Annotated in this window: 57 protein-coding genes and 1 tRNA gene (1 of these 58 only partly in view); 23 read left to right on the forward strand and 35 right to left on the reverse strand. The window is 63.0% G+C overall.

Annotated features, from left to right (window positions below):
• Window positions 1-42 precede the first annotated feature (42 nt).
• The 4 genes from purL to purC are packed head-to-tail and all read right to left on the reverse strand — an operon-like array spanning window position 43 to window position 3,972.
• The gene (gene purL, locus ABFC66_RS13240; RefSeq protein WP_346741440.1) at window positions 43-2,262 is read right to left on the reverse strand and encodes a phosphoribosylformylglycinamidine synthase subunit PurL; all 2,220 of its coding nucleotides are present in this window, start codon (window positions 2,260-2,262) and stop codon (window positions 43-45) included.
• Window positions 2,259-2,927, reverse strand: a complete 669-nt coding sequence (purQ, locus tag ABFC66_RS13245) for a phosphoribosylformylglycinamidine synthase subunit PurQ (RefSeq protein ID WP_346741441.1) — start codon at window positions 2,925-2,927, stop codon at window positions 2,259-2,261. Before purQ ends, purL begins: the two co-directional genes overlap by 4 nt.
• Window positions 2,928-2,929: 2 nt before the next feature.
• Window positions 2,930-3,175 (reverse strand): phosphoribosylformylglycinamidine synthase subunit PurS, encoded by a 246-nt coding sequence (purS, locus tag ABFC66_RS13250; RefSeq protein WP_152216954.1) that lies wholly within the window; start codon window positions 3,173-3,175, stop codon window positions 2,930-2,932.
• A 35-nt stretch (window positions 3,176-3,210) separates the two neighbouring features.
• Window positions 3,211-3,972 (reverse strand): phosphoribosylaminoimidazolesuccinocarboxamide synthase, encoded by a 762-nt coding sequence (gene purC / locus ABFC66_RS13255; protein ID WP_346741442.1) that lies wholly within the window; start codon window positions 3,970-3,972, stop codon window positions 3,211-3,213.
• Window positions 3,973-4,292: 320 nt separating this feature from the next.
• On the opposite strand from purC, the gene ABFC66_RS13260 reads away from it, so the two are divergent.
• Window positions 4,293-4,616 carry a DUF1476 domain-containing protein gene (locus tag ABFC66_RS13260; RefSeq protein WP_346741443.1) on the forward strand — a complete coding sequence of 108 codons (324 nt, stop codon included), beginning with the start codon at window positions 4,293-4,295 and terminating at the stop codon, window positions 4,614-4,616.
• Window positions 4,617-4,735: 119 nt separating this feature from the next.
• Here the strand turns inward: ABFC66_RS13260 and ABFC66_RS13265 are convergent, their stop codons facing one another.
• From ABFC66_RS13265 to map, 4 genes are all read right to left on the reverse strand, one after another.
• A complete protein-coding gene (locus ABFC66_RS13265; RefSeq protein ID WP_346741444.1) occupies window positions 4,736-5,458 on the reverse strand; it encodes a histidine phosphatase family protein in 723 nt (240 codons plus the stop codon).
• Between the two features lie 186 nt (window positions 5,459-5,644).
• On the reverse strand, window positions 5,645-6,952 hold the full coding sequence (gene purB / locus ABFC66_RS13270) for an adenylosuccinate lyase (protein WP_346741445.1): 1,308 nt from the start codon (window positions 6,950-6,952) through the stop codon (window positions 5,645-5,647).
• A 93-nt stretch (window positions 6,953-7,045) separates the two neighbouring features.
• A complete protein-coding gene (gene radC / locus ABFC66_RS13275) occupies window positions 7,046-7,747 on the reverse strand; it encodes a DNA repair protein RadC (protein WP_346741446.1) in 702 nt (233 codons plus the stop codon).
• Window positions 7,740-8,561 (reverse strand): type I methionyl aminopeptidase, encoded by an 822-nt coding sequence (gene map, locus ABFC66_RS13280; RefSeq protein WP_346741447.1) that lies wholly within the window; start codon window positions 8,559-8,561, stop codon window positions 7,740-7,742. The genes radC and map overlap by 8 nt, the downstream gene beginning before the upstream one ends.
• Before the next feature lie 148 nt (window positions 8,562-8,709).
• On the opposite strand from map, the gene ABFC66_RS13285 reads away from it, so the two are divergent.
• The 3 genes from ABFC66_RS13285 (at window position 8,710) to ABFC66_RS13295 (ending at window position 10,219) form a co-directional block, all read left to right on the forward strand.
• Window positions 8,710-9,507: a competence/damage-inducible protein A gene (locus ABFC66_RS13285; RefSeq protein ID WP_346741448.1), complete on the forward strand. Its 798-nt coding sequence runs from the start codon at window positions 8,710-8,712 to the stop codon at window positions 9,505-9,507.
• A 256-nt stretch (window positions 9,508-9,763) separates the two neighbouring features.
• A complete protein-coding gene (locus ABFC66_RS13290; protein WP_152216943.1) occupies window positions 9,764-10,015 on the forward strand; it encodes a hypothetical protein in 252 nt (83 codons plus the stop codon).
• Between the two features lie 117 nt (window positions 10,016-10,132).
• Window positions 10,133-10,219 (forward strand) — tRNA-Leu (locus tag ABFC66_RS13295).
• 45 nt (window positions 10,220-10,264) lie between these two features.
• Here ABFC66_RS13295 and ABFC66_RS13300 read toward each other — a convergent pair.
• Window positions 10,265-11,125 (reverse strand): ATP-grasp fold amidoligase family protein, encoded by an 861-nt coding sequence (locus ABFC66_RS13300; RefSeq protein ID WP_346741449.1) that lies wholly within the window; start codon window positions 11,123-11,125, stop codon window positions 10,265-10,267.
• A gap of 506 nt (window positions 11,126-11,631) precedes the next feature.
• Here ABFC66_RS13300 and ABFC66_RS13305 point away from each other — a divergent pair.
• Window positions 11,632-12,933, forward strand: coding sequence for a divalent metal cation transporter (locus tag ABFC66_RS13305; RefSeq protein WP_346741450.1), 1,302 nt, complete (start codon window positions 11,632-11,634; stop codon window positions 12,931-12,933).
• Window positions 12,934-12,953: 20 nt separating this feature from the next.
• Here the strand turns inward: ABFC66_RS13305 and ABFC66_RS13310 are convergent, their stop codons facing one another.
• Window positions 12,954-13,202, reverse strand: coding sequence for a zinc-finger domain-containing protein (locus tag ABFC66_RS13310; protein WP_346741451.1), 249 nt, complete (start codon window positions 13,200-13,202; stop codon window positions 12,954-12,956).
• Between the two features lie 321 nt (window positions 13,203-13,523).
• Between ABFC66_RS13310 and ABFC66_RS13315 the strand changes: the two genes are divergently transcribed.
• Window positions 13,524-14,885: an MFS transporter gene (locus ABFC66_RS13315; RefSeq protein ID WP_346741452.1), complete on the forward strand. Its 1,362-nt coding sequence runs from the start codon at window positions 13,524-13,526 to the stop codon at window positions 14,883-14,885.
• Between the two features lie 15 nt (window positions 14,886-14,900).
• On the opposite strand, the gene ABFC66_RS13320 is transcribed toward ABFC66_RS13315, so the two are convergent.
• A complete protein-coding gene (locus ABFC66_RS13320; protein WP_346741453.1) occupies window positions 14,901-16,163 on the reverse strand; it encodes a M20 family metallopeptidase in 1,263 nt (420 codons plus the stop codon).
• A gap of 125 nt (window positions 16,164-16,288) precedes the next feature.
• On the opposite strand from ABFC66_RS13320, the gene ABFC66_RS13325 reads away from it, so the two are divergent.
• The gene (locus ABFC66_RS13325; protein ID WP_346741454.1) at window positions 16,289-17,035 is read left to right on the forward strand and encodes an alpha/beta hydrolase; all 747 of its coding nucleotides are present in this window, start codon (window positions 16,289-16,291) and stop codon (window positions 17,033-17,035) included.
• Here ABFC66_RS13325 and arsA read toward each other — a convergent pair whose 3' ends face one another.
• The 7 genes from arsA to ABFC66_RS13360 all read right to left on the reverse strand — a co-directional run bounded on the left by arsA (window position 17,036) and on the right by ABFC66_RS13360 (window position 24,288).
• A complete protein-coding gene (gene arsA, locus ABFC66_RS13330; RefSeq protein ID WP_346741455.1) occupies window positions 17,036-18,793 on the reverse strand; it encodes an arsenical pump-driving ATPase in 1,758 nt (585 codons plus the stop codon).
• A 25-nt stretch (window positions 18,794-18,818) separates the two neighbouring features.
• Window positions 18,819-19,607: a glucose 1-dehydrogenase gene (locus tag ABFC66_RS13335; protein WP_346741456.1), complete on the reverse strand. Its 789-nt coding sequence runs from the start codon at window positions 19,605-19,607 to the stop codon at window positions 18,819-18,821.
• A gap of 71 nt (window positions 19,608-19,678) precedes the next feature.
• Window positions 19,679-20,026, reverse strand: coding sequence for a PilZ domain-containing protein (locus ABFC66_RS13340; RefSeq protein WP_346741457.1), 348 nt, complete (start codon window positions 20,024-20,026; stop codon window positions 19,679-19,681).
• A 62-nt stretch (window positions 20,027-20,088) separates the two neighbouring features.
• A complete protein-coding gene (locus tag ABFC66_RS13345) occupies window positions 20,089-20,955 on the reverse strand; it encodes a glucose 1-dehydrogenase (RefSeq protein WP_346741458.1) in 867 nt (288 codons plus the stop codon).
• A 35-nt stretch (window positions 20,956-20,990) separates the two neighbouring features.
• The gene (locus ABFC66_RS13350; protein ID WP_346741459.1) at window positions 20,991-21,785 is read right to left on the reverse strand and encodes an enoyl-CoA hydratase; all 795 of its coding nucleotides are present in this window, start codon (window positions 21,783-21,785) and stop codon (window positions 20,991-20,993) included.
• 90 nt (window positions 21,786-21,875) lie between these two features.
• Entirely contained in the window at window positions 21,876-23,414 is a 1,539-nt protein-coding gene (locus ABFC66_RS13355; RefSeq protein WP_346741460.1) for a sulfatase-like hydrolase/transferase, read from the reverse strand.
• Between the two features lie 70 nt (window positions 23,415-23,484).
• Entirely contained in the window at window positions 23,485-24,288 is an 804-nt protein-coding gene (locus ABFC66_RS13360; protein WP_346741461.1) for an alpha/beta fold hydrolase, read from the reverse strand.
• Between the two features lie 190 nt (window positions 24,289-24,478).
• Here ABFC66_RS13360 and cysE point away from each other — a divergent pair, with 190 nt between their 5' ends.
• The gene (cysE, locus tag ABFC66_RS13365; RefSeq protein ID WP_346741462.1) at window positions 24,479-25,318 is read left to right on the forward strand and encodes a serine O-acetyltransferase; all 840 of its coding nucleotides are present in this window, start codon (window positions 24,479-24,481) and stop codon (window positions 25,316-25,318) included.
• A 10-nt stretch (window positions 25,319-25,328) separates the two neighbouring features.
• Here cysE and ABFC66_RS13370 read toward each other — a convergent pair whose 3' ends face one another.
• Window positions 25,329-26,615: an FAD-binding oxidoreductase gene (locus tag ABFC66_RS13370; protein WP_346741463.1), complete on the reverse strand. Its 1,287-nt coding sequence runs from the start codon at window positions 26,613-26,615 to the stop codon at window positions 25,329-25,331.
• An 8-nt stretch (window positions 26,616-26,623) separates the two neighbouring features.
• Window positions 26,624-26,908 (reverse strand): hypothetical protein, encoded by a 285-nt coding sequence (locus ABFC66_RS13375; RefSeq protein ID WP_346741464.1) that lies wholly within the window; start codon window positions 26,906-26,908, stop codon window positions 26,624-26,626.
• A gap of 124 nt (window positions 26,909-27,032) precedes the next feature.
• Between ABFC66_RS13375 and ABFC66_RS13380 the strand changes: the two genes are divergently transcribed.
• Together ABFC66_RS13380 and ABFC66_RS13385 are read left to right on the forward strand one after the other, a co-directional pair.
• The gene (locus ABFC66_RS13380; RefSeq protein ID WP_346741465.1) at window positions 27,033-27,833 is read left to right on the forward strand and encodes a glucose 1-dehydrogenase; all 801 of its coding nucleotides are present in this window, start codon (window positions 27,033-27,035) and stop codon (window positions 27,831-27,833) included.
• 84 nt (window positions 27,834-27,917) lie between these two features.
• Complete coding sequence (locus ABFC66_RS13385) at window positions 27,918-28,130, forward strand: DUF3126 family protein (RefSeq protein WP_346741466.1); 213 nt, start codon at window positions 27,918-27,920, stop codon at window positions 28,128-28,130.
• A gap of 12 nt (window positions 28,131-28,142) precedes the next feature.
• On the opposite strand, the gene ABFC66_RS13390 is transcribed toward ABFC66_RS13385, so the two are convergent.
• Window positions 28,143-28,907, reverse strand: coding sequence for a hypothetical protein (locus tag ABFC66_RS13390; protein WP_346741467.1), 765 nt, complete (start codon window positions 28,905-28,907; stop codon window positions 28,143-28,145).
• Between the two features lie 263 nt (window positions 28,908-29,170).
• Here ABFC66_RS13390 and ABFC66_RS13395 point away from each other — a divergent pair, with 263 nt between their 5' ends.
• Entirely contained in the window at window positions 29,171-29,482 is a 312-nt protein-coding gene (locus tag ABFC66_RS13395; protein ID WP_346741468.1) for a hypothetical protein, read from the forward strand.
• Between the two features lie 3 nt (window positions 29,483-29,485).
• Here the strand turns inward: ABFC66_RS13395 and ABFC66_RS13400 are convergent, their stop codons facing one another.
• Window positions 29,486-30,541: a hypothetical protein gene (locus ABFC66_RS13400; protein WP_346741469.1), complete on the reverse strand. Its 1,056-nt coding sequence runs from the start codon at window positions 30,539-30,541 to the stop codon at window positions 29,486-29,488.
• A gap of 71 nt (window positions 30,542-30,612) precedes the next feature.
• Window positions 30,613-32,574 carry a PhoX family phosphatase gene (locus ABFC66_RS13405; protein ID WP_346741470.1) on the reverse strand — a complete coding sequence of 654 codons (1,962 nt, stop codon included), beginning with the start codon at window positions 32,572-32,574 and terminating at the stop codon, window positions 30,613-30,615.
• Between the two features lie 131 nt (window positions 32,575-32,705).
• Here ABFC66_RS13405 and ABFC66_RS13410 point away from each other — a divergent pair, with 131 nt between their 5' ends.
• The 3 genes from ABFC66_RS13410 to ABFC66_RS13420 all read left to right on the forward strand — a co-directional run bounded on the left by ABFC66_RS13410 (window position 32,706) and on the right by ABFC66_RS13420 (window position 35,385).
• Window positions 32,706-33,236: a gamma carbonic anhydrase family protein gene (locus ABFC66_RS13410; RefSeq protein ID WP_346741471.1), complete on the forward strand. Its 531-nt coding sequence runs from the start codon at window positions 32,706-32,708 to the stop codon at window positions 33,234-33,236.
• A gap of 38 nt (window positions 33,237-33,274) precedes the next feature.
• The gene (locus ABFC66_RS13415) at window positions 33,275-34,075 is read left to right on the forward strand and encodes an enoyl-CoA hydratase-related protein (protein WP_346741472.1); all 801 of its coding nucleotides are present in this window, start codon (window positions 33,275-33,277) and stop codon (window positions 34,073-34,075) included.
• 98 nt (window positions 34,076-34,173) lie between these two features.
• Window positions 34,174-35,385, forward strand: coding sequence for a hypothetical protein (locus tag ABFC66_RS13420; RefSeq protein WP_346741473.1), 1,212 nt, complete (start codon window positions 34,174-34,176; stop codon window positions 35,383-35,385).
• A gap of 6 nt (window positions 35,386-35,391) precedes the next feature.
• Here the strand turns inward: ABFC66_RS13420 and ABFC66_RS13425 are convergent, their stop codons facing one another.
• Together ABFC66_RS13425 and ABFC66_RS13430 are read right to left on the reverse strand one after the other, a co-directional pair.
• Complete coding sequence (locus ABFC66_RS13425; RefSeq protein ID WP_346741474.1) at window positions 35,392-35,814, reverse strand: peptidylprolyl isomerase; 423 nt, start codon at window positions 35,812-35,814, stop codon at window positions 35,392-35,394.
• Between the two features lie 161 nt (window positions 35,815-35,975).
• Window positions 35,976-36,653, reverse strand: coding sequence for a hypothetical protein (locus tag ABFC66_RS13430; protein WP_346741475.1), 678 nt, complete (start codon window positions 36,651-36,653; stop codon window positions 35,976-35,978).
• A 212-nt stretch (window positions 36,654-36,865) separates the two neighbouring features.
• On the opposite strand from ABFC66_RS13430, the gene ABFC66_RS13435 reads away from it, so the two are divergent.
• Window positions 36,866-37,642, forward strand: coding sequence for an enoyl-CoA hydratase-related protein (locus ABFC66_RS13435; protein WP_346741476.1), 777 nt, complete (start codon window positions 36,866-36,868; stop codon window positions 37,640-37,642).
• A 126-nt stretch (window positions 37,643-37,768) separates the two neighbouring features.
• Here ABFC66_RS13435 and ABFC66_RS13440 read toward each other — a convergent pair whose 3' ends face one another.
• The 4 genes from ABFC66_RS13440 to ABFC66_RS13455 form a co-directional block, all read right to left on the reverse strand.
• Window positions 37,769-38,467 (reverse strand): transglutaminase-like cysteine peptidase, encoded by a 699-nt coding sequence (locus tag ABFC66_RS13440; RefSeq protein WP_346741477.1) that lies wholly within the window; start codon window positions 38,465-38,467, stop codon window positions 37,769-37,771.
• Window positions 38,468-38,904: 437 nt separating this feature from the next.
• Complete coding sequence (locus ABFC66_RS13445) at window positions 38,905-39,411, reverse strand: RT0821/Lpp0805 family surface protein (protein ID WP_346741478.1); 507 nt, start codon at window positions 39,409-39,411, stop codon at window positions 38,905-38,907.
• Between the two features lie 81 nt (window positions 39,412-39,492).
• Window positions 39,493-40,197 (reverse strand): crotonase/enoyl-CoA hydratase family protein, encoded by a 705-nt coding sequence (locus ABFC66_RS13450; RefSeq protein ID WP_346741479.1) that lies wholly within the window; start codon window positions 40,195-40,197, stop codon window positions 39,493-39,495.
• A 72-nt stretch (window positions 40,198-40,269) separates the two neighbouring features.
• Entirely contained in the window at window positions 40,270-40,881 is a 612-nt protein-coding gene (locus ABFC66_RS13455; RefSeq protein WP_346741480.1) for a PilZ domain-containing protein, read from the reverse strand.
• A gap of 292 nt (window positions 40,882-41,173) precedes the next feature.
• Between ABFC66_RS13455 and ABFC66_RS13460 the strand changes: the two genes are divergently transcribed.
• Window positions 41,174-42,817, forward strand: a complete 1,644-nt coding sequence (locus ABFC66_RS13460) for a choline dehydrogenase (protein WP_346741481.1) — start codon at window positions 41,174-41,176, stop codon at window positions 42,815-42,817.
• Between the two features lie 68 nt (window positions 42,818-42,885).
• Here the strand turns inward: ABFC66_RS13460 and ABFC66_RS13465 are convergent, their stop codons facing one another.
• Window positions 42,886-43,560 (reverse strand): PAS domain-containing protein, encoded by a 675-nt coding sequence (locus ABFC66_RS13465; RefSeq protein ID WP_346741482.1) that lies wholly within the window; start codon window positions 43,558-43,560, stop codon window positions 42,886-42,888.
• A gap of 306 nt (window positions 43,561-43,866) precedes the next feature.
• On the opposite strand from ABFC66_RS13465, the gene ABFC66_RS13470 reads away from it, so the two are divergent.
• The 3 genes from ABFC66_RS13470 (at window position 43,867) to ABFC66_RS13480 (ending at window position 47,470) form a co-directional block, all read left to right on the forward strand.
• Window positions 43,867-44,841, forward strand: a complete 975-nt coding sequence (locus ABFC66_RS13470; protein ID WP_346741483.1) for a hypothetical protein — start codon at window positions 43,867-43,869, stop codon at window positions 44,839-44,841.
• 416 nt (window positions 44,842-45,257) lie between these two features.
• On the forward strand, window positions 45,258-46,676 hold the full coding sequence (locus ABFC66_RS13475) for an MATE family efflux transporter (RefSeq protein ID WP_346741484.1): 1,419 nt from the start codon (window positions 45,258-45,260) through the stop codon (window positions 46,674-46,676).
• Between the two features lie 440 nt (window positions 46,677-47,116).
• The gene (locus ABFC66_RS13480; RefSeq protein ID WP_346741485.1) at window positions 47,117-47,470 is read left to right on the forward strand and encodes a hypothetical protein; all 354 of its coding nucleotides are present in this window, start codon (window positions 47,117-47,119) and stop codon (window positions 47,468-47,470) included.
• Between the two features lie 64 nt (window positions 47,471-47,534).
• Here ABFC66_RS13480 and hfaB read toward each other — a convergent pair whose 3' ends face one another.
• Window positions 47,535-48,611 carry a holdfast anchoring protein HfaB gene (hfaB, locus tag ABFC66_RS13485; protein WP_346741486.1) on the reverse strand — a complete coding sequence of 359 codons (1,077 nt, stop codon included), beginning with the start codon at window positions 48,609-48,611 and terminating at the stop codon, window positions 47,535-47,537.
• Between the two features lie 284 nt (window positions 48,612-48,895).
• Here hfaB and ABFC66_RS13490 point away from each other — a divergent pair, with 284 nt between their 5' ends.
• From ABFC66_RS13490 to ABFC66_RS13500, 3 genes are all read left to right on the forward strand, one after another.
• Complete coding sequence (locus ABFC66_RS13490) at window positions 48,896-49,510, forward strand: 2-hydroxychromene-2-carboxylate isomerase (protein ID WP_346741487.1); 615 nt, start codon at window positions 48,896-48,898, stop codon at window positions 49,508-49,510.
• Window positions 49,507-50,316: a rhomboid family intramembrane serine protease gene (locus ABFC66_RS13495; protein ID WP_346741488.1), complete on the forward strand. Its 810-nt coding sequence runs from the start codon at window positions 49,507-49,509 to the stop codon at window positions 50,314-50,316. The genes ABFC66_RS13490 and ABFC66_RS13495 overlap by 4 nt, the downstream gene beginning before the upstream one ends.
• Window positions 50,317-50,400: 84 nt before the next feature.
• On the forward strand, window positions 50,401-50,700 hold the full coding sequence (locus ABFC66_RS13500; protein ID WP_346741489.1) for a DUF4389 domain-containing protein: 300 nt from the start codon (window positions 50,401-50,403) through the stop codon (window positions 50,698-50,700).
• Here the strand turns inward: ABFC66_RS13500 and ABFC66_RS13505 are convergent.
• From ABFC66_RS13505 to ABFC66_RS13515, 3 genes are all read right to left on the reverse strand, one after another.
• Window positions 50,681-51,358, reverse strand: a complete 678-nt coding sequence (locus ABFC66_RS13505; RefSeq protein WP_346741490.1) for a TetR/AcrR family transcriptional regulator — start codon at window positions 51,356-51,358, stop codon at window positions 50,681-50,683. The genes ABFC66_RS13500 and ABFC66_RS13505 overlap by 20 nt on opposite strands.
• Before the next feature lie 612 nt (window positions 51,359-51,970).
• Window positions 51,971-52,600: a GDYXXLXY domain-containing protein gene (locus tag ABFC66_RS13510; protein WP_346741491.1), complete on the reverse strand. Its 630-nt coding sequence runs from the start codon at window positions 52,598-52,600 to the stop codon at window positions 51,971-51,973.
• A complete protein-coding gene (locus tag ABFC66_RS13515) occupies window positions 52,597-53,880 on the reverse strand; it encodes a DUF2157 domain-containing protein (protein WP_346741492.1) in 1,284 nt (427 codons plus the stop codon). Before ABFC66_RS13515 ends, ABFC66_RS13510 begins: the two co-directional genes overlap by 4 nt.
• 250 nt (window positions 53,881-54,130) lie before the next feature.
• On the opposite strand from ABFC66_RS13515, the gene ABFC66_RS13520 reads away from it, so the two are divergent.
• Window positions 54,131-54,559, forward strand: a complete 429-nt coding sequence (locus tag ABFC66_RS13520; RefSeq protein WP_346741493.1) for a CBS domain-containing protein — start codon at window positions 54,131-54,133, stop codon at window positions 54,557-54,559.
• On the opposite strand, the gene ABFC66_RS13525 is transcribed toward ABFC66_RS13520, so the two are convergent.
• Window positions 54,556-54,573 carry the 3' end of a patatin-like phospholipase family protein gene (locus ABFC66_RS13525; RefSeq protein ID WP_346741494.1) on the reverse strand. 1,032 nt of this gene lie beyond the right edge of the window, so only the last 18 of its 1,050 coding nucleotides appear in the window; its start codon lies beyond the right edge, outside the window; it ends in the stop codon at window positions 54,556-54,558. The genes ABFC66_RS13520 and ABFC66_RS13525 overlap by 4 nt on opposite strands.

The following is a 54,573-nucleotide window of genomic DNA, read 5'->3' on the forward strand; positions in this document are numbered from 1 at the left end:
CGCACTCATCGCCATGCCGCAGACACCCCCGGTTTCAGGGCCTCAAACGGAGTCCGCCGGCGCCGCCGCCATATAGGCAGGCAGCCAGCCCTCATGGGCATCCTTGAGCCGTTGCAATGATATGGGATTGCAACCGTCCAGTGTCAATTCGCGGCCAGCCGTCGCACCGATGCGGGCGGCGGGCACACCGGCCTTGGCCGCGCGGTCCAGCAGGCCCTTGGCTGCGGCTTCGGGCAGGGTGACGACATAGCGCCCCTGATCCTCGCCGAAAGCCCAGGCATGGAGCGGAATGTCCTTCGGCGCCTCGACCTTCGCGCCGATGCCGCCCGCCATCGCCATTTCGGCAAGGGCAAGGAAGAGGCCGCCATCCGAGACGTCGTGAACGGCAGTGACCGCTTCCGAGCGGATCTCAGCCCGGACGAAGTCGCCGTTGCGGCGTTCGATGGCAAGGTCGACAGGCGGCGGAGAGCCTTCGCGCCGCGCCAGAATGTCGCGCAGATAGATGCTCTGGCCGAGATGGCCTTTCGTTTCGCCGATGACGACGATCGCTTCGCCTTCCGCCTTGAAGGCGACGGTGGCGCGCTTCGACATGTCGGGCAGCAGGCCGACGCCGCCGATGGCCGGGGTCGGCAGGATGCCCTTGCCGTTGGTCTCGTTGTAGAGAGAGACGTTGCCGGAGACGACGGGGAAGTCCAGCGCCCGGCAGGCTTCGCCGATGCCCTGAATGCAGCCGACGAACTGGCCCATGATGTCGGGCTTTTCGGGATTGCCGAAATTGAGGTTGTCGGTGATGGCCAGCGGTTCGGCGCCGACGGCGGTGAGATTCCGCCAGCACTCGGCAACCGCCTGCTTGCCGCCTTCGACGGGATCGGCGGCGCAATAGCGCGGGCTCACGTCGAGCGTGAAGGCGAGCGCCTTGCCCGAATGGCCGACGCGGATCACGGCGGCGTCGCCGCCCGGTCCGATGGCCGTGTTGCCCTGAATGAGGTGGTCGTACTGCTCCCAGACCCAGCGGCGCGAGCACTGGTCGGGCGAGCCGACGATCTTCACCAGCACTTCGGCGAGATCGTTGGGCGCAGGCACATCGGAAGGCGCGAGGCTCGCGGGCTTCGGTGTCGCAACCCAGGGCCGGTCATATTCCGGAGCCTGATCGCCTAGCTCCTTGATCGGGAGATCGGCCATGACCTGGCCGTGCTGCTTGATGAGGAAGCGCAGATCGTCGGTCGTCTTGCCGATGACGGCGAAGTCGAGGCCCCATTTGCGGAAGATCGCCTCAGCGTCCTTTTCCCGCGTCGGGTCGAGCACCATGAGCATGCGCTCCTGGCTTTCCGACAGCATCATTTCATAGGCAGTCATGCCGGCTTCGCGGCAGGGCACCTTGTCGAGATCGAGCTCGACGCCGAGGTCGCCCTTGGCGCCCATTTCGACGGCGGAGCAGGTGAGACCGGCGGCGCCCATGTCCTGAATGGCGATGACGGCGCCCGACGCCATCAGTTCGAGGCAGGCTTCGAGCAGCAGCTTCTCGGAGAAGGGGTCGCCGATCTGAACGGTCGGACGCTTCTCTTCCGAGTCCTCGCCGAATTCTGCCGAGGCCATGGTCGCGCCGTGGATGCCGTCGCGGCCGGTCTTGGAACCGAGATAGACGATGGGAAGGCCGACGCCCTTGGCCTGCGAATAGAAGATCTTGTCGGCGTCCGCGAGGCCGGCCGCGAAGGCGTTGACCAGGCAGTTGCCGTTGTAGCTTTCGTCGAAGTTCACTTCGCCGCCGATGGTCGGGACGCCGAAGGAATTGCCATAGCCGCCGACACCCGCGACGACGCCGGACACGATATGCCGGGTGCGCGGATGATCCGGCGCGCCGAAGCGCAGGGCGTTCAGCGCCGCGATGGGACGCGCGCCCATGGTGAAGACATCGCGCAGGATGCCGCCCACGCCCGTCGCCGCACCCTGATGGGGCTCGATATAGGAGGGGTGGTTGTGGCTTTCCATCTTGAAGATGATGGCCTGACCGTCGCCGATGTCGACGACGCCCGCATTCTCGCCGGGGCCGCAGATGACGCGCGGACCGGTGGTGGGGAGCGTCCGCAGCCACTTCTTCGACGACTTGTAGGAGCAGTGCTCGTTCCACATCGCCGAGAAGATGCCGAGTTCGGTCAGCGTCGGTTCGCGGCCGATGAGGTCCAGAATGCGCTGGTATTCATCCGGCTTCAGCCCGTGTTCGGCGATCAGCTCGGGAGTGATCTTGATGTCGTTGGGAATCACGCAACCGCCTCCAGCACGCTTTCGAAGAGATTGCGCCCTTCAGTGCCGCCATTGAGCGGCTCGATTTCATTTTCAGGATGCGGCATCAGCCCCATGACGTTGCCGCGCTCGTTGATGATGCCGGCGATGTCGTTGAGCGAGCCGTTGGGGTTCGTGCCCTCGGCATAGCGGAAGACGACGCGGTTCTCGCCCTCGATGCGGGCCAGCGTCTCGGCATCGGTGAAATAGTTGCCGTCGCCATGCGCGACCGGGCAGCGCCAGACCTGGCCTTGCGCATATTTGCGCGTGAAGTCCGTGTTCGCGTTGGCGACTTCGAGCTTCACATTGCGGCAGACGAATTTGAGGTGGCTGTTGCGGACGAGGACGCCGGGAAGGAGGCCGGCCTCGCAAAGGATCTGGAAGCCGTTGCAGACGCCCAGCACATGCACGCCCTGATCGGCCTTCTTGCGGAGATCGTCCATGATCGCGGCCCGCGCCGCGATGGCGCCGGTGCGCAGATAGTCGCCATAGGAGAAGCCGCCCGGCAGGACCACGAGGTCGACCTTGGGCAGCTCCGTCTCTGTATGCCAGACGGCGATGGGCTTCTCGCCGGTGATCTTCTCAAGCGCGTAGAGCATGTCGCGCTCGCGGTTCGATCCCGGAAAGACGATGACGGCGGATTTCATGCTTACTTCTCGTCGAGTTCGATCGCGTAGTTCTCGATCACGGTGTTGGCGAGCAGCTTCTTGCTCATTTCCTCGATCGCGGCGCGGGCCTTGGCCGGGTCCGTCTCCGCAAGTTCGACCTCGAAGAGCTTGCCCTGACGCACGCTTGCGACGCCCGGAAATCCGAGCGAGCCGAGCGCATGCTCGATGGCCTTTCCCTGCGGGTCCAGCACGCCGTTCTTCAACATGACCTTGATACGGGCCTTCATATGTACGTCTCTCTCAGTCAATCCCCGAAGGGCGATCACTTCACCAGCGTGGGGCCACGCCGTTTGGGTTCGTTCTCAAACAGGATGCCGAGCCGGCGCGCGACCTCCTGATAGGCTTCGATGAGGCCGCCCATGTCGCGGCGGAAGCGGTCCTTGTCGAGCTTGTCGTTGGTGCGGATGTCCCAGAGGCGGCAGCTGTCCGGGCTGATCTCGTCGGCCAGCACCACGCGCACCATGTCGCCCTCATATAGGCGTCCGAACTCGACCTTGAAGTCCACGAGGCGGATGCCGATGCCGAGAAAGAGGCCGGCCATGAAGTCGTTGACGCGAAGCGCCAGCGCCATCATGTCGTCGATCTCCTGCGGCGTCGCCCAGCCGAAAGCCGTGATGTGTTCCTCGGAGACCATCGGGTCCCCGAGCTCGTCGTTCTTGTAATAGAACTCGATGATGGAGCGGGGGAGCGGCGTGCCCTCGTCGATCCCGAGGCGCTTGGTCAGCGAGCCCGCCGCGATATTTCGCACCACGACCTCAACGGGAATGATCTCAACCTCGCGGATCAGTTGCTCGCGCATGTTGATGGATCGGATGAAGTGCGTCGGCACCCCGATGTCGTTGAGCTTTGTGAAGATAAATTCCGAGATACGGTTGTTGAGGACGCCCTTGCCCTCGATCGTCGCATGCTTCTGGTTGTTGAAGGCGGTCGTGTCGTCCTTGAAGTGCTGGATGAGCGTGCCCGGCTCGGGGCCCTCGTACAAAACCTTGGCCTTGCCTTCGTAAACGCGTCTGCGGCGGCTCATGTCATGAAATCCAATCGGTTGCCCGCGACAGGGCGGAAATGCTGATCGGTCCCGCGATATCGGGAAGCGCGGGGAGAGCAGGAATCGCCCCTGTGGCTCGCGCGCAAGTTACTCTATGGCCCCCCGGGATACAATGAAACTGCGCGGGTCTTTGCCGCGTCATTTTTGTGACGTTAAATCAGGTACTTACCTAATTTGACGCATATCGGTCATGAGCGGACGAGGACGGTTGATTTGAGGCCCGCTCGCGGTTATGCCTAAGCCTCGTTTTCGGCCCCGCCACGCGCTCTGCGTCGGCATTCCTTTGGAGCGGTTAGCCCATGTCTACCTTCGACAAGCGCGAAGAAGCTTTCGAGAGCAAGTTCGCCCATGATGCGCAGCTGAAATTCAAGGCGACCGCGCGCCGGAACAAGCTTCTGGGCCTCTGGGCCGCTGAACTCTTCGGCCTGAAGGGCGAGGAAGCCGACGCCTATGCGAAGGAAGTCGTGATTTCCGATCTTCAGGAAGCCGGCGAAGAGGACGTGTTCCGCAAGCTGCGCGGCGATTTCGACCAGCGCGGCGTTGCGCAGTCGGACCACGAGATTCGCCGCGCAATGGACGATCTGCTCGCTGAGGCGGTGAAGCAGGTTCAGCAGGAAGGCTGAGGCTTTTCAGTCGGTTACTGTCTGTTTCTGACGTAAACCGTCAGTCGTCTGGCCCGTCGGATTATATGCAAAGCCCCGCGTCCGGTTATTCCCGGCAGCGGGGCTTTCTCATTTCGGGTTCAGGCCAGAGCCTTCTTCTGCATCCGGCTCGCGATCTGTTCGAGCGACAGAAGGTGATTGCCTTCCTTGGCCACGTCATAGGTGGTCACGTTCATGGCGCGCACCGTCTTGCGGACCACTTCATTCGTCTCGGGGTGAACGTCGACGTCGATGATGTTGAAGCAGCAGGTGTGCTGGTCGATCGCGGAGAAGCTGGCGAGCCCGGTTCCGAAGGCCCAGCCGAGGACGAGTCGGTTGATGCCGCCATGGGCGACGAGGGCCAGTGTCTCCCATTCCGGCTCGGCCACGACGCGCTCGAGCGCAGAGACGACGCGCTCATTCACGTCCTCGAAGCTGTCGCCGCCGACATAGCGCGCGCCGGGAACGGCGGCGTGGCGGAAGGCATAGGCGAGATCGTTGAGATCGGTGATGGCGCCGCGGGCGGCATTGTCGCCCTGGAACTCGACGAATGCCGGGTCCTGCTCGATCGCGATATCCCGGCCCTGAAGAATGAGGCTCGCCGTTTCGACCGAGCGGGGGAAGCTCGACACGACGGCGCGGTCGAAGGGGATGTTGGCCAGCGCCTTGCCGGTCAGCGTCGCCTGCTCGCGGCCCCAGGCGGTCAGCGGAACGATGGTCGAATCCGCAACGCGGTTGCCCTGATCGTCCACATAGGAGACGTCACCGTGGCGGAAAACATAGATGCGACGGCGGCGTGAACCGTCGAAGGCGGTACGAAGCATGACTGGGTCCTCGGGTGAATGTCGATGACCGCAGTATAGGGCGGAATGTGACGGGGAAGTGAAGGAAGATAGCGCGAAGCGATCCTTCGAGACGCGGCTGCGCCGCTCCTCAGGATGAGGGGTTCAAAATAAACGCCTCATCTTGAGGAGGTGAGGAACGTGCCGTCTCGAAGGATGGATGGAAGCTCAGGCCTTGCCGAACACCCGCGCGAAGATCGTGTCTACGTGCTTCGTGTGGTAGCCGAGGTCGAAAAGCTCCTCGAGTTCCTTGTCCGAGAGCTTCGCGGAAACGTCCTTGTCGGCCTTGAGCAGCTCAAGGAAGTTGCCTTCGCCGCGCCAGACCGGCATGGCGTTGCGCTGGACGAGGCGATAGCTGTCCTCGCGGCTCACGCCCTTCTGCGTCAGGGCCAGCAGCACGCGCTGCGAATGGACGAGGCCGCCGAGCTTGTCGAGGTTCTTCTGCATGTTCTCGGGGTAGACGAGAAGCTTGTCGATGACGCCGGTGAGGCGGACGAGGGCGAAGTCGAGCGTCACCGTCGCGTCCGGGCCGATCATGCGTTCGACGGACGAGTGCGAGATATCGCGCTCATGCCAGAGGGCGACGTTCTCCATCGCCGGGATCGCCATGCCGCGCACGAGGCGGGCAAGGCCGGTGAGGTTTTCGGTGAGGACCGGATTGCGCTTGTGCGGCATGGCCGACGAGCCCTTCTGGCCTTCCGAGAAATATTCCTCGGCTTCCAGCACTTCGGAGCGCTGCAGGTGGCGGATCTCGGTTGCAAGGCGCTCGATCGAGGAGGCGACGACGCCGAGCGTGGCGAAATACATGGCGTGGCGGTCGCGCGGGATCACCTGCGTCGAGACGGGCTCCGGCTCCAGGCCGAGCTTTTCGGCCACATGCTCTTCGACGCGCGGGTCGATATTGGCGAAGGTGCCGACGGCGCCGGAGATGGCGCAGGTCGCGACTTCCTTGCGCGCGGCGACGAGGCGGTCACGGCAGCGCGAGAATTCGGCATAGGCCTGGGCGAGCTTGATGCCGAAGGTCGTCGGCTCGGCGTGAATGCCGTGGCTGCGGCCGATGGTCGGCGTGTTCTTGTATTCGAAGGCGCGGCGCTTGATGGCGGCAAGCAGGCCGTCCATGTCCTTCAGAAGAAGGTCGGCTGCGCGGACGAGCTGCACGTTGAGGCAGGTGTCCAGCACGTCGGACGAGGTCATGCCCTGATGGACGAAGCGCGATTCCGGGCCGATGAATTCCGCCAGATGTGTCAGGAAGGCGATGACGTCGTGCTTCACTTCGCGCTCGATCTCGTCGATGCGCTCGACATTGAACTCGGCCTTGCCGCCGAGGTCCCAGATCTTCTTTGCTGCTTCCTTGGGGATGACGCCCAGTTCCGCCAGCGCGTCGCAGGCATGCGCCTCGATTTCGAACCAGATCCGGAACTTCGTCTCCGGGGTCCAGATGGAAACCATTTCGGGCCGCGAATAGCGGGGGATCATGGGCCGCCTCGTAAAAAAGTGCTTGAGAAGCCGAGGGTTTAACAGATGGCCCTCATGGGCTCAAGTGCGGCCCCTTTTGAGCCATTTTCGGCCTCAGATGAGCCCCAGAGACTTGAAGCTCGCATGGCGGCCCTTGCCGATGACCAGATGGTCGTGGACCTGGATACCGAGGGGCTTTGCCGTTTCGACGATGCGCTTGGTCATTTCGATGTCGGCGGAGGAGGGGGTCGGATCGCCCGAGGGGTGGTTGTGGACGAGGATCATCGACAAGGCGTTGAGCGTCAGCGCGCGCTTCACCACTTCGCGCGGATAGACGGGCGTGTGGTCGATGGTTCCCGTCTGCTGCACCTCGTCGGCGATCAGCACATTCTGGCGGTCGAGGAAGAGGATGCGGAATTGTTCGATCGGATGATGCGCCATGGAGGCCGAGCAGTAGTCGAGCAGCGCCGACCAGGAAGAGATGACTTCGCGCTTCATCACCTTCGCTTGACCGAGGCGAAGGCCCGCCTCGCGGACGATGCGAAAGTCGGTGACGGTCGCGTCCGATACACCCTTCACCTCGCATAGCCGCTCGGGCGCCGCGTTCAGCACCTCGGAAAGGCCGCCGAAAAGGGCGACGAGGTCCTTCGCCAGCGGCTTCACGTCGCGCTGCGGAATGGTGCGGAAGAGGATGAGTTCCAGCAGCTCGTAGTCGGGCAGCGCGTCGGGTGCGGCGTTGAAGCGCGCGCGCAGACGCTCACGGTGTCCCGCGTGGTGCGGATTGACCGGCGTCCTTCCCTTGGCTTTTTCAGGCATAGGGCGGCAAGTCGAGTCCGGCAGGGGATTTGGTGAAAATCTCGACGCCGTCCTCGGTCACGCCGACGGAATGCTCGAACTGCGCGGAGAGAGAGCGGTCGCGCGTCACAGCCGTCCAGCCGTCGGCGAGGATCTTCACACCCGGCTTGCCGAGATTGATCATCGGCTCGATGGTGAAGATCATGCCGGTCTTGAGCCGGGCGCCTTCGCCGCGGCGGCCGTAATGCAGGATGTTCGGCGCGTCGTGGAACACGCGGCCGACGCCATGGCCGCAGAACTCGCGCACGACAGAGCAACGCTCGCCTTCGGCATATTCCTGAATGGCCGCGCCGATGTCGCCAAGGGTCGCGCCGGGTTTCACGGCGGCGATGCCGCGCATCATCGCCTCATGGGTGACTTCGCACAGGCGCGCAGCCTTTCGCGGCACCTCACCGACGTAATACATGCGGTTGCTGTCGCCGTGCCAGCCGTCCTTGATATAGGTGACGTCGACATTGACGATATCGCCCTCGCGCAGCACCCGGTCGCCCGGCATGCCGTGACAGACGACATGGTTGATCGAGATGCAGCAGGAATAGCGATAGCCGCGATAGCCGAGCGTGGCGGGCAGGGCATCGTGATCGATGCCGTACTGATATGCCGCCTGGTCGATCTCCGCCGTGGTGACGCCCGGCTTGATGAGACCCGCAAGCATGTCGAGCGCGCCGCCGGCGATCTTTCCCACCACGCGCATGCCCTCGAAGGCATCCGGCCCGTAGAGCTTGATCTGTCCGTTATTGCGCAGGGGCGCGTCGAAGGCGTCGATGTAGTTCATGGAAATGTCCGGGTGAAGGCTTCTTTGCCGCAACATAATACTTCGATGGCCCGAGGGCTAGCCCAAGGCCTTGGACATGCCCCGATTGTCTAGGTGGAGGTGAGGGGGCTATCCTTCGGGAAACACGAAATCCCGCGAGGACTGAAAAATGACGGATGCCGCCAATAGCCCGGGCGCCGAGAGCGCTGCGCCTCGCCTCGTTACGGCCTGCGTGGTGCTTATCGGCGATGAAATCCTTTCGGGCCGGACGCGGGATTCGAATTTGTCCTACATCGCCAAGCATTTGAACCAGATCGGCGTGCAGGTGCGCGAGGCGCGCGTCATCCCGGATGTGGAGGAGACCATCGTCTCGGTCATCAACGAGGTCCGGGCCAAATACGACTATGTCTTCACGACGGGCGGCATCGGCCCGACGCATGACGACATCACCGCGGATGCGATTGCACGGGCGTTCGGGGTGCCGATCGGACACCATGCCGAGGCGATTGCGATACTCGATGCACATTACCGGCAGACGGGCGGCGAATTCACCGAAGCTCGCAAGCGCATGGCGCGGATTCCCGAAGGCGCGACGCTCATCGAAAATCCGCTGAGCAAAGCGCCCGGCTTCCAGATCGGCAATGTCTTCGTCATGGCGGGCGTGCCCATGGTCATGCAGGTCATGCTCGACAGCCTGACGCCGCGTCTCGAAGGCGGCGCGACCATGCAGAGCCGGACGGTCAGCGGCCAGATCGGCGAGGGGACCATTGCCGAGAAGCTCGGCGAGCTCCAGAAGCGCTTTCCGGACGTGGTCATCGGCTCCTACCCCTATTATCGGGGCAAGAGCTTCGGGACGAGCCTCGTCCTGCGAGGCGTCGATCCGGTGCTGCTCGACGAGGCGGCCGGGGCGGTCCGCAGCCTTCTGGAGGGGTTCGGCGTCGAGCCGATCGAGGGCGAGCCCGCCTGATGCGGCCTTCGGCCGCGGATATGTCGCCAAATTGCAACAGGCAGCTTCATCTGTTGCAAAGATTCAGCTTTCACTCCGGCTCAAGCCGATACAATATTATGAGAGTCGGCTAAAGTTCCAAGCTGACGGGGTTTGGCGGCCGCCAATCAAATGTGCATAAAATGCGCGTGAGTTGGGGGGAAGCGCCGACAAAGCCTGAAAAACAAGGCTTGGGAACGAGTTCAAGGGTCAGCGATACCCGGAGGGAGAGACGCTTATGAAGAAGATTTTCGGCATTGTGGGTCTGGTTGCCGGTGCGACGATGATGGTTTCGGGCACGGCGATGGCGCTGGACTCGAGCTTCGATGCCATGTCGAAGTCGGGTAAGCACCAGTTCTATGTCTGGTGCACCGGCGGTAAGAGCAGCGTGCAGTCCGCCGATGGCGCGACGGCCAAGGAAGCCCAGGCGAAGCTCGCCGCTTCCGCTGGCAACAGCTGCTGGCCGGTCTGGCAGGGCCTCGCCGGCTAAGCCTCGGCAGGTTGGATTTGAAACGGCGGTCCCCAGGGGCCGCCGTTTTCGTTTGTGGCGGGTGCTCCCGCGTTGCGAAGCACCGCCCGAGCAGGCATATCTGTGACGCCGCTGGGCGGCCCCTTGGCGAAATTGGTATACGCAGCAGACTTAAAATCTGCTTCTCGTAAGGGAATGCGGGTTCGAGTCCCGCAGGGGCCACCAGCCGGACAAACGCCTGTTTCAGGCGCCGTCTCCCAGATCCCATCTTTAGGGGACTGCAATCCACCCGCGCCGGTCGAGCTCGTCGAGCAACATTTCGCGATAGACGCCTCGCCATCCGGGCTGAGGCGTGGAGAGGAACCACGATTTTCGGACGTCCCATACGGACATCGGTGTGGTCTCCCTTCGGTGCGTCTGAAGATGCAGCAGATCGATGCCTGACCCGGGATAAACGGTAATCTCGCCGCCATAGAGCGCGCCGTCGCTCCAAAGAAAGTCGAAGCGGGCATAGTCGATGTTCCGGCTGAGATGTGCTGCATGAGCTACGGCCGCCGCATATCCCTCGGGCACAGGAACGGCATCGAGGTCTGCCTCCGAGATTCCCGCTCCGCATTCCACGCTCAGGCGTTCGCCTTCGCGTGAGAGATAGATCGTCGACTCCCGGTCGGTCTTGGTGTGCAGCACGAGCGATCCGAATGCGACCTGTCCACCGCCGGCGCGAATGGCAATATCGATGAGCGGCCCGGTCGAACATGGCAGCAACTCCTCGACGAAAATGCGCCGCTCGATCTGGCCATAGGCCCACTCGCCCAGTCGGCGTTCATACGGGCCTTCGGCGCGCCAGCGCTTGAGGGTGCGCGACAACTCGTCAGGGGCGTATTTCCCATCCCGGATAAAGAAATTCCGATTGGAGCCGTTGCTGGTCTTTACGACGACATTGCTGCGGAGAACATCCTCGGGAATCGCAGCAGATCCGTCGCCTGCCCAAAGCAGCCGAGGCAACATCAGCGCCGGAATGCGCTGCGCCACATAATCTCTTGCCTTCAGCTTGTCGCCGAGTGTCACAAAAAGCGGGTTGTGATCGACCAACTTCCGCCACTGCATCCAGTCGTAATAGGTCTCCGGCAATGCAATTTTCGGCGCGCGTCCGTGAACGCGCCTGAAGCGGCGGGCCAGCGTCGGAAACCGCAAGGCGTAAAACGTGTCGATGAGTGCTGCAGCCCAGGGACGAAATTTCAGGTCGTTGAAAACGTGCATCCGGAATCCGGTTCGCTTTGGCGGTCGCGTGCGGGCGTCGATCTTGATGGGTAATGCGAAACGGAATCGCGTGCGATGGGAGGAGCGTAGGCCGTTTCATCCAAACACGACGCCTTGAAATGCGCAAATGCCGCGTTGGGCCGCGAACGTCACCTGTGACAGGCGAGCCTATCGAGGATTTAATACCTCCTCCACGAGCTGGGCTGACGACCGCTTGCCGAAAGCATGAAAACATGAATTTGAATATCGTCGGCACAAAGACATCTCCCGGAATGGCCCGGCCGATGGGCGAAAGCAAGGCGAGCGGCACTGTTTCCGCTGGCGACGCGAAACAGGTACCCTGTGTGCCTTAACGACGAACAGAAGCCCTGAAGCCGATGACCAATCCGGATGAAACTGTCGAGCTACCCAATGCCGATGACCCCGACGACGAGGCGCCGCCGCGCCTTGCGTTCCTGGGGCCCGGCCTTACCGCAGGCGCTTCCGACGACGACCCCAGCGGCATAGCCACCTATTCGCAGGTCGGCGCCCAGTTCGGCTATGGGCTGGCCTGGACGCTTGTCTTGAGTCTGCCCTTGATGGCGGCGATCCAGGAGATCAGCGCCCGCATCGGCCGCGTGTCCGGTCATGGCATTGCCGGAAATCTGGCTCGCCATTATCCGCGCTCCGTGCTCTATGTGATCGTCGGCCTTCTCTGTGTCGCCAACACCATCAATATTGGCGCCGATCTCGGCGCAATGGGCGCCGCGCTGCAATTGCTGATCGGCGGTCCTGCTCTGGTCTATGTGGTGCTGTTTGGCGTCGTCAGCGCGTTTGCCGAAATCTTCATCCAATATGCGCGTTATGAGCCTGTTCTGAAATGGCTGACGCTGACCCTGTTCGCCTATGTTGCGACTCTCTTTGCGGTCGAAGTGCCGTGGCGTGAGATGTTTGGCTACATTTTCGTGCCGACCTTTGCCCATGGCGCGGCCTATTTCACGAGTATCGTCGCCGTCTTCGGAACGACCATCAGCCCCTATGTCTTTTTCTGGCAGGCCGAGGAGGAGGTCGAATCCACCGATGGAGACCCGCGCCGTCCGCCGCTAGTGACCGATCCGAAATGGGCGGTTCGCGAGTTCTCGCGCATCCGCATCGATACGGTCGTGGGAATGGTGTTTTCCAACGTCGTCGCCCTCGCCATCGTGATGACGACCGCCGCGACGCTCAACGCCCATGGCGTAACGAATATCGAGACCTCCGCCCAGGCGGCGGAGGCGCTGCGCCCGATCGCCGGGCCGTTCGCGTTCGCGCTCTTTGCCATGGGAATCATCGGCACCGGGCTTCTGGCCGTGCCGGTGCTGGCGGGCTCCGCGGCCTATGCGGTGGGCGAGGCGATGGGCTGGCCCTCAGGACTTGCGCGCAAGCCGGGTGAGGCCAAGGCGTTTTATGGCGTCGTCGCCTTCTCGACCTTGATCGGCATCGCGATGAATTTTCTGGAGATCAACCCGATTCAGGCGCTGTTCTGGAGCGCCGTCATCAACGGTTTCGTCGCCGTGCCCGTCATGTTCCTTATGATGCTGATGACCAAGCGGCCTGAGATCATGGGCGATCTGATGCTGCCGAGCGGCCTGCGCATTCTCGGCTGGCTGTCGACGCTCGTCATGCTGGCGACGGTGTTCGGGTTGATCGTAACCCTTTAGGGGCCGGCAGCCCCGGGCGATCAGGCGTGGGCCTTGGCGTGGTAGACCGCGTTTGCGGGCACCGCTTCGCCGGCCTTCAGCGAGGCGTCGAACTTGTAGAGCGTCGAGCAGTAGGGGCAGATGATTTCCGTCTCGCGGCCCATGTCGAGATAGACATGCGGGTGGTCGTAGGGCGGGGTTGCGCCCACGCATTCGAACTCGCGGACGCCGATGCGAATCTCAGACACGCCTGCGTCATTCGTGAATTTCGGGGTGCCTTCGCCGTGCATTGCGTCTGACCTTCTACCGGGTAACTCGCGCCGGGTCGCATCCCCGGCCGGCGCTAAATTAGTCCGGGCGAGGCCGGATTCCTAGCCTCTTTTCCCCAACTTTTTCGGGGACGACGCAACGTCAATAGTATTGCTTGGCCCTGCCGGTACGGTTCGGCATACTCCTCGCGCCCGAAGCGGGGCGTAAAGATCCCGCAAGAGACGGGATCGGGGAGGAGACAAGTCCGGCGATGGGTGCGTTCTGGCGGCCCGGGCGTCGGTGTGGGCGCATTCTCCCTCAGTCCGTTAGACAGTCATGTACGAGAGGGAGTCCAGTCTTCGATGGCCGCACCGAAACATTCTGCCCTGCGTCTGCTCGCATTTGCGGGGCCTTCCATTCCCATCGCCGCGTTGGGCCTGCCGCTGGCGGTCTATCTGCCGCCGTTCTATGCGGGCCCCATGGGCCTCGGCCTTGCAACGGTCGGCACGATCTTCATGCTGGCGCGCATCTGGGACGTCATTATCGACCCGATTCTCGGCTATCTCTCCGACCGCTTTCCGAGCCGCTGGGGCAGGCGGCGCCACTGGCTCGTCCTTGCGGTGCCGATCCTGATGGTGTCGAGCTGGTTCATCTTCGTGCCTACGGCGCCAGTCTCGGCAAACTACCTGCTCGGCGGTCTCTTCGGCCTCTATCTCGGTTTTACCATGATGTTGCTCGCGCATATGTCGTGGGGCGCGGAGCTTGACGACGACTATCACGAGCGTTCCCGCATTCAGGGCTGGCGCGAGGGGCTCGCCGTGCTCGGCGTCCCGCTGGTGCTGATGCTTCCGGCAATCATCGAAAAGATCGGTGGGGAAAACGTAGAGACCGCGCGCGTCGCCGTGATGGGCTGGTACATCATCCTTGCGCTGCCGTTGACGGTCTTCTTCGCGGTTCGCTTCATGGGCGAGCGCAAGCAGCGGCCGCAGGCGCATCTGCCGATCTCCGAGGCATTCAAGGTGCTCGCCACCAACCGCGCGCTGCGTATCCTCGTCATCGCCGACCTCGCCAGCGGCTTCTCGGCGTCGGCGCTGGGCGCCATGTTCATCTATGAATCGACCTATGTCTGGCAGGTCGGCACCTATTCGAGCCTGCTGCTGCTGCTCTATTTCTTCGCGGGCGTCGCCTTCATCCCGCTCGTGCTGAAGATCAGCTATCGCCTCGGCAAGCACCGCACCATGATCGGTGCGTCGCTCTTCAACGTCTTATTCGTGCCGACGCTTTTCCTCATTCCGCCGGGCAACATCTGGGTCGCCTCGCTGGTGCTGCTCTTCCTGGGCATGAATGTCGGCATTCCGAACGTGCTCTATCGTTCGATCATGGCCGATGTCGGCGACTACGATGAGGTGCATACGGGCCAGCGCCGCACGGGGCTTTTCTATGCGCTGCTGACGCTGACGGCGAAGGTGGGCAGCGCTGTGTCGATCGGCGCCACCTATTGGGCTCTGTCGATTATCGGCTTCCAGCCGGGCCAGGAAAATTCGCCCGAGGTGCTGAACCACCTCAACATGCTCTATGTGGCCGTGCCGTTCCTCTGCAATCTCTTCGTCGCCTATATGATGTGGGGCTTCCCCATCGGCCTGAAGGAGCAGCAGGAACTGCGCAAGATCCTCGACGAGCGCGTCGTCGAGGAAGTCGAGTCGATCGAGACGATCGTCAGCTGAGAGAAACGCGGCGCCCTAATGGGCGCCGCATCCGCATCCGCCGATTTCGGCTACGCCCTTCGGGTCGTAGGCCGCGGCGATGGATCGGGCGGAGGCTTCCGCCGTTTCCGCAAATTCGGCGGCGGCCTTGGCCCGCAGCGACGCGTCGGTCAGGTAGTCGATTGCCGTCATGGCGAGCGCCTTGGCGCCATCGATACAAGCCTTGTCGCCAAGTTCCGAACCTGCCCAACGGGCGAATTCCGGATTGTGGATGACGACATTAGGCGGCGCGCAGGCGATCATCGGGTGGATCGACGGCAGGCGATGGCTGACATTGCCCATATCCGTACTGCCGGCGCTGCCTGAGGGCAGTTTCTCGATCGGGAAGAAGTCGCGTCCCAGCGCGCGCATGTTGCCCTCATAGCTGCGGGCGAGCGGCATGTTGGTCTTGAGGTCGAGATAATCGACCTGCGCCCATTTGATATCGACAGTGCAGCCGGTGGCGAGGGCGCCGGCCTCGAAGCAGGCCTGAACGCGCGTCTTCAGCATCGCGAGTTCTTCGGCATTGGCCGCGCGGATATAGAAGAATCCCTCCGTCTCATCGGGCACGATGTTGGGCGCGGCGCCGCCCTTCGTGATGATGCCGTGAATGCGCTCGGTGTGCTTGATGTGCTGACGAAGCTGCGCGATCGACTGGTAAGCGGTGACGAGCGCATCGAGCGCATTGAGGCCTGCCTGGGGCATGGCGGAGGCATGCGAGGCGCGGCCGTGATAGGTGACCGCGACCTCTGAAATGGCGATGCAGGGCATGGTGATGAGATCGATGCCTGCGGGATGCACCATCATGGCTGCGTCGACGCGATCAAACGCGCCATGCTGGGCCATGATCTCCTTGCCGCCGCCGCGCTCTTCCGCAGGCGTGCCGAGATAGCGGATCTGGCCGGGCAACCCGGCGCCCAGCTTGGCGAGGGCGAGCGTCGCGCCGAGGCCGGTCGTGGCGATGATGTTATGCCCGCAGGAATGGCCGATGCCGGGCAGGGCGTCATATTCCGAGAGGATGGATACTTCCGGCGTGCCCTTGGGTCCGAAGCTGGAGGCGAAGGCGGTGGGGAGGCCAAAGGCGCCGCGCGTGACCGGCAGGCCCGCGCTGTCGAGATGCCTGGTCAGCAGGGCAGCGGCTTCGACCTCATGAAAGGCAAGCTCTGGCTTTGCGTGAATGCTGTGGCTCACCTCGATGAGCGCCGGCGCCATGGCGTCGATTGCGTCGCATACCTGGCGTTTCAGTTCTGATGCCGTCATGGGCTCCTCCACGTTTCGGAAATCCTAGCCCCTTCATCGCCCGAATGTCACCGATACAATCGGCCGCGACGCTTTCCGCGCCGGTGAAAATGCTATGCTGCGGGAAATCGTCTGGAGGCTTGCCCGTGCAGTATTTCGAGTCCGATGGATTGAAGCTCGCCTATCGCGTCGAAGGGGAGGGCGCGCCGGTTCTTCTGGTGCATGGTTTCGCTTCGACGCATCGGGTGAACTGGATCGCAACAGGCTGGACGCGAACCCTCATCGAGGCGGGCAGGCGCGTCATCATGGCCGATGGACGCGGACATGGCGAAAGCGACAAGCCGCATGATGTGGAAGACTATGCGCTGGAGGCAATGGCTGGCGATGTCGTCGCGCTGCTCGATCATCTGGGGGAGCCGGGTGTCGACCTGATGGGCTATTCCATGGGCGGCATGGTTTCGCTGGTCGCGGCGGCGATGTATCCCGAACGCTTCGACCGCGTGATCGCCGCGGGCGTCGGCGAACGCCTTCTCGACAAGAACAAGGATGCGAGTGCGGTCGTCGATGCCTTGTTGACCGACGATCCCGCCTCGATCAAAAGTCCCGCCGCAAAGCTCTTCCGTACTTTTGCCGAGCAGAACCATCAGGATCGCGCTGCGCTCGCCGCCTGCTTCGAGGCCGTGCGCGCCGATTTTCCGGCCGAGCTTCTGCCGCAGATCACAAGGCCCGTGCTGATTGTCGCGGGCGAGACGGACGATCAGGCTGGTTCCGCGGCGTCCCTCGCCGCGCATATTCCCGGCGCGCAGTCCTACACCGTGCCGAAGCGCGACCACATGAAGACGGTCGGCGACCGCGCCTACAAGGAAGCGGTGCTGAAGTTTCTTGCCGAGTAGTCAGCCGGAGACGAGCTCGGACAGGGCAGAAACGCCAACCGGCGGTTCGGCCTGCCACGGCAGAAGAAAGAGACGCCTCGCAAGCGTTTTGCCGACACGTTCGATCTGGACGCGCTCCGCAGCGATGCGTGCGCGCAGCAGCGGGTCATGGGTGGCGGTCGCTGCGAGGCTGCGATTTATCACCCATGCATAGGGTTCGACCTTCGCGCGGCGCAGATCTTCCTGAAGGCTCGCCGCTTCCGAGACGGGTGTCGTCTCCGGTAGCGTAACGAGGATGATCTTGGTGTAGTCAGGGTCCTGCAATCTCATCATTGGCGTGATGATGCGGCCATGGGCGCCGGGGTCGATATCGCGCATCATCTGCCGGTGATAGGCGCCTGTCGCGTCCATCAACAGAAGCGTGTGGCCGGTGGGCGCGGTGTCGAGAACGACGAAATTGCTTCTCGCTTCCGCGACGACGCGCGAGAAGGCGTGAAACACGGCCACTTCCTCGGTGCAGGGCGATTTCAGATCCTCGAGCATCAGGTCGCGTTCCTGCCCGTCGAGATTCTTGCCGCGCGTGGCCATGATCTTCTCGATATAGCGGTCGGTTTCCGCCTTGGGATCGATGCGGTCGACCTGTAATCCGTCGAGGTTGCCGTCGAGCGTCGCGGTGATATGTGCGGCCGGATCGGTGGTGCTGAGGTGAACGCTGTGTCCGCGCTGGACGAGGCCGATAGCGAGCGCCGCCGCGATGGTTGTCTTGCCGACGCCGCCTTTGCCCATGACCATGACGAGACCGCGGCCTGCGGCGGCGAGTTCATCCACCAGGGCATCGAGTTTGGGGATGGCCGGCGCCGAGGGCTCCGCGCCTTTCACATGCGCGGCGGCATGTGGGTCGACATCGGAGAGCAGGGCGCGCAGCGCAGCCAATCCAACCATGTCGAACGGGCGCAGGGGGATGCGATCCTGCGGCAACGCCTCCAGATTTTCCGGCATGCTGGCGAGAGCCTTCTCGCCAAGCGCTTCGATCGAATGAGCGACGGCGTCGTTCCGATCGGTTGCGTGAAAGATGCCATTGATGGCGAGGCGCTGATTGGCGAGACCGAGCGCTCGCAACTCGTCCGAAGTGCGCGCCGCTTCGCGTATGGCGCTTCGGTCTGCGCGCGTCACCAGCATGATGGTGGTGAGCGCCGCATTTCCAAGCGTCGCGAGCGCGGCGCGAAAGCGTGCCTCGCGCATCTTGAGGCCCGAATGCGGGCCGAGGCAGGAGGCGCCCCGGTCATTATCTTTCAGAAAACCAGTCCACGCCTTGGGCAGGCTAAGAAGCCGAAGCGTATGGCCGGTCGGGGCCGTATCGAAAATGATGTGGTCATAAGCGGACTCGTCGTCCGCCAGAAGACCGACGAATTCATCGAAGGCTGCGATCTCGGTGGTGCAGGCGCCGGATAGCTCCTCGCGTACCGTCGAGCGTTCTGAGTCTGTCGATGTCGGTGCCATCTGTTCGATGACGCGCCGGCGATAGTCTTCAGCCGCCTCGTCAGGATCGATGTTCATGGCGAACAAATGCGGCGCGCCCGGTATTGGCGTGGGTGCATTGTCGAGTTTAGCACCGAGCATCTCGTCGAGATTGGAAGCGGGATCGGTGCTGACCAGCAGCACCGATTTGCCGCTGTCGGCGAGCTTCAGTGCGACGGCGCAGGCGAGCGAGGTCTTTCCTACGCCGCCCTTGCCGGTGAAGAACAGGAATCGCGTCGGATTGTCGGCGAGCTTCAGCATCGGAACCTGTTCTTTCCCGCGCGACTTATCGCGCTTTCAGCGGGGCGAAACCGAGATGCATGCCGGCATCGGTCATCAGCGTCTCGCCGGTGATGTGATCCGAGCCTTCGCCCGCGAAGAAGACGACCGAAACGGCGATGTCCTCCGGCGTGCCTGCGCGGGCGAGCGGCATCGTCGCTTCCTGCTGCTTCCTGATCTTTTCGTACTGCACCTCGCCGAAGCGGTCGGAGAACCAGCGCGTGCCGATGAAGCCGGGGCATACGGCGTTGACGCGGATTTCGGGCGCAAGCGAGCGGGCGAGCGAGAGCGTCATCGTGTTGAGAGCGCCCTTCGAGGCAGCGTAGGCGACGGATGAGCCCACGCCCGTCACGCCTGCGATCGATGACACATTGACCACAGAGCCTTTGCCGACTTTCTTCATGTGCGGGGCGCAAGCGCGGATCATCTGGTATGCGCCGACGACGTTGACCTTGTAGATCCAGAAGAAATCGTCCGCGCTCAGCGCTTCGAGATCCGCGTGATTGGCGAATTGCGTCGTGCCTGCATTGTTGACCAGCACGTCGATGCGGCCCCACTTGTCAATCGCGGCCTGTGCGATGCGGCGGCAATCCGCATCCTCGCCGACATCGCCCTGGGCGAGAATGGCGTCGACACCCTTCGACTTGACGAGTTCGAGCGTCTCTTTCGCTTCCTTCTCGCTCTTCGTGTAGTTGATGACGACGCGGCTGCCGCGCTCCGCGAGCTTGATGGCGACGGCGGCGCCGAGGCCGGTGGCCGAACCGGTGACGATGGATACCTTGTCCTTGAGCGTCATGCTGCTTCCCCGTGAGATATTGTTTGCGGGGAGTTTAGCCGTTCCGAGCCAGAAGGCTACCGGCAGAAAGCTCAGTGGTGCTCTTCCGGCGGATTTCTGAAGGCTGCGAGGATGAGCCGGTCGGTCAGCTTGAGCCGCTTGCCGGTCGGCGTCGAAAGTTCGATGCAGGCGAGTTCGCCGTCATGCCGAATAACGGCGCCGCGGGCGAAGCCTACCTCCGGCACGTCGATGGCGACGGCGGCGCCAAGGGCTGGGAGCGGCAGGCATTCGATGAGAGCGCCCGTCGCCGACATTTCATGCACTATGCAATCGACATCGACGCCGGCGAAGACGACGCGGCCTTCGATGCGCGTGCCGATACGCCGGAACAGGCGGCGGTCGGAGGCGTCTTTCGCCTGGGTTTCGGATGGTTCGGCCATGGGCTCTCTCCGGAGGGCGTGACGCACCTCCGGAGAGAGCCTAGGGCCTGATGGTTTAGGAATTATTGCGCGGGCTTCGCGTCGGCGGGCAGGTTCGACAGGAAGTCGCTGATGACTTTCTCGAAGTCGATGCGCTTGCCGAGCGAGGCCATGGGGCCCGCCGTCAGGCCGCCGTCGACGGCAATGGTCTGGCCGGTGACGAAGCTGGACGCGTCGCTGCCGAGGAAGAGCGCCATTTCCGCGATGTCGTTCGGCAGGCCCGAACGCGGGGTCGGCTGAATTTTCGCGAGGTGCTGCTTCATTACCTCGGCGAACTGGTCCGCCACCTGCGTGCCGAGGCCGAGCCCGCTGCCGAAGATCGAGGTGGCGATGCCGCCGGGGCAGATCGCATTGGAGCGCACATAGAAGGGTGCAAGCTCCATCGCCGCGCAGCGCGAGAAGTGGTGCACCGCCGCCTTGCAGGCGGAATAGACGAGCGGGCCGAATCCGGCCTGCAGGCCCGCGACCGAGGCGGTCGAGATGATGCTGCCCGACTGCTGGGCCTTCATGTGGGGCACGGCATATTTATAGCCGAGCACGACGCCCTTCAGCAGCACGCCGACGGTTTCGTCGAAGCCGTTCATGTCGATCTCGTGCAGCTCGCCGCCGACGCCGCCGTAACCGGCATTGTTGAACATGATATCGAGCTTGCCGAACTTTTCGATGGTGTGCTCCACCAGCGTCTTCACTTCGATCTCGTGCGCGACATTGGTGCGGCAATAAGAGAAGTTCTTGCCAAGCTCATGCTCCATCGCCACGCCCTTGTGGTCCTGGAGATCGCCGACGACGACCTTCGCGCCTTCCTTCAGAAAGAGGTCGACCGTGCCGCGGCCGATGCCGCTCGTGCCGCCGGTGATGATCGCAACCTTGCCTTCGAGCCTTCCGCTCATGACGTTTCTCCCTTTGTTTTCTCGTTGGTTTTGTTTCAGCGGCCCCTGAATGCGGGCTTTCTCTTTTCCATGAACGCCTTGCGTCCCTCGGCATAGTCCTCGCTCGAAAAACAGCGCTCGATCAGCTGATCGCAATAATCGGCATCGAAATTTTCGGGCGCCTTCCGCGTCTCGTCGACGATCTTCTTCGCCGTCATCACGGTCAGCGGCGCATTCTCGGCGATGATCGAGCAGGTGTCGCGCGTCTGGGCCTCCAGCGTCTCGCGCGTAAAGACGCGATTGATGAGGCCCATGGAGAGCGCCTCGTCGCAGGTGAAGCGCCGGGCGGTGAAGAAGATTTCCTTGGCGAAGGCAGGCCCCACCACATCGACGAGGCGCCGCGTGCCAGAAGCCGCATAGGCAAGGCCGAGCTTCGCGGCCGGAATGCCGAAGGTCGAGCCTTCGGCTGCAAAGCGGAAATCGCAGGAGAGCGCGATGCCGAGGCCGCCGCCGATGCAATAGCCGTCGATCATGGCGATGGTCGGACGCTCGGCCCGCGCGATGGTCTCGAAGGCAAGCGTGGTCGCGTCTTCGTAGGTCGCGACGCTTTCCGGATTGTTGCGCTGCGCCTCGAACTGCGAAATGTCCGCGCCCGCGACAAAGGCCCTGTCGCCAGCGCCCTTCAGCACGATGACGCGGATTTCCGGATCGGACTCGAATTCCGCAATGATCTTCGGCACGGCCTCCCACATGTCGAGGCTGACGGCGTTGAGGCGCTCCGGATTGTTGAAGATCATCCAGCCGATCGAACCGTCCTTGACGGCGATCATGCGCGGGGTGGGAGAGGACATGCGGGACTCCTGCGGTTCTTGAGGTGCCGCATTCTGCCTGCCCAGGTCGCAGGTGTCACCCCGGCTCGAGAACGGGGTGACGCCCTTGATTTAAACCGGCGCGACGCATTCCATTTGCGGCTCATGGACCGGCGGAAGATTGTCCTTCATGTCTGCGAGCAGGTCCGACTTCAGCGCCTGGTAGGCCGGATCGTTCCAGAGGTTCCGCCATTGCTGCGGATCGTTCTCGTGATCGTAAAGCTCGCCTTCCGTCCCGTCATAGATCGTGCCGGGCAGATAGGCTGTGATCGTGTAGCCGTCGCGATAGATGGTGCGGAGCCCCACCGTCGTTCCATCGACATGGCGGCAGTCCCATTCGGTGAAGACGCGTTCGCGCTTCTGCCGCGTGGCGTCCGCCTCGCTCTGGGGCAGGGGCTTGCCCTGCATCCATTCGGCAACGGGAAGGCCTGCGATCTCGCAGAAGGTCGGCGCGAGATCGACCTGACCGACCGGCGCCGCAACGCTTGCCGGCGCGACATTGGCCGACTTCGCCGGGCGCCAGATCATCGGCAGGCGCATCAGCGCATCGACGTGATAGGGGCCTTTGAAGAGCAGGCCGAACTCGCCCTGAAACTCGCCGTGATCGGTCGTGAAGACGACGTCCACATCGTCGCCCCAGCCGCGCCTCTCGATGGTGGCCATGATCTTCGCCACGGCCTCGTCGATCAGCTCGTTCTCGACATGGGTAAAGGCGTTGATCTCGCGCACCTGATCGGCGGTCATGTCGCAGGCGCGGAACTCCGGCGGCGCTTCGAAATTGGTTACGCGCGCGCCGGTATACCATTCGTGCCAGTGTTGCGGCTTGTCCTTCAGGATAGCTTCGATCTTCTCTTTAGAGCCCGGATAGAATTCCGGCATCGGCGTTTCGCGCCAGGGGTGGCGGGCAAGCTCCGACTTCGGCGGATCCCAGGGGTGGTGCGGATCGGGGAAGGAGACCCAGCAGAACCAGTCTTCATCGGCTTTCAGACCGTCGAGCCAGGCGATGGTGCGGTCGGCCACCCAGTCGGTGTGATAGTGCTCGCGCGCAACATCGTTGAAGTGAAGCTGGCAGCCGCCCGTTTCGCCGCCGCCCGCCGCATTCACCTGAAATTTCGCATCGAGGTTCGGATAGAACTTCACGAAAGCGTCGGGGTCGTGCGTCTTCAGCCATTCGGCGTAGTGGAGGATCAGCGGCGAATGCGCCGCAAGCTCCATATGCTCGAAGCCGCGATGGGGCCCGTATTCTCCGAGCCGCGCCATCTGGCTCTCGTAGAATTGCTGCTTGAAATCGAGGAAGGGCTCGAAATGCGCCTTGCCGATGAGCGCGGTGCGATAGCCCGCCTTGTCGTGGAGATATTGCGCGACGCTCGGCGCATCGACGGGCAGCGGCACGCCGTTCATCCACACGCCATGCGTCGAGACATATTGGCCCGTGATCATGGTCGAGCGGGCGGGCATGCAGACGACGTTCTGATTATGCGCGCGGGAATAGTTGATGCCGTTCGCCGCCAGCGCGTCGATCGCCGGGGTGCGGGCCACTTTCTGCCCATTCGCGCCGATGGCGTCGAAGCGCATCTGATCGGTCGTGATGAAAAGTATCTTGCGGCCCATGAAGTCTCCCCGCGATTTTGTCTCGTTAATGGTGAACATTAGGACATTGGGCGGAGAGGCGCCAGACCGATTATCCCTCACCCTTCAGAAAGCGGATCATCGCGGGGAATGCCTCGCGGTCCTGCAACATGAAAAGATGACCGCCCTCGAAAAGACGAAGCTCCGAGCTGCGAATGCGGTTCGCCATTTTGGCAACCGTCGCGGGCGGCGCGATACCGTCATAGCGTCCGGCGCAGACGAGGGTGGGGCAGCGGATCTGATCCAGCCGGTCCCATGTGTCGTGCTTTGCCCGCGCTTCGAGCTGGCGGTGGCGGCCTGTCTCCATGCCCGGTTCATCCGCATAGGGATCGAGGCTCGCGAAGCTCACCATCGCGTCATTGGCGGCGGGATTGGCCTTGGCCCAGGCCCCGTCATGTCGCGTGTCGGAGATCGGGATCATGTGGCGGGCGCGTTCTTCCCCCTTCAGGTGCTCGATCGTGTGGAAGGGGAAGGAGGCACCGCCCGCGCCGCCCGGCGTCGTGCAGCAGAGGACGAGCCCTTCGACCATGTGAGGATGGTTGATGGCGAGTTCCTGCGCCACCATGCCGCCAAAGGAAACGCCGACGACCATGGCCGAGCCCCAGCCGACGGCATGCATGAGGCCTGCGGCGTCTTCCGCATATCCAGCCATGGAATAGGGGCGGTCGGGCTTCGAGGTCTGGCCGAGGCCACGCTGGTCATAGGCCAGCGTGTCGAAATGCTTTGGTAGCGGTCCGTCGAAGACATTGGGCTTCATGCGGAGGTCGCCGCCCGTGCCGGAAATGAAGAGCAGGCGAGGACCCTGCCCATGCCGCTCGTAGTAAATCTCGATATCGCCGACTTTTGCGAAGGGCATGGAAACGCTTCCCTCTTATATTCCGTTCGACTCGAACCATATCATCTGGGAACAGGGAGGTAGCCGGGGCGCTTTGTCAGTTCTTTTTTTGAACTATCCATGCGTCCCGCCATGTGCTAGTTTGCCGGCCCAGTAATGTGAATTGGGGTCCGCGCCATAGGCGGGCCGTGGACAAGGGAAGGAGCGCCGCATGTCGAAGCCGGTGGAACGCAATTATGCGGATGCTCTGGCCGTTTGCGATCCGGTCTGGGAGCGCATGCGCAATGAAGCGCAGGAAATGGCGCAGAGCGAGCCCGCGCTTGCGAGCTTTCTCTATGTGACCGTCCTCAACCACCGCCAGTTCAACGCGTCGCTGACCTATCACCTCGCGCAGAAGCTCGGAAACACGGAAATCCGTGCCATGCAGCTCCGCGAGATCTTCGACGATGCCCTGAAGGCGTCGCCGGAAATCGGCGAGGCGGCGCGAGCCGACATCGTCGCCTATTACGATCGCGATCCGGCATGCCATTCCTATGTGCAGCCGCTGCTCTTCTTCAAGGGCTACCACGCGCTGCAGACGCATCGCATCGCGCATTGGCTCTGGACGCAGGGTCGCCGCGCCATGGCGCTTTATCTCCAGAACCGCATTTCCGATCTTTTCGCGGTGGATATCCACCCGGCGGCGAAGATCGGACGCGGCGTCTTCATCGATCATGCGACCGGCATCGTCATCGGCGAGACGGCCGTGGTCGACGATGACGTCTCGATGCTCCACGGCGTGACGCTGGGCGGCACGGGCAAGGAAATCGGCGACCGTCATCCGAAGGTGCGTCGCGGCGTGCTCATCAGCGTGGGCGCGAAGGTTCTCGGCAATATCGTCATCGGCGAATACAGCCGCATCGGCGCGGGCAGCGTCGTGCTTCATGACGTGCCGGCGCATTGCACGGCTGTCGGCGTGCCCGCCAAGATCGTCGGTTGCGCCGGATGCGACACGCCGAGCCACGAGATGGATCACATCATCAACGAAGACGAGAAGGGCGCAGGCGTTTAACGCGCTCGCCCTACGGCAGCCGATCCTTCAGCGTGTACCACCACACACCGGCCAGAAGCCCCGGATAGCGCAGCCATGTGCCGCCGGGGAAGTTCGGCACCTTGATGTCGGCCATCCAGTCGAAGCGTTCGGCCTGACCGGCGACGGCTTCCGCGAGGAGCTTGCCCGCGAGCGTGGCGATGTTGATGCCCTGGCCCGAATAGCCTTGCGCATAAAAAATGTTCGGCGCGATCCGGCCGAAATCCGGGATGCGGGGCAGGGTGATGGCGAGCGTGCCGCTCCACGCATAATCGATGCGAACATCCTTCAATTGCGGGAAGACGCGCAGCATCGGCTTTCTGACGAAGGCCGCGAGATCGCGCGGCAAGCGGCCCGAATAATTCTCGCCGCCGCCGAAGAGCAGGCGGTGATCGGCGGAGAGCCGGTAATAGTCGATGACGAATTTCGTATCCTGCACGCCGACATCGTCGCGGATGAGCGCGCGCGCGCCTGCTTCGCCAAGAGGCTCCGTCGCGAGGATGAAATTGTTGACCGGCATGATGTGGCCCGCGATGCGGGGCGCGAGATTGCCGAGATAGGCATTGCAGGCAAGCACGACATGGCCGGCGGTCACGGAGCCCTGCTCAGTCGTCACCCGGGCGGGGTCCGTTTTCGCGATGTCGGTCACGCGCGAGTTCTCGAAGATGCGAACGCCCTTGGCGACCGCCGTTCGGGCGAGACCTAGGCAGTAATTCAGGGGATGGAGATGCGCGCCGCCCATGTCGAGAATGGCGCCGTGATAGCGCTTGGTCGCCACCATCTCATGGGCTTCATCGGCGGGTACATAGCGCAGCGTGGTGACGCCATATTCCCGCTGCATGTGTTCGACCTCGGCGCGAAGCTCCGGCGCTTCGCGCTCCTTCCACGCGGTGTGGAGAATTCCGGGCTTCAGGTCGCAATCGATCGCATTGTTTGCGATGAGGCCCTTCACTGTCGAGAGCCCGTCGACGGCGAGCGACCAGAGGCGATGCGCCCATTCGCGGCCGAGCATCGTCTCCAGTGCCTGCTGATCCTTGCGATGCGTCGTGCCGAGTTGGCCGCCATTGCGGCCCGATGCGCCCCAGCCGACGCGCTCGGCCTCCAGCACGATGACGGAAAAGCCGCGCTCCGCGAGGTGGATGGCGGTGGAAAGCCCCGTAAAGCCCGCCCCGATGACGCAGACATCCGCCTTTTCCGCTCCGGCAAGGGCAGGGTGCTGTTCAAGGCCCTTGGCGGTCGCGACGTAGTAGGAGCTGGCAGGATGTCCTTGGGGCGTCATGTAACCTCTCAGGCGATTTCGAAGACGCTTTCCTCATGCGAGTCGGCGTGAACATCGTTGATGTCGATGCAGGCTTCCCAGGGGACGGAGTCGCGCATCTCCTCCAGGCCATCGGCATCGTCCCACTCGGTGTAGAACGCGACCGACTTGCCGTCCGTGCCCGTCAGGATGCGCGCATGGCGGAGCCCCGAGGGGGGCGAGCGATCCAGTTCACGTTCCTTGTAGGCGCGGAGCTGGGTCAGAATGTCTACGGGCTTGGAGGTTTTGTAGCGAAGCAGATAGGCGACGGCCATGACGTATCCTGATCAGGGTTGTTTGATGCTCTATAGCATGGCTTTGGCCCGCTTTCTTCCTTTGCGGAGCCGCGCAGACAAGCCAGAATGCCTAAAAATCATAATCGCCATACGGGAGCGTTGAATGGGACGGGTGACGGGCAAGATTGCCATCGTGACGGGTGCGGCTAAGGGTATTGGCGCTGCGAGCGCGAAGGCGCTGGCGCGGGAAGGCGCCAAGGTCATCTGCACGGACCTCGATGAGGCCGCGGGCGAGGCGGTCGTCGCTGAAATCCAGCGCACGGGCGGCGAGGCGGTCTTCATGCGCCACGACGTTTGCGACGAGAGCCAGTGGGAGCGCGTGACGAAGCTTGCGGAAGACCGCTATGGCGGACTTCACATTGTCGTCAACAATGCGGGCATCGCGCCGGAGGGCGGTCCCATCGAGGACAAGTCGCTTGAAGACTGGCGTCACACGATCGCCGTCGACCTCGACAGCGTGTTCCTTGGTTGCAAGCACGGCATTCGCACCATCAAGAAGACGACCGCCAAGGGCGCTTCAGGTTCGATCATCAACATCTCGTCCATCCTCGGCCTCGTGGGCTCGAGCAATGCGGCCGATTATGTCGCGGCCAAGGGCGGTGTGCGCCTTCTCTCCAAGGCGGCGGCGCTCGAATGCGCGGAGGCCGGTTACCGCATCCGCGTCAATTCCGTGCATCCCGGCTATATCGATACGCCGATGGTGCGCAACGTGGCGGAAAAGGGCATGCCGGGCCTCGCCGAGACGGGCAATGAGGTGATCGCGCTGCTCACCATGCTGCATCCGATCGGACGCCTCGGCGTCGCGGACGAAATCGCCAATACGGTGCTTTTCCTCGCGTCTGACGAATCCTCCTTCACCACCGGCACGGAACTCGTGGTCGACGGGGGCTATACGACCCGTTGAAGATGGTTTGCGCGCGGGCCCGCAAGCGGCTAAAACCTCCGCCACGCGGGCCTCGCGCCGCAACGACAATGATTGGAGACGGATTTGGACAAGACCGAAATCAAGCGCATTGAGGCTTATCTGCGCGAGAAGTTCCGTCTTCCTTCGATCACGGTCACGAAGCGGCCGCAGAAGGACGACTCCTGCGAAGTGAACATCGGTGAGGAGTTCATCGGCGTCATTTTCAAGGACGAGGAAGACGGCGAGGTTTCCTACGCCTTCCAGATGGCGATTCTGGATATCGACCTGCCTGACTGAGGCAAGTTGGCCTCAATCCGTGATCGTTCCCTCGAGGCCGTTGGGCAGTCCCGGCGCCTCGAACGATGTGACGAGCCGGATCATCAATTCGTCGATCCGGCGCCATTCCGCCAGATGCGCGCGCTTGTAGCGATAGGTGAGGGCGAGGTTCTTCGTCAGCAGAAGGCTGCGCGTGCAGTTCGGGCTTTCGACCAGCGCCGTCTTTTGCTGGCATGTGATGAGAACGAGCCGGCCATCATTGTCGGTGCCGACGAGCAGATCCTGATCCTTGTAGCCCGAGTTCGGCTTGAAGCTGAATTTTTCAAGCCCGGTGCGCTCCTTTTCGCCCGCCGTCGAGGCGAGATACTTCGAGTAGATCTCCTTCAGTCTCCGCTCCGCGGGCAACATCGCGCCCGCCTCCTGCAGCGTGAAGAATACAACCTGGGCATCGGGCGTGTTGTCGCTGAATTCGGTCTGCCGTTCCGGCGCATAGGGCGCGAAATCCGGAAGCAGGGCATGCATGGAGAGTTCGGGCTGTCGGCCGCCGCCGCGCTGCGAGGGATAGCGGGTGTAATTTTCAGGGACCAGGAAACGCGTGCCGCCCACCACGGCTTCTATGCGCCGCGTCGCCGCGCTGGCCTTGGGGTCGTGGCCGAGGAGTTCGCCGGTCGTTGGTCCGAAATAGTAGTAGAGAAAGACGCCCGAAAGGGTCAGGACCGCAATGAGGACGAGCGCGGGAATAATCCAGGCCGGGCGTTCATGCACGAGCTCCCCGCCCGATTGCTTCTGTCGCGCCACTCACTCAACTCCCTCGGTTCGCCGCCTCGTTTCATAGTAGCGCCGGCGCATTGCTGAACAATCCTTGTCTCGCTTCGGGACAATATCGCGGCATAATGCAGAGCAGGCATTGGCCTGCGCGTCACCATCTCCATCTAAACCACTGACTTGCAAAGATTTTATTGCCGCCCGCCTCGTTCGTTCCGTTGGTATGCGGCTTGCGGAAGGGAGTTCGACAATGATGGGCGCTTGTGGGAGCGCCGGGCAGGGGTTGGGTTCCGAACATGTCTGAAGGCGCGGCATTTTTCTTTTCGGTGGCGACGGGCTTCGTCGCGGCGGGCATTACCGGCAGCATCTATCGCATCGTGACCAGCAAGCATCCGAGCTTTCAGGTCTGGTCCGACACGACCGTCGGGCAGTTGATGGGCGTCGCCACGCTGATCTTCGCGGGGCCGAATGTCATTCTTCGCAATGCTTTCCGCGCTCAGATTTTCGAGAACCGGCCGCCGGTATGGCTGCTTTTCTCGGCCTGCCTTGCGATGATCTGGAGCTTCATCTCGGGCCTCTTCGTTCTGAGCCTGATCCTGGGGGCGTGAGCGTCAGGCCGTTTTGCGGCGCCTGTAGCGTCGGCGGAGGGAACCGAGAAAGGCCGCGCCTAGAGCGGCGATGAACGCCCATGCCCATCCAGCGGCCCAGAGGATCAGATTGGCCACCGTCTTGAAGGCGCGCAGGCAGGTCTTGCCGGTCAGTTCGACAATGCCTCGCGTCTTCGTGCCGAGCTTGCCGCTCATCTTCGTGATGTGGGCGAGGTCGTCGCCATTCTCCACATATTTGAGGAGGCGCACGGTCTCGGCCGGCCCGACTCTTTTCTCAAGCGCAGCAACATCCTTGAAGACGGGCGCCAGCCGGGCCATGGAAATGCCATTGGCGTAATCCGCAATCGCGTGGCGGGTCGCGGCGCTGTCGGCAAGGTTCACTTCCTTGAGTGTCCGCCCGAGCCGCTCGAAATTCACCGCCTCGCCGAGCATGCGCGTCAGGTCGCGGGCAAAGCGTATCGTGAGAGCGCCCGCCTTCTTCGAAACCTTGATGATCGAGACGCCTATCCTGGCGGGCAGGGCGCCGCCGCCGGTTGCTACCGTCGCGGTGGTCGCTGCGAGGCCGACGACCGAGAGGCCGAGAACGAGCTGCGAATATTCCTCGCCATTGATGAGCTTGGTGCCCTCGCTGCCGATATCGCGCACATCGCCGACCACGGTGAGGTCCGATGTGATCGCGCCCATGAACGACGCCGTATCGCCGCCCTCGCCGGTGAGGAAGCCTTCGAAGAAACTGCCGGTGTTGCGAACGACCGTGCTGCTGAGGGTTTTCTCCCTGGCAAGGCGCGCCGCCGTGCCGGATTCGATGGCGGCGCCCATATAGTCGGCAATGTCCGCATACATGGTTGCGTCGTCGAAGTTTCCGGCATCGAGCGCCTTGTCGATACGGCGGCTGAGGTCTGAGCCGCTTGTCGCCTGCGCCAGCTCGGCGCGAATGAAGGGATCGGCCGGAATGGCGTCATCCGGCACGTAAGGATCGAGAAAGCCCCTCTGGTAGGCGAAGAGGAAAAGAACAGGGGCGAGCAGAAGGAAGATCAGAACGTCAAGAAACAGCCTCATGCCCGTCGCGTCCCCGCCAGTTGCCCGGGCCGAGATTGCGGCATCGGGAGGGCGCGCGCAACATCGGTGCCTCAGCCGCCGATCGGTCCGCCTTTCCTGGCGCGGATGGCGACGACGGAGGGGCGCGGCGGCATGCCGGGCTGGAAGTCGGGCCAGCGCGTGGCGGGATCGTCAAAGGTCGAGGCGCGCTCGAAGCCCTTGAAGTCCTTGGTTCCATCGGCGCCGGGATGCTGCACGGCGACGAAGAGCGTCTCCGAATCCGGCGTGAAGCAGGGGCCGCACATTTCGGCGCCCACGGGCACGCGGAAGAACCGCCGCGACAGGCCGCGCCCAGCCCCATCGGTTTCAAGCGCAAACATGCCGTCGGCTGCGCCGGAGGTCTGGGCCCATTCGTCGCCCTGATCGGTTGCGACCCAGAGCCGTCCCTTGCCATCGACGGCGAGATTGTCCGGGCATGCGAACCAGCCGTCCGCTGTGGTCGCCGCGTTCCATTTCGCTTTTTCGTCGGGCTTTGCCGGGTCGCCGCAGGTGACGAGAAGGGTCCAGGCGAAGCTATCCGCGCCGTGGTCCGCGCTCGCGGGCGCGATCTCGACGATCTGGCCCCAGAGGTTTTCCGCACGCGGATCGACGGCATCGACCTTGTCCGGCGTGCGCTTTGCGTTATTGGTGAGCGCCACATAGACCTTGCTCGTCAGCGGATTGGGCTGGACGTCTTCCGGACGATCGAGCGGCGTCGCGCCGAGAATGTCCGCGGCACGGCGCGCCTCGATCAGCACATCGGCCTGCGAGGCAAATCCATTCGCCTCGGTAAGGCCGTTCGCGCCGTGGACGAGCGGCCTCCACGTCCCGGAGCCGTCTTCCTCGAAGCGGGCGACATATAGCGTGCCTTCGTCGAGCAGGTCGCGATTGGCCGCGCGGTTCTGCGTATCGACTTTTCCCGAGGTGACGAACTTGTAGAGATATTCGAAGCGCTGATCGTCGCCCATATAGACGGCGAGGCGGCCATCCTTCGTCAGCGCATTCTCGCAGCCTTCATGCTTGAAGCGGCCGAGCGCTGTGCGTTTGCGCGGCGCGGCGGCAGGGTCGAGCGGGTCGATCTCGACGACCCATCCGAAGCGATTGGCCTCGTTCGGTTCCTCGTTGATATCGAAGCGTTTGTGGAAGCGCGCCCAGCCCATCTTGTCGCCGGGAATGCCCATGCGCTTGTAGTTCCCGGCTTCCGGATGGCCTTCGAGCTTGCCCGCGAAATAGGAGTTCACATTCTCTTCGCCGGTCAGATAGCTGCCCCAGGGCGTGATGCCGCCAGCGCAATTGTTGAGCGTACCGAGGACGCGGGTTCCTTCCGGATCGACGGAGGTCTTGAGCCGTGCATGACCGGCGGCCGGGCCGCTGATCCTGACCTCGGTGTCGAGCGGTGTGATGCGCCGGTTATAGACGCCGGAAATGACGGGAGCCCATTTGCCGTCGGGCCCCAATGCGATCTCGACAATGGAGCAGCCATGCGCGGCGATGGCGACATCCACCTGCGCCGCGTTCGCCGCCTTGACATCGCCGAGGCCCGGAAACATCAGCTGCGCATTCGTGTATTCATGATTGACGCAAAGTAGCCCGCGATCGCTCGCGCCCGAGCCATAGGGCAGAGGCACGAAGCCCACATAATCATTGTTGTAGCCGAATTGCTTGCGCTGGGCCTCGGCGGTCTGGTGAAGCGGATCGAAAGCGGGAGCGCCCGCAAGCACGGGATCGCCCCAGCGGATCAGAATGTCTGCGTCATAGCCCTCGGCCACATGGTGATGATCGTCGACGCCGCGCGGCAGTTCCTTGAAGGTGAAACGCGGCGTGGGCCCGGGCCGGTCGCAGGCCGCGAGGGCGAAGAGGCTCGTCGACGCCGTGGCGACGAGGCCCGCGCCACCCAGGCCCTTCAGGACGGCGCGGCGCGACCAGACTTCACCCAGCGTCGGGGCCATGGGCCGCGTAATGGCCTCGTCATCGGCCGTCTCCAGATCGGCTTCAAAGGACTTGCGCTGGCTCATGATGGGCTCCACTGATTTCGACCCAACGAGACTAACGGGCCTGCGTTGCGGCTTCGTGACGCCATGTCTCGTCTCGGGCGGCGCGGCATGCCATAGTTTGCCGCAATGAGACAGCTGATCGAGGATAAATAATGGCTATCTACGCGCTGGGCGGCACAAGGCCCATTCTTCCCGCCGAAGGCGAATACTGGGTCGCGCCCAATGCGCAGGTGATGGGCAACGTAAGGCTGGAGCGCAATGCGAGCGTCTGGTTCAACGCCGTTATCCGTGGCGATAACGAGCTCATCACCATTGGCGAGAATTCCAACGTCCAGGATGGCTCGGTTCTACATACCGATCCGGGCTCGCCGCTCACCATCGGAGCCAACGTGACCATCGGACATATGGTCATGCTGCATGGCTGCACCATCGGCGAGGGAAGCCTTGTCGGCATCGGCAGCATCGTGATGAATGGTACGCGTATCGGCAAGGGTTGCCTCATCGGCGCCAACACGCTGATCCCCGAGGGAAAGGATATCCCCGACTATTCGATGGTTCTGGGCGCGCCGGGCAAGGTGGTTCGTACACTGACCGAAGAACAGAGCGCGGCGTTGCGCCTTTCCTCCGACCATTACGTCGAGAACTGGAAGCGCTATGCGCGTGAATTGAAGATCATCGACTGAGAAGGTCGATCAAAAGAAACGATAAGAGGGAGGACGAAATGAGCCAGCCACAGGAAGTTCTGTACGAAGTTTCCGAACACATCGCCACGATCACGCTCAATGCGCCGGAGCGCATGAACACGATCTCGGGCCCGATGCTCGACCAGTTGACGGAGCGTCTGCTCGAAGCCAATGCGGACAGCGATGTGCGCGTCGTCATTCTCACCGGCGCGGGCCGCGCCTTCTGCGCGGGGCTCGATCTTCGCGCCCAGACGGGCGGGGGCGGCACGGGCATTCTGAGCGGCAGCGTCGTCTCGACGACGCTGAACCTTCGTCACACGCCGCCGACCGTGCTTCATGAAATGGAAAAGCCGACCATCTGCGCCCTCAATGGCGGCGCGGCGGGCTACGGCATGGACACGGCGCTGGGCTGCGACATGCGGATCATGGCGAAATCGGCCAAGCTCGCCGCCGCCTTCTGCAAGCGGGGCCTCGTGCCTGAATCCGGCGGCACATGGTTCCTGCCGCGCCTGATCGGCTGGGAAAAGGCCGCGAAGCTTATCTTCACGGGCCGCACGCTTTCGGCTGAGGAAAGCGTCGAATGGGGCCTCGCCACCGAGGTCGTGGCCGACGAGGAACTGATGCCCCGCGCCCGGGCATTGGCGAAAGAGATCGCGGCCAATGCGCCGCTCGCCGTTCAGGCGGCCAAGCGCATGATGCGCATGGGCCTTAACGAACCGTTCCCGGAACATGTGCATCATGTCTATCTTCAGCTTCTGCCGCTCATGCGGACGGAAGACGTGAAGGAAGGCATGACGGCCTATATGGAAAAGCGGCAGCCCAAATTCGTCGGGCGCTAGGGCGGGCCCGGCGAGCGGCGCCCGGTTAAGGGACGACAGTGGGGCAGGGCATCGACAGGCAACGAGACGGACTTTCCCCGGAGAGGGGCAAGGGTCTCATGCGCGCATGTTGGCTCGCCTGCTTCGCTGCCACGCTCCTTCTCGCGGGTGCGGCTGGCGCCGCGGGATTTACCGGCACCTTCATCGGCACCGACGCTGCCGCCGCGATGAGCCTCAGCCTGCAGGATCTCGACGCTCGCGTCGTCGGACGCCTCAGTCTGCCCGATGGCCGTGTCTATGCTCTGAATGGCCAGCACAGGCAGAACGGCGTCGAGGGGGCGCTCCGTATCGCGGGAGCAGCCGACAGCGAATCCCTGTTCGTGATCGAACAGCAGGTGAGCGGCTTGCGATTGATCATTGTTCCTCTCGGGGCCGATGGCCGGCCCGTGATGGCCAATGCGCGGTTCTTTCCATTCATCCCGGAAGGCTTCGCGCTCGTTCCGGAGGGCAAGGTGCTTGCTCCTGCGCCTCAGGTCTTGCCGCCTGCCGCGTCGCCCCCGGCCGCAGTCGCCGCGCCAGCACCAGCACTAGCACTAGCTCCCGCTCCGGCGGCGTCGCAAGCACCTGCGCCGGCTCCGGCAGCAACGGTACAGGTTCCTGCCTTGGCGCCTGCATCAGCGCCCGCACCGCTTCACCCGGTCGCGCCGACAAAGGACAAGGTCGATGTGCTGCGCTTCATCGACGAATACAGCCAGTGGAGTCCTTCTGACGTCGCCCGGCTCTACGCGCAGCTCGGCGATCGCGATCGCGGCCTCATCCAGCTCTATGATCACGCGGCGGCCGATATTCTCTGGCGCGTCTGTGCTGCGGATGCGGCCGGCGCGCAATTGCCGAAGCCCGTTCTCGCCGACCTGATCGACCGTCAGCAGACGACATGCGCCGAATTCCTGCCGCTCGCGATGGCGGCGCAGAGGTCGGCCCTGTTCGCCGAGTTCGTTCGGCGGGCCCGCTTCCAGTTCGACATCGTGCGCGAGACGATCGTCTGCAATCGCGGGCAGTCCACGCCATCGAAATGCGCGGATATGAGCGCGGTGGGCGCTCCCCTGATTGCGCGCTGGCGCGACGCTTCGTCGATCATGCGAGAGATTGCAGGGCTTCCGGAGGGTGCCGTTCCACCCGTCGCGGCCCAGGCCGTTTCTCTGCGGACTGCGATCGCTGATGCACCGGAAACAAGGACGCCGCCGGGCAGCGCATCCACGGCGGCGTCGAAGGATATCATCGAGGCGCGCAGGTTCGGGATCAGGTTGCCCCTGCCGGACCCGCGCAGCTGATCGGCGTCAGTTCACGGCGACGAGTTCGATGGCGAAGGTGAGGTCTTCACCTGCCAGCGGATGATTGGCGTCGAGCGTCACCGTCGTGTCGGTGAGTTCCGTGACGACCAGCGGGATTTCCCGTCCCATGTTGTCGCTCGCAGTCAGGCGCATTCCGATGAACAGCGTCATGTCCGACGGAAGTTCCGAGCGCGGCACATCCTGCACCATGCGCGGGTCGGACTCGCCATAGGCTTCGGCGGCGGGAATGGTGAAGGTCTTGCGGTCGCCAATCTCCATGCCGGTCACGGCATTGTCGAAACCGGGAATGACGGCGCCAGTGCCGAGGGTGAACTCGAGGGGCTCACGGTCGACGCTGCTGTCGAACACGGAGCCATCGCTGAGAGTGCCCGTGTAATGCACCTTTACGGTATCGCCTGCTGCTGCCACGGATCTTGCCTTTCCTTGAGCGCGAGTGCCGTGGTCGCCGGTTCGCCGCGCTCTGTACGATGAAATAAAAAAGGCCTTCAGGGTGGAGCCCTGAAGACCGACCGTAGGGCGAGCCTAACACCGGACGCGCCGCGCCGTCATCCGCGCATGTGAGACGAAAATCAGAAGGGGCGGCGCCACACGCGGCGAATCTTCGCGTCCGTCTCCGGCCCGAGATTGAGCCAGGCCGTGCGGTCGCGCGTCGCATCGACGATGAACATGGTGTCGGTTTTGCCGATATGCATGCTCAGATCGTTGAGCAGTCCGCTGGCCGTTCCGGCGGTATTCACGCACCAGACATTCGGCGCGAGCTTGTAGGCAGGCCCGAGCGACATGATCGCCTGTTCGAGCGCGCCGGCGTAGCGGGCCTTGATGTCCATGATGATGATGAAATTGGCCGTCTCCGGCTGACGCCGCCGGTCCACCTGGCCCTTGGATGAGCCGTAGCTGACACGCTCCCGGCGCTCCTCTGCGGGTTCGCGCTGCGCGGTTGCATCTGAACCGGCTGACTGCGCGACGGCTCGCGGCTCTGCGGCGGGTTCGGCTTCGGGTGCGCTGCCGCCGAAGAAGGCCGCGAAGTCGGGAATGAGATCGGCGTTCAGCCAATTGCTAGAATCCGGGGGCGTTCCCTCAGGCGCCAGGATGCTCTGGGCGATGACGCGACCCTCGGCGATGTAGCTCTGCATCGCGTCGAAAGAATAGGGCCCGTAGATGCGGTCGCCATATTTCAGCAGCCATCGTCGGGACCCCGCATCGGTGGCCGCTGCGTCAGCGCGGGAATGGGATTCTGTTCCGGCCATATTTCTTTCGGTGCCGCTTCGCCTGGATGTCGCAGACATTAGCGCCGATTCGTCATGCGAACGCAGCGGTAATTGCCGTTTCGTCACAATAAGACGCACTCGTTAACCTTGCGTCAATGTCGCGCGACTTGCCGGGAGAGAGTCGAGAGGGCAGATTTCCCCTCGAAACGACGGGCCACAACGCGCCCGACAATCGCAAACAGGGAACGCGCATGACCACCGAACACTGCACAGCCGAACGGGAAGGGCACCTTCTGATCGTCACGATCAATCGTCCGGAACGGATGAACGCACTTCATCCGCCGGCCAATTTCGAGCTCGCGAAGATTTTCGACGACTTCGCCAAGGATGACGATCTGTGGGTCGCGATCATCACTGGCGCTGGCGACCGCGCCTTCAGCGCCGGCAACGATCTGCGTTACCAGGCGGAAGGCAACAAGATCGAAGTGCCGGCCTCCGGCTTCGCGGGCCTTACCGCGCGCTACGACCTGAACAAGCCGGTCATCGCTGCGGTGAATGGCGTCGCCATGGGCGGTGGCTTTGAAATCGCGCTGGCCTGCGACCTCATCATCGCTTCGGAAAACGCCGTCTTCGCGCTTCCCGAGCCGAAGGTCGGTCTTGCCGCGCTCGCGGGCGGCCTTCACCGCCTGCCGCGCCAGATCGGCACCAAGCAGGCGCTGGGCATGATCCTCACCGGCCGTCAGGTCCCGGCGAAGGAAGGCAAGGAACTCGGCTTCGTCAACGAGGTCGTTCCGGCTTCGGAGCTTCTCGCTGCCGCCAAGCGCTGGGCCGCGATGATCATGGAATGCTCGCCCATGTCGATCCGCGCCTCGAAGGAGTCCGTCTATCAGGGCCTCAACGAAGCCAATCTGGAAAAGGCCGTCACCGGCAAATATCCCGCCGTCGCCGCTCTCTTCCGCAGCGAGGATCTGATCGAGGGCCCGCGCGCCTTCGCGGAAAAGCGCAAGCCGGTCTGGAAGGGCAAGTAAGGCTTTTCAACCCTCAGTCGAATACCGGCCCTGTCGTGTGGGTTGCGACAGGACCGGCCTCGACAGGACCGGGCCTGTGGGGGCGGACCCGGTCGTGGGGGGCGTTGCGGCCGTGGGGCCGGTTCTTCAGTTCATCGCCAGCGTCGCGGTCGGAGCCTGCGACGCGGAGGCGTGATTGTTCTCATCGGCGAGGCTGGGCCGGATCGGCGCGGCCTCGTCGTGTTTCATGCGATTGGCGGCTTCGATGAAGGGGATCGGCGCGCCAAGCGGCGGTATGGCCTGGTTCGATGCGACGCTGAACGTCGACGTGTCGAGATTGACCCAGACATATGGCCGCTCGCGCGACTGGCGCTTGGCCCAGGTGTAGGGCGCATTGGCCCATGACACGATTGCCCAGTTCTTGTTGTCGAGCACGTAGTCGCCTTTGTCCGTCGTCGCGACGAGAATGGCATGGCCGTCGCCGTTCCATTCACGGACCACGGCGATGAGCAGGTCGCTGGCGGGCCAGCCGCGCTCGACCAGCATCTTGCGCTTGAGCAGCGCCAGATCCTCGCAATCGCCGCCATTCGCGTTGGGATAGGTCCAGTTCTCGGCCACGCCGTAATTGTCGACGTCCTCGATCTGCGGAACGCTGCGGTTCACGTAGTCGTTGACCTCGTTGAGCTGTGTCCAGCGGCCGGGGGTCAGCACCATGTTGGAGGGATGGTCGGTGCCGCCTTCGCATTCCTTGGGATTGCGCACGCAGAATGAAATGAAGCCGTTGGGCGGTACGACCTGCTGGCCGACCGGCATGTGCATGGCCGCCATGGTCACGTCTGTACTCATCAGTGTGCTGCTCGATTGACCGATGCTGCCTGTCGTCTGACATCCCGTCACAGACAAGGCGATCCCTAGCGCAAAGGCGAGCGAATTGATCCTGTTCACGTCCACCACCCACAATCCCCAGATGCGAAACTTCCTGTTTCGCGTGTACAGGGTGGCAAACAGGTGTTTGCCGCTCTTTAAGTGAGCCGCTTGGTTTTGAGTTGAATGTGAACGGATTTTGATTTGAGTTTTTGTCTAATTTTATCTGTCGTCGCGAGGCGCCATCTCGTGGCGGTGCGCAAGGCCCGTTTTTCCAGAAAAATCAGACAATTATCATGTGCGGTCGCGGGCCGTGGCCGGTCGATCGCTGTTTCGCCGGCAAGCGCACAAAAAAAGCGATGCCCGAAAATTTCTTCGGGCATCGCCAAACAAGCTTAACAAAGATTGAATTACGCGGGTTAGCTGACGATCTTCCAGCTGCCGTCCGGCTGGCGGCATGCCGTGCCGTAACCTTCCTTGCGTTCGCCGTCGATATAGATCGTCTGCTGGAACTCGCGGCAATACTGGCCCTGTTCGGTGTTGTAGGTGCGCACCGGCTTCACGTCGCCATAGGTGCCCGTATCGGGATTGTGCCAGCTCACGGGCTGGCCGCTGTCGAGGCTCCGCGAGGTGCTGTTGCCGACATAGTTCTGGTCCTGGCAGGAAAGCTGCGTCGCGAGGCTGTTGCCGACGAGGCCGCCCGCGAGCGCGCCGCCGATGGTTGCCAGCGTGCGGCCCGAGCCGCCGCCGATGGTCGAGCCGAGCAGGCCGCCAACCACGGCGCCGCCGAGGCCGCCGATGATTCCGTTTGTGCTGGTCGGGCTGCCGCACTCAGCCCGCGCCGTGTCGGGCGTACCGACCAGACCGATGGCGAGAAGAAGGGCGAGGGGAATGAACCCAAGCCGTTTGAACATCGGGATCAGCATGATGCTACCTCCAGGAGACATGTTTCGATGGCGGCGGTTATAGCCGGGCAACAACCGCCACCACCACAAATCATTGGCATTTTACTGCGTGGCGCCGTCGAACGTGCGCAAATCTTCCATAAGCGTATCGCGGATGAGCTTCACCGTGGCTGCGCGCTCCTTCCGCTTCGTATTACGGAAAGCGGGCTGGGGTAGTGCGGCCAGTTCGCGTGCACGGGCCATCGCCGCTTCCTTGAGGCGTTCGGCAGGGGCCGTCTGGTCCAGATAGCCGACAAGGGCGGCCTCGATGGGGTTGTAGATTCGCGCCTGGGTCACGGCGGCGGTGAAGTGATTGCGCGCGAGCCGGTCGCGTGCGAGCTCCACGCCGAAGATCGGCAAGGTCATCCGTATGGCGACCTCCGGCAGGCCGATCTTGAATTCGCCTTCGGCACCAACGCGCACATCGGCGGAGAGCAGTAGAAGGCCGCCGGCAGCCAGCGCATGGCCGGTGCAGCCGATCACGATGGGTAGGGAATGCGTATACATCTCCAGCATGAGTTCGGCGCCCGCCGTCACGAGCTTCTGCACATGCGCCTGACCGGAGGCCATGACCTCGAGGTCGAAGCCCGCACAAAAGCGCTTCTCGCGGCCGAGCAGCAGCACGGCCTTGGCCTCGCCTTCGGCGCGCTTCAGGCTGGCACCTATTGCATCGATCATGTGATGGCCGAGCGCATTGGCCCGTCCGTCATCCATGGTCAGGATGGCGATATCGTCGATGAGTTCGTATTTGAGAATTGGCTCGGCCATGTTCGTCCCCCGGATCTGTTCTGCGAGTCGCAGTCTAGATGAGGGCGGGGGAGGCGGCGAGGGCGGAGAGATTCAGCCGAAGGGACGCGAAAGCGCGCTGGCGCGTTCGGGAATGTCGGTGAATTCGATCGCGAAGCCTTCCGGCGTGTGGCGTACGACGCGGCCCTTCATGCGGCCGATGGAAACGCGGGTGCCGAGCGGCGGACGAAGCTCGGTCGCGACATTGGCGCCGCCGAGCGACATGTCGACGATGCGGCAGGGGGCCGTTCGGCCATCGGCCAGGGTGACAACGGACCCTTCCTCAAAGCCGCCGTCCTGAGGCGCATAGCGCGGGAAGTTGCGTCGGCTGTCGGCATCGGGGGATGCGCCGCCGCCCTTGGCGTAGGCGTTGAGCCTGTCGGCCACGCGCTCGCGGCGCGGGCCGCTCAGCGCGGTCTCGATGGCGAAGCCGCCTTCGAAGGCCCGGACGACCGGCCCCTCGAAGCGGCCGAAATCGTCGAGATAGACGATGAGATGCGCCCCGGCAGGGACGTCGACATCCGCCAGCAGGGCGATGCCCGAGAGCGACATGTCGCGGATGACACACTCATGTTCGGAGCCGTCGGGCGCCAGAAAACGGCCCTTTACGGCCACCGGAACACGGGGGTGGCGTCGACGTTCGCTGCCTGGTTCGTCGTTCGTCATCAATCCTAGCTCGCCATTGGCGTCCGACTTGGAGGGGACGCTGATCTCGCCAGAATATGGCGGGCAGGGTTAATGAAAATTTATCGCAAGAGCAGGTGAAACGTCTATTTTGGAGGAAAGCGGCAAATCGGGCGCTTTCGTCAAAATTGACGCTTGCGTCAGCTTTGTCGATTGCTGACAATCCGGGCAAAATCCGACCATCGCAGGGAATCGGGCTGCCGCCGGGCAGCGAGAAATGCGACGGGGCGCTGCCGCTCCGGAAAAGGTCGAAGTCACAGGGAAGGCGAGGACTATGAGTTCATTCGACTACATCATCATTGGTGCGGGCAGCGCGGGTTGCGTGATGGCGAACCGCCTGTCGGAAAATCCGGCGAACAAGGTTCTCCTGCTGGAGGCGGGCGCCAAGGACACCAACTTCATGATCCATATGCCCGCCGGCGTCGGTCAGCTGATCGGCACCGATACGGCGAACTGGTACTACTATACCGAGGGCCAGACCCATCTGAACAACCGCAAGCTCTTCTGGCCGCGCGGCAAGGTGCTCGGCGGGTCCTCCTCGATCAACGGCATGATCTATATTCGCGGCCATGGGCGCGATTACGACCTCTGGCGCCAGCTCGGCCTCGAAGGCTGGGGCTTTGCCGATGTGCTGCCCTACTTCCGCCGCGCCGAAGGCAATGAGAACGGCGACAGCGCGTTCCATGGCGGCGAGGGCCCCCTCGGCGTCAGCAATGCCCGCAAGTCGAACGTTCTGTTCGACGCCTTCGTCGAGGCCGGCAAGCAGGCGGGCCACCCCTATACGGACGACTTCAACGGTCCGCAGCAGGAAGGCGTCGGCCCCTATCAGCTCACGATCAAGAACGGCAAGCGCTGCAGCGCCGCGGTCGGCTATCTCGTTCCCGCGCTCTCGCGGCCGAACCTCAAGGTTGAAGTGAAGGCGCTCACCTCGCGCATTCTCTTCGAGGGCAAGAAGGCCGTCGGCGTCGAATATGTTCAGGATGGCGAGACGAAGACCGTCCGCGCCAACAAGGAAGTCATTCTTTCCGGCGGCGCGGTCAACTCGCCCCAGACGCTGCTTCTGTCGGGCATCGGTTCGGGCGAATATCTGCGCAAGTTCGGCATCGATGTCGTCGCCGATCTGCCGGGCGTCGGCCAGAACCTGCAGGACCATCTCGACTGCACCGTGATCAGCGAGTGCAAGCTGCCGATCACGCTGCACAGCCAGACCAATCCGCTCCGCATGCTCCTGACAGGCATGCAGTACACCTTCTTCAAGTCGGGCATCGCGACCTCGAACGGCCTCGAATCCGGCGCCTTCCTCAAGACGCGGCCCGAACTGGAAGTGCCGGACGTCCAGCTGCATTTCGTCGCCGCCATGATGCGCGACCATGCCCGCATCAAGTCTGATCGGCATGGCTTCACTGTCCATGTCTGCCAGCTTCGCCCGGAAAGCCGCGGCTATGTCGCGCTGAAGTCGCTCGATCCGGCCGATCACGCGCTGATCCAGCCGAACTACCTCGAGGCCGAGACCGACCGCCGCGTCATGCGCGACGGCGTTCGCATGGTGCGTAACATCCTCGCGCAGCGCGCCATGGACCCCTATCGCGGGCCGGAGTTCTGGCCGGGCGCCGACAAGCAGACCGACGAGCAGATCGACGGCTGGATCCGCGAAACGGCGGAGACAATCTATCATCCGGTCGGCACGGCGAAGATGGGCAACGACCCGATGGCCGTGGTCGACAGCAAGTGCCGCGTGCGCGGCGTCGAGGGCCTGCGCGTCGTGGACGCCTCGGTCATGCCGACGCTCGTTGGCGGCAACACCAACGCGCCGACGATCATGATCGCGGAGAAGATTTCGGACGACATTCTCGGCCGCGCGCCTCTGTCGGCCGAACACGTGACCATCGCCGAAGACCGCCAGGGAAATGCCGCCTGATCGGACGGGATACCGCTGAAACAGAAAGGCCGGCGCTAGCGCCGGCCTTTTTTGTTTGGTCTGGGACTTTACTGGTGTTCGTCGCTGAACGTCGCCGTCTTGACGAGGCGGAGATAGGAGCGCTCGCCACGGAGCGGCGGGCGCCGATGCGCGAGGTTGGCGAGGGCGGCGCTGATGACGTGCGGCCGTTCACGCACGATCCGTCGCGCCGCCTCGACGGGGGGCTGCGTGAATGCGCGTTTCGGCATGCGCTCCGGGTTGGCGATCTTCAGGCGGTCGATCCACTGGCGTGCGAGAAGCCGGTCGCCGATCCACGCGCGCTCGTCCATCGGCACGGCAGCGCCGAGGACGCGTGTGATGGCGCCATTCTCCTGCGCCAGCGGCATCAGGATCATTTCGAATGTGACTTCGCGGTGGTCGTTCGTTGCGGCCGTGTATTCGACGATGGCGATGTTGCCATTGCCCGTCACCTCGCGGAGTGCCTTGTCGAGGCTCTCGCAGCAATCGTCCTGCCACATGGCCAGGAAGTTGTGCCCGCGGAACTCCATTCCATAGACGCTGCAAAGGCCGGTGCCGGCAAGGCGGAAGCGGTAGCTCTGCCGGTCATGACGCTCAAGGATGAAGACATGGGGCAGCAGGCGGCGGATGGCGCCCGGTTCGATCTCGCTGCGCAGGGGCGCAATGCGGCCTGCGCGCATGGCGTTCCAATAGTCGAAAAGCGCTTCGGTTGTCTTGTGCTTCATCGCACCCATCCCCTGCCTCGTCAGGCGGGGAGCCCCCTTTGCCCAGAACGAGAATGCTAGTCCAATCTCGAAAGCGTGTCCCGTATCGGAGCAGCCTTCATCAAATCTTCTTGCGGCCTTTCGTCCCGAAGGGAGACGCGCGGCCGCGTGAAATCCGTTTGCATGAGGGGAGAGCAGAAAGCGTGCCAGCGCTCGCCAGCGGCGGTGTTACCGGTCCGAACCATTGCGGCATGTCTTTCGCATTGAGGGGCTCAAGGCGCTCAATTGGCGCATCAGAACGTGCCCTTCCGGGCCAGGAGTGCAAGGATGAAACACTCGACTATCTTCGCGACGGCCGCGCTGACGCTCGGGCTCGGTGTCGGCGCCTATGGGCTGTTGGGCGTCGCGCCCGCATTGGCTGGAACAGGTTACGGCGGCGGCTCGCAGGACGATTGCGGCTGCGAGGAACCGCCGCCGCCTCCGCCGCCTGCGGAGGATTGCGGTTGCGAGGAAGGTGGTGGCGGCAGCACCGGCATCGACAACAAGAACGTCAACCTCAACCAGAACAACAATCAGAACACGAATACCAATACGAACACCAACACCAACACCAACACGAATACCAATACGAACACCAACATTGTGACCGTGACGGTGAACACATCCGCTTTCGCGACGGCGTCGTCGGTTGCCAATGCGAATGCCGAGACGGCTGCCAATGCTGCAAGCCGTGCATCCGGTGGGCACGGTGGCTCGGGCCGCAGCAATTCCGGCGGCAGTGGCTATGGCATCGGCAATGGCAACGGTTCTGGTGGCGGTGGCGGCAGCTATTATGTCGCCGCCCCTCAGGCGACCCCGATGGGGGCGCTCAATGTCGTCGTGCGCAACGAAGTCGTCATGAAACCGGTCAAGGGCGTATGCGTCAGCGCGAAAGGGCTCGAGGAAGCGGCACGTATCAGTACGCCCACGCTCGAGATCGGACCGCAGGACGATGTGGAGGTCTTCCGCTGCCTCTCGGGCGACATGCTCGTTGCCACCATTGGCCGCCTCGCAGGCGCGGACGACCGTAAGTCTGCGGATTATACCGCCGGCTATACGATCGAATGCCATGAGGGCGAGGCGCTGCGGCACGGCTCGAATGGCATGCTCGCCTGTGCGCCCGCGCAAGGGCGTCTTGCGCGCGGCGACCGTCACGAGGGGCGTCAGGGCTATGCGGAAGTGATGGTCCGCAAGACCGATAAGGCCGAGCAGCTTGTCAGCGCTGGCGGCGGAGCCTGGTTCTCAGGCGGCGTCGGCTATTAGACCGCCGCGGCGTTGCGAAGGATTGGAGGGAGAGCCTTGGCTCTCCCTTTTTGTTTGTCGCGGACTTCGCGGCTTTCCGACTGACACCCAATGGCAACAATCGCTGGTCCTGTGCGCTTTGCGCAGGGACCTGTGTTGACTTGGATTAACGCGGGGCGTAACCATTTCAGACCTTGCAGGCCGGGCCTGCGTTCGAGCGAGCAGTGTCATGGCGAATTCAACCACCACAGCACATAAGGCGCCCCACGGCGACGCTGTGTTGTCGCGCGCCCTGATTACTCGCGAGGAGAGCGCGGACTAACCATCCGCCAGATCCAAGGATCAAACCCTCCGAGCCCGATCTACGCTCCGGAGGGTTTTTTGTCCGTCTCGACGCCTCCACCGTTCATCGGGCTCCGCAGAATAAAGCCCGTCACATGACCGATTCAGTTCAAAATATTCAGACCACGGCCGAGATCGCGCATCACGCCGCCCCGGCATGGAAGATAGAGGCCCGCGCGCTGACGCGCCTTGCGGGGCCGATTGTCGTTACGCAGCTCGCGCAGATGGGCGTCGGCACGATCGACGTGCTGATGCTCGGCGCCTATAGCAAGGACGCACTCGCGGCCTCGGCGCTGGCGCTCAGCATCTATTGGGCGATGTGGCTGCTCGGCATGGGCCCCGCGGTCGCCGTCCAGCCCATGATTGCCCATACGCTCGGCGAAAAGCGCTTCGCGGCGCCGTCCGTCCGCGCCAGCGTTCGCATGGCGCTTTGGGCGATCATCTTCATATCGCCGCCGATGATGCTGCTGCTCTATTTCACCGGCGATATTCTGGTGCTGCTCGGCGAGCCCGAGAAGCTCAGCGCCGACGCGGGCGCCTTCATGCATATCCTCATGTTCGGCCTGCCGTTCACGCTCGCCTTCAATGTGCTGCGTGGCTACACGAATGCGCTGAGCCATCCGCGAGCGGCGCTGGTCGTGATGATGCTCACGGTCCTGGTCAATGCGAGCCTCGCCTATGCATTGATTTTCGGGCATTTCGGAGCGCCGCGCATGGGGCTTCTCGGGGCTGGTCTGGCGAGCGCGGTTTCTTTCGCCTTCAGCTTCTTCGCGCTTCTCGCCGCGATCCTCCTCACGCCGTCGCTTTCGAGCTACCGCATTTTCCACCGCTTCGCGCGGCCGGCATGGCCGAAGTTTGCGGAAATCGTCCGGCTCGGCCTGCCGATCGGCATGACGATGATCTTCGAAGCCATGTTCTTCAATGCCGGGACGCTCATCATGGGCTATTTCGGCACGGCAAGCGTCGCGGCGCATCAGGTTGCGCTGAATGCCGTCGCGCTCGCCTTCATGGTTCCGCTCGGTGTCGCGACGGCGGCGACCGTGCGTGTGGGCCTCGCTGCGGGAGCGAAGGATCTGCCGCGCGTGCGTCTCGCGGGGCTGACGGCCTCCGCGCTCGGTCAGCTCTTCATGCTCGTGACCGGATTTGCCTTTGCGGTTTTCCCGCGCGAAATCGTCGGCTTCTATATCGATGCGAAGGATCCGGCCAATGCCGACGTCATCGAGCATGCGGTCGTATTCCTGCGCCTCGGCGCTGCCTTCCAATTCTTCGACTCGCTTCAGGTGACACTGAGTCTGTCGCTGAGAGGGCTGAAGGATGCGCAGGCGCCCATGTGGATCAACGGCGCGAGCTACTGGCTTGTCGGTTTTCCGGCAGCGCTGCTGTTCGTCTTCGTATTTGGCTTCGAAGGTGTCGGCGTCTGGATGGCCTTCATCCTGGGCCTGTTCTGCTGCGCTTCCGGCATGGTGCTGCGCTTCGCCTGGATGTCGGGCATGATCGGATCGCGGACGCTCTAGGCGACAGTTCTGCCACAGTAGGTGGCAATTTTCCGATGCGTTCCGAATATCGGTTTGCATACGGACGACTCGGTTATATGTTGCGCGCCATGACACAGCTTGTGCGAAATCTCCATTCTTCGGCTTTTGGCCGCGAATACGTGCCCACGGGGCCCGGTCGTTTCCGCACGCGCTGATTTAGCCTGCAAATTCGACATCAAGGGCCCCACCAACCGGTTGGGGCCCTTGTCGTTTCAGGTTCCTGCCGGTGATCACACCGCAGGAGTTCATATGAAAATTCTCAATGCGAGTTCCGGAAGTCAGCGCGGTGAAAGCCGCGCTCCGCCCGCGCGCATGTACTGAGTAGATACGCACTTTCATTCCGGCGCATGCCGGCCCGCAGAACCATGTGCGGCCGAACGGAGACTCATGCGCGGACCACAGGGGGAGAGACCACGCACATGAAACAGATTCATCCAGGCCCTTTGATAGCGGCAAATCCTCGGCTCGCCGCTGTCGTCGCCGCGCTCGTTCTTTATCTGGGGCTCGCGCCTGCATTGGCGCCGACGGAAAGCTTCATCGAACTGGCAGGCGTCATTCTACCGGGCATCGAGGCCGCGATGTTCGCAGCCTTCGCGGCACTCTATCGCGATCACGTCGTCCCGCGAGCGAGCCGCCACCGTGTCGCAATTGCGCTGTTCGTCTGGTTCGCGGCGAGCCTTGCGGCCCTTTGGCTCTATACCGCGTTCACGCGCGCGGGCATCGACGCCTATGCGCGGTTCGGCGCACCGCCGGTTTTCGGTCCGGTAAACTGAACGAAAAGGGGAGGGCGTGAGCCCTCCCCGATTTGTCGTCTCATGCGTTATGGCGCCGCGCCGCTCAGTTGACCTGGCCGCGCAAGCCCGCGCCGTTGTCGACAGGGGCGTAATAGGCGTAAGGCGATTCATCGGTCTGCGTGACCTTGCGAGCGGGCGCGGCGGGTGCCACGGCGTCTGCTTCGCGCGGCGCGTTATCGCGCACGGGGCGATGGTCGACCGCATCGGGGTTCGTCTGGCGATAATCGATCTTGCCCATCGGATCGCCCTTGGAGCCGAACTTCGCGCATTGGCCGGGATCCACATGGTAGAGCGGCACCAGCATCTTCAGCACGGCGCGTTCGACGACAGAGCGCACGGCGAGCTGGACCGGCTCCATCGCGCTTTCGCCCGCGCCGACATCGAAGAGATTGCCGCCGAGAAAGTCGAAAACGCCGGCGCTGACCTCATGGCCGACGATCTGCTTCTGATAGGAAACGAAATCGACGACTTCCAGCGTGCGGCTGTTCACGAGGCGCAGGTCGAGGCCGATATTCATCACGTAAAGCTTGCCGCCCGCATTCGCGCCCCAGCCTTCATCCGACGAGCTTGCGGCGGATGCCGAGATGCCGCCGGAGCGGATGTTGAAGTTGAGTTCGGTGATGCCGCCGACGAGGTAATAGTCGCTGCCGCGGATTTCGCCCGCGAAGATCTTGCGATAGTCGCCATTAGGCTCAGCGTCGCCGATGAGCTTGCTGTTGGTATATTTGAGTTCGAGTTCGGTAACGGATGTGTCGTAGCGCTCGACCAGCGGCACGCCCGCCTTGCCGAGGGCCGACATCGCCATGAGCGACGCGCCCTGCGTCAGCTTGCGGCCCGAACCGTCGGCCTCTTCCTTGCCCGTGTAGTCGCGAATATTGCCGACTGCGATGCGGCTTGCCTGAATGTCGCTCGGGATATGCGTGGCAAGGCAGCGCAGCGCCGAGGAGTAGGGCGTTTCATTGCTGATGACAGGAGCGTCGCCGACGGGTGCCGTGTACTGGCCGTTCGACCCTGCGCTCGGCGTGATGCAACCGGTCAACGCGAAGGCGATGGAGAGAAGGCCGAGCGCGCGCGCGGCCAGTCCCTTATGTGCCGATATCGACTTTGCGGTTACGAACACGATCGGTCTCCTGAGTTCCAGTTCGGTTCCAGATGGGCAGAAACCGAGGTCGAACCCGTGGCTGCAACCGGTATGCCAGCGATTGCGGCCTGTCGGGATTTCCGGAATCTCGCGGATTTCCGCGCATGTCGTGGTGCTTCGCACCGAGCGCATTGTCCCGCTTCGACACGGACACCCCGGAAATGCTAGTGCTGTACGTCCTTGGCACAGCCGGGCGCGCCTTGCGGCGCCGTCTCTCGCGGGCGACACTCGGCTCAACCAGAACAAGCAGGAAAGACAGAGCCTTGCCGAAACCTGTCCTCGAATTCTTCTTCGATTGCTCCAGCCCCTGGACCTATCTCGCCTTCAGCCGCATCGAGGCACTGGCCGAGCGCGCGGGCGCCGTTATCGATTGGCGGCCGGTGCTCGTCGGCGGAATCTTCAATGCCGTTAACGATACGGTGTATGAGCAGCGCGCAAATCCGAACCCGGTCAAGGCGCGCTATTACGTGAAGGATATTCAGGACTGGGCGCGCTATTGCGGCATCGTGATCGGGCAGCCGCCCGTTTTCCCCGTGCGCGCCGTCGATGCGATGCGGGCAGCGATCGTTGCGAGCGACGAGGGCAAGCTGCCGGCCTTTGCGCGCGCGACCTTCAGAACCTATTGGAGCGAGTTGAAGGACATCAGTCAGCCGGATGTTCTGGCCGCCATCTGCGCCGAAGTGGGGCTCGACTGGAACATGGTCAGCCGCCGCATCAAGGAAGAAGACGTCAAGAAGCGGCTGCGCGACAACACTGAGGAAGTCATCGCCCGCGGCGGTTTCGGCTCCCCGACGATGTTTGTCGGCAAGACCGACATGTATTTCGGCAATGATCGCTTGCCGCTTGTAGAAGCCGCGTTGAAGGCACTTGTGAAATGACTATCCCTCCTGAAGTCTATGCGCGGCGCACAAACCCGCCGGCCTTCAACGTGCCGGGCATCGTGCTCGCGCTCGTCGTTGCGGTTCTCGTCATCTATGGGGTGGTGAGCAATCTGCCGGAGACGACGCAGAACGAGATCATCGTCCTCTTCGGGCTTTTTCCCGGCCGCTTCACCGAAGTGCCGGGCCATCCCGATCTCGTCTTTCCGGGCGGCCTCGCGGGCAAGCTCTTTTCGCTCATCAGCTACACCTTCCTTCATGGGAGCTGGAGCCATGCGGCCGTCAATGCCGTCTGGCTGCTCGCCTTTGGCAGCCCGATCACGCGGCGCATCGGCACAGTGCGCTTCCTCCTCTTTTACTTCGCCTGCGGCATTGTGGGTGGGCTTCTTCACGTGTGGCTCAATGCGGGGTCGCTCGTTCCCGTCATCGGTGCCTCGGCCGCGATCTCCGGCATGATGGGCGGCGCGGCTCGCTTCGTCTTTCTGGCGGACGGCCCGCTTGGCGGTCTGGGCGGTGCGCCTTACGCCAGCACGGCCCCACGCGCCCAGGCGAGCATCGGCCGCGCGCTCACCGATCGCCGTGTGCTGATTTTCGTCGGCGTGTGGATCGGCCTCAACTTCCTCTTCGGCCCTACCGGCATCACGCCCACGGGCGAGAATGTCAGCGTCGCCTGGGAAGCGCATCTCGGCGGCTTCCTCGCGGGTCTGTTGTTCTTCGGTTTCTTCGATCCTTACCGCACCTCGCCTTCGGGCGGGCCGGGCAATGTCGGCTATGGGGAATGGAGCGGTCGCAACAAGCTGCCTTGAGGCAACACGCCTTGAATGCGGCCTGTGGCTAACCACATGCATTGAGGGCCCTTGCAGAGGGCCGCTTATGAGGAGGCAATCGAGATGAGCGATACATCGTCCGCGCCATCAGAGGCCGCTGTGCAGGAGCCGCTCTGGGTGCGTTTTCTCTACATGATTGCCTATGCGATTCTGGCGCATATCGCCTTTTCGCTGGCGCTCTTTCTCGGGGTCGTGCAACTCGTGGTCATTCTGGTGACCAAGGAGAAGAACGAGGAATTGCGCGGCTTCAGCCGTAACCTCGTTCAATATATCGGAGAGTGTCTTTCCTTCGTCATCTTTGCGCGCGAGGAAAAGCCTTTTCCGCTGAGCAGGTTTCCGGCGGTTACGCCACCGCAGGAGTAGTGTTGGCCGCCAGCAGGGCGTCGAGCTTCGCAAGCCCCTTCGGCGTCATCAGTCCCCTCATCACGGCGAAGGCGGTGAGCGTGAAGGCTGCGCGCGCGTCATTCTCGTTTTTGTAGAAGCCCGCGAGTTCGAGGCTGCACAGCCCGTGGATCGTCGCCCAGAAAGACTCGGAAATTGCAATCGGAGACAGGTTCGCGGGAAAGCTGCCTTCGTCGATGCAGGCCTTAATCGCGTCGAGCAGCACCCGATAGGCAGGGTGGCGCGTGATGGCGCGCGAGGGCAGATCGGAGTAACCGGGATTGTCGTGCCGCTCTTCCGCGCTCAGCGGCATCGTCACGCTGGTCATCAATGCGTAATAGGCTTGGTTCTCAAGCGCGAAGTGCCGGAATCCCGTGCCGAGATTTCTGAGCCAGAGAAGCGGCTCCTTGTTCCGCGGTACCTCCGCCAGTGCAATGGACAGGCGCTTGAAGCCTTCGTCGATCAATGCCTCGATCAGGCCGTCCTTGCCGCCGAAGGCGGTGTAGACGGACATGGTCGAGGTGCCGACCTTCGCCGCCAGTTTCCGCAGAGAAATCGACTCATGCCCGCCATGGACAAGCATTTCGCTCGCGGCATCGAGTAGCGCAGTTCTTTGTGCCGAGCGCCGCTTGTCGGTCACGTTGTCAGGTCTCTCGGCAGAACACATTTTCAAACTCCGTAGGCGAACTCCGCAGTTTAGTCAGGTTTCTATCGGGCAGCCTCGATCGTCTGTCCAGCGCTTGTTTATAACATTGTTATATCTGCTGCGTGGTTAGCGGTCGAAGCAAAAGCCCGGAAGATGCTCCGATTGTGCTTTGTTTATGGATAATATTTTAGTGTTCGCGGCCGCGTCGGGCGCGCCCCAGCGCTTCGCCGCGCGGCGCGAGCGGCCTTGGCCTCGCCGATCCGCGTTCTATCCGGCCGCCCCAAATCCAGCATTTCCGCCAATCTGCGAAGGGTAGAGCCGCAGTTCGGCCTCCCGGCAGGCAGTGAACGAGCCTGTCAGGCTGTCGGTATTTGCATGATGCAACACCGAACGAAGCGAAGCGCTGAATGCAGTCTTTCGCTGCGACGTCCGCCGCGCAGGGCGCCAAAGCCATGCGACATAATGTCACTGTCACAATCTTGAATTTGGCGCGCGAAATCGGCCCGGCGCGGACACGCGCGGGGCTGCTCCAAGCCACGTCGACGACTCGGCGGCGGTGTGGTTTCCCTCAAAATGAAGCGGGAAGAAGCCCGAACGGGGTCTTTGTCAGAACAGGGGTTCCTCGTAGAGCAGATTGCCGTCGAGGCGAATGCCCTTGATCGCAGCTTCGCCATCGCGGGCAATCGCCACATCGACGGAGAGCGCGCGGGCGTTTCGCTCTTCTTCCAGCTTCCGCCCCTGGCCTTCAGGCACGAAATAGCTCTCGATGCCATAGCTGACATTCAGCATCTCGCAGTCGGCGCAGGGCGTTTCCTCGACGTCTCTGGATGACGGCGTAGGCCGGACACGGCCGACATTCTTCGCGACGTTGGTCACGCGCCCGCGAATGACGCTGTTGCCCAGGGCCGGCATCGGCGCGCTATGCCAGGCGCCTTCGGCCAGCCACGTGTCGCGCCGGGGACTGATCTCGACATAGATCGTATCGCCCTGCCTGAAGTCCTTGTCGCCCTTCAGCCCGTCAAGCGTCAGGCGCGAGATGCCATAGGACAGCACCACATAATCGCCGCGAAACAGGTCGCGCGGATCGACAGGTTCGCTCTTCAGCGTGACGACATCCTTCGAATTGAGGATTGAGACGCGTCCATTGATCAGCCAGACGAGGATGATCGTCTGCAGCAGCGCGAGGATGAGGACCGCGGTTCCGAAGCGGCCGAACTTTTTCATGAGACCGTTCATTTGGCGCTTCCTTCATCGACGGCACTGACGACGCGTTTGCGAACACGGGCGAGCACATAGGCGCCCGCAATCAGGATCACGCCGCCAAGCGCGAAGAAGGCCGCAGTGTCGAGCAACGTGCCGAGTGTCTCGAAATAGAGGTAGAGGACTTCGCCTGCGAAGGCCGCGAAGGCGGCATTGAGCGCAAAGCGATTGCGCTGGCTCGATCCATAGGCAAGGAGCCAGACGCTGAAGCCGATGAAGAGGCCCGCATAGAGCCACGGAACGAAGCCGGGTGTCGCTGTCGCAAATCCGGGATAGAGGGCGCCGAAACATGCCAGCGCCGCGAAGCCTGTTGCGTCGCGCGGCGCAAGCCGTTTCGCCTGCCATTCGCGATACAGGAGAGCCCCTGCGGCGGCAAGGGCGACGGCGATAGCGCCCATCCATCCGCCACTCACATGATGTTCAGGCCTGGTTGCCTGCAGCACCCAGAAGAGGCCGAAGGAAAGCACGATGCCATAGGCCTCCATCGTCGAGCCGAAGCGCATCGAAGTTTCGGAAACGCGCAGCGAACCGAGCCAGAGCATGACCGAAACAAGAAGATAGATCGCGGCGATCTCGTTCCATCCGCAACCGAGCATGGATGACAGCGGCTCGATGTTGAACGCCGCCCAGGCGCAGACGGTGAGGATCGCGAGATGCAGGCCGGAGAGCCAGTTGAGCCGCAGCGTGAGCGCAAGCGCCGCAGCCCAGGGCAGGAAGAAGCCCCAATGCACGGAGCCTTCCCCCGGCGTCACCGAGAAGGACCATATCGACGCCAGCAGGAAGGCGAGGCCGAGCGCGGGCCGCGACGGCATGGCCCATGCGCTGGCGAGCGATATGACGCACCAGAGAAGGAGCCAGGTCGGATTGTCCGTACTCACATGATATATTTGCGCGATCAGCATGATGTTCGCGCCGAAAAGCGCGAGGCCGCCGATGACGGCCGCTTGCGCGAAGGCGGGATGTTCGCGCCGGTCGAGTACGAAGGCGGCGCCATAGGCTGCCCACATCGCGCTCATGAGGAGGATGAGTTTCGTAAGCTTCGAAAGCTCGACCCAGTTCGCGGCGACGAAGCTCATGGCCGCGAAGCCGATCAGCACTGCGCCAAACAGGGCGAGGATCTGCGGCACACGGCGGGCGGCAGCCTCGCCGCTGGCTGAGGCAAGGATCGCCTCGGCATTCTGGGGCGTCACCCAGCCGCGTTCGATCCAGAGTTCCAGATCGTGCTTGAGACGTTGAAGGTAGATGCGTTGCCACATTGGAATGCCGCCGAATCGTTAGGTTGCCGCGAGCTTAGCGGGCTTACGCTAGTTGGGGGATAAGGCGCCAATAGGGCCAAGAGTCCCAAAAAGGATCAGTTTTACCCTGCGTCAAGCAGCTTGCCGGGGATGGCGGAATGCCGCAACATGAGGTCCGGGTAGTTGCCTGCGCGGCAGAGTGCGGACTGACCCACGCGTGAGGTCCGCGCTGGATAGCCGACTGGTGGCTCCCTGGTAAGGGAGGAGACCCATGCACGTATCAACAATACTGAAAGCCAAGGGATCGGGTGTTGTGACCATCGCGCCGATCGCGACCTTAGCCCAGGCGGCGCGCCTGCTCACCAGCAAGCGCATCGGTGCCGTGGTCGTCATGCAGGGTGGCCAACTCCTCGGCATGCTGTCCGAGCGCGATATCGTGCGCGCGGTTGCCGTTTCCGGCGCGGAGGCGCTGGAACGTCCGGTGAGTGAGGTGATGACGGCGCGAGTGATCACCTGCGGCCTCAACGACACTGTCGACGAACTGATGGATGCGATGACGGAAGGGCGCTTCCGCCATCTGCCTGTCGTGGATCGCGACGAGGTCATCGGCATCATTTCGATCGGCGACGTCGTGAAACATCGCATCGCGGAGACCGTGATGGAGTCGGAGGCGCTGCGCCTCTACATCGCCAACAGCTAGCGCAACAGGTCCGA

This window comes from Parvibaculum sp. (assembly GCF_039680535.1).
Taxonomy (GTDB): Bacteria; Pseudomonadota; Alphaproteobacteria; order Parvibaculales; family Parvibaculaceae; genus Parvibaculum.

What these genes read in the sequence shown, in the direction of transcription:
- purQ (WP_346741441.1), bottom strand. Translation starts at nt 2,927, where the DNA reads ATGAAATCCGCCGTCATCGTCTTTCCGGGATCGAACCGCGAGCGCGAC.
- purS (WP_152216954.1), bottom strand. Translation starts at nt 3,175, where the DNA reads ATGAAGGCCCGTATCAAGGTCATGTTGAAGAACGGCGTGCTGGACCCG.
- purC (WP_346741442.1), bottom strand. Translation starts at nt 3,972, where the DNA reads ATGAGCCGCCGCAGACGCGTTTACGAAGGCAAGGCCAAGGTTTTGTAC.
- ABFC66_RS13260 (WP_346741443.1), top strand. Translation starts at nt 4,293, where the DNA reads ATGTCTACCTTCGACAAGCGCGAAGAAGCTTTCGAGAGCAAGTTCGCC.
- ABFC66_RS13265 (WP_346741444.1), bottom strand. Translation starts at nt 5,458, where the DNA reads ATGCTTCGTACCGCCTTCGACGGTTCACGCCGCCGTCGCATCTATGTT.
- purB (WP_346741445.1), bottom strand. Translation starts at nt 6,952, where the DNA reads ATGATCCCCCGCTATTCGCGGCCCGAAATGGTTTCCATCTGGACCCCG.
- radC (WP_346741446.1), bottom strand. Translation starts at nt 7,747, where the DNA reads ATGCCTGAAAAAGCCAAGGGAAGGACGCCGGTCAATCCGCACCACGCG.
- map (WP_346741447.1), bottom strand. Translation starts at nt 8,561, where the DNA reads ATGAACTACATCGACGCCTTCGACGCGCCCCTGCGCAATAACGGACAG.
- ABFC66_RS13285 (WP_346741448.1), top strand. Translation starts at nt 8,710, where the DNA reads ATGACGGATGCCGCCAATAGCCCGGGCGCCGAGAGCGCTGCGCCTCGC.
- ABFC66_RS13290 (WP_152216943.1), top strand. Translation starts at nt 9,764, where the DNA reads ATGAAGAAGATTTTCGGCATTGTGGGTCTGGTTGCCGGTGCGACGATG.
- ABFC66_RS13305 (WP_346741450.1), top strand. Translation starts at nt 11,632, where the DNA reads ATGACCAATCCGGATGAAACTGTCGAGCTACCCAATGCCGATGACCCC.
- ABFC66_RS13310 (WP_346741451.1), bottom strand. Translation starts at nt 13,202, where the DNA reads ATGCACGGCGAAGGCACCCCGAAATTCACGAATGACGCAGGCGTGTCT.
- ABFC66_RS13315 (WP_346741452.1), top strand. Translation starts at nt 13,524, where the DNA reads ATGGCCGCACCGAAACATTCTGCCCTGCGTCTGCTCGCATTTGCGGGG.
- ABFC66_RS13320 (WP_346741453.1), bottom strand. Translation starts at nt 16,163, where the DNA reads ATGACGGCATCAGAACTGAAACGCCAGGTATGCGACGCAATCGACGCC.
- arsA (WP_346741455.1), bottom strand. Translation starts at nt 18,793, where the DNA reads ATGCTGAAGCTCGCCGACAATCCGACGCGATTCCTGTTCTTCACCGGC.
- ABFC66_RS13335 (WP_346741456.1), bottom strand. Translation starts at nt 19,607, where the DNA reads ATGACGCTCAAGGACAAGGTATCCATCGTCACCGGTTCGGCCACCGGC.
- ABFC66_RS13340 (WP_346741457.1), bottom strand. Translation starts at nt 20,026, where the DNA reads ATGGCCGAACCATCCGAAACCCAGGCGAAAGACGCCTCCGACCGCCGC.
- ABFC66_RS13345 (WP_346741458.1), bottom strand. Translation starts at nt 20,955, where the DNA reads ATGAGCGGAAGGCTCGAAGGCAAGGTTGCGATCATCACCGGCGGCACG.
- ABFC66_RS13350 (WP_346741459.1), bottom strand. Translation starts at nt 21,785, where the DNA reads ATGTCCTCTCCCACCCCGCGCATGATCGCCGTCAAGGACGGTTCGATC.
- ABFC66_RS13355 (WP_346741460.1), bottom strand. Translation starts at nt 23,414, where the DNA reads ATGGGCCGCAAGATACTTTTCATCACGACCGATCAGATGCGCTTCGAC.
- ABFC66_RS13360 (WP_346741461.1), bottom strand. Translation starts at nt 24,288, where the DNA reads ATGCCCTTCGCAAAAGTCGGCGATATCGAGATTTACTACGAGCGGCAT.
- cysE (WP_346741462.1), top strand. Translation starts at nt 24,479, where the DNA reads ATGTCGAAGCCGGTGGAACGCAATTATGCGGATGCTCTGGCCGTTTGC.
- ABFC66_RS13370 (WP_346741463.1), bottom strand. Translation starts at nt 26,615, where the DNA reads ATGACGCCCCAAGGACATCCTGCCAGCTCCTACTACGTCGCGACCGCC.
- ABFC66_RS13375 (WP_346741464.1), bottom strand. Translation starts at nt 26,908, where the DNA reads ATGGCCGTCGCCTATCTGCTTCGCTACAAAACCTCCAAGCCCGTAGAC.
- ABFC66_RS13380 (WP_346741465.1), top strand. Translation starts at nt 27,033, where the DNA reads ATGGGACGGGTGACGGGCAAGATTGCCATCGTGACGGGTGCGGCTAAG.
- ABFC66_RS13395 (WP_346741468.1), top strand. Translation starts at nt 29,171, where the DNA reads ATGTCTGAAGGCGCGGCATTTTTCTTTTCGGTGGCGACGGGCTTCGTC.
- ABFC66_RS13400 (WP_346741469.1), bottom strand. Translation starts at nt 30,541, where the DNA reads ATGAGGCTGTTTCTTGACGTTCTGATCTTCCTTCTGCTCGCCCCTGTT.
- ABFC66_RS13405 (WP_346741470.1), bottom strand. Translation starts at nt 32,574, where the DNA reads ATGAGCCAGCGCAAGTCCTTTGAAGCCGATCTGGAGACGGCCGATGAC.
- ABFC66_RS13410 (WP_346741471.1), top strand. Translation starts at nt 32,706, where the DNA reads ATGGCTATCTACGCGCTGGGCGGCACAAGGCCCATTCTTCCCGCCGAA.
- ABFC66_RS13415 (WP_346741472.1), top strand. Translation starts at nt 33,275, where the DNA reads ATGAGCCAGCCACAGGAAGTTCTGTACGAAGTTTCCGAACACATCGCC.
- ABFC66_RS13420 (WP_346741473.1), top strand. Translation starts at nt 34,174, where the DNA reads ATGCGCGCATGTTGGCTCGCCTGCTTCGCTGCCACGCTCCTTCTCGCG.
- ABFC66_RS13430 (WP_346741475.1), bottom strand. Translation starts at nt 36,653, where the DNA reads ATGGCCGGAACAGAATCCCATTCCCGCGCTGACGCAGCGGCCACCGAT.
- ABFC66_RS13435 (WP_346741476.1), top strand. Translation starts at nt 36,866, where the DNA reads ATGACCACCGAACACTGCACAGCCGAACGGGAAGGGCACCTTCTGATC.
- ABFC66_RS13440 (WP_346741477.1), bottom strand. Translation starts at nt 38,467, where the DNA reads ATGAGTACAGACGTGACCATGGCGGCCATGCACATGCCGGTCGGCCAG.
- ABFC66_RS13445 (WP_346741478.1), bottom strand. Translation starts at nt 39,411, where the DNA reads ATGCTGATCCCGATGTTCAAACGGCTTGGGTTCATTCCCCTCGCCCTT.
- ABFC66_RS13450 (WP_346741479.1), bottom strand. Translation starts at nt 40,197, where the DNA reads ATGGCCGAGCCAATTCTCAAATACGAACTCATCGACGATATCGCCATC.
- ABFC66_RS13455 (WP_346741480.1), bottom strand. Translation starts at nt 40,881, where the DNA reads ATGACGAACGACGAACCAGGCAGCGAACGTCGACGCCACCCCCGTGTT.
- ABFC66_RS13460 (WP_346741481.1), top strand. Translation starts at nt 41,174, where the DNA reads ATGAGTTCATTCGACTACATCATCATTGGTGCGGGCAGCGCGGGTTGC.
- ABFC66_RS13465 (WP_346741482.1), bottom strand. Translation starts at nt 43,560, where the DNA reads ATGAAGCACAAGACAACCGAAGCGCTTTTCGACTATTGGAACGCCATG.
- ABFC66_RS13470 (WP_346741483.1), top strand. Translation starts at nt 43,867, where the DNA reads ATGAAACACTCGACTATCTTCGCGACGGCCGCGCTGACGCTCGGGCTC.
- ABFC66_RS13475 (WP_346741484.1), top strand. Translation starts at nt 45,258, where the DNA reads ATGACCGATTCAGTTCAAAATATTCAGACCACGGCCGAGATCGCGCAT.
- ABFC66_RS13480 (WP_346741485.1), top strand. Translation starts at nt 47,117, where the DNA reads ATGAAACAGATTCATCCAGGCCCTTTGATAGCGGCAAATCCTCGGCTC.
- ABFC66_RS13495 (WP_346741488.1), top strand. Translation starts at nt 49,507, where the DNA reads ATGACTATCCCTCCTGAAGTCTATGCGCGGCGCACAAACCCGCCGGCC.
- ABFC66_RS13500 (WP_346741489.1), top strand. Translation starts at nt 50,401, where the DNA reads ATGAGCGATACATCGTCCGCGCCATCAGAGGCCGCTGTGCAGGAGCCG.
- ABFC66_RS13510 (WP_346741491.1), bottom strand. Translation starts at nt 52,600, where the DNA reads ATGAACGGTCTCATGAAAAAGTTCGGCCGCTTCGGAACCGCGGTCCTC.
- ABFC66_RS13515 (WP_346741492.1), bottom strand. Translation starts at nt 53,880, where the DNA reads ATGTGGCAACGCATCTACCTTCAACGTCTCAAGCACGATCTGGAACTC.
- ABFC66_RS13520 (WP_346741493.1), top strand. Translation starts at nt 54,131, where the DNA reads ATGCACGTATCAACAATACTGAAAGCCAAGGGATCGGGTGTTGTGACC.